Annotated in this window: 61 protein-coding genes, 1 tRNA gene and 1 pseudogene (1 of these 63 cut by a window edge); 12 read left to right on the top strand and 51 right to left on the bottom strand. The window is 63.9% G+C overall.

The annotated features are described in order from the left end of the window. Positions 1-60: 60 nt before the first annotated feature. Entirely contained in the window at positions 61-831 is a 771-nt protein-coding gene (locus tag ACNHGR_RS16275) for a CsgG/HfaB family protein (RefSeq protein WP_184269437.1), read from the top strand. A gap of 57 nt (positions 832-888) precedes the next feature. On the opposite strand, the gene ACNHGR_RS16270 is transcribed toward ACNHGR_RS16275, so the two are convergent. From ACNHGR_RS16270 to rpsL, 29 genes are all read right to left on the bottom strand, one after another. Further along, complete coding sequence (locus ACNHGR_RS16270) at positions 889-1,932, bottom strand: acyltransferase family protein (protein WP_475287418.1); 1,044 nt, start codon at positions 1,930-1,932, stop codon at positions 889-891. A gap of 105 nt (positions 1,933-2,037) precedes the next feature. Further along, positions 2,038-2,568 carry an SRPBCC family protein gene (locus tag ACNHGR_RS16265; RefSeq protein ID WP_475287417.1) on the bottom strand — a complete coding sequence of 177 codons (531 nt, stop codon included), beginning with the start codon at positions 2,566-2,568 and terminating at the stop codon, positions 2,038-2,040. Positions 2,569-2,602: 34 nt separating this feature from the next. Beyond that, a complete protein-coding gene (locus tag ACNHGR_RS16260) occupies positions 2,603-3,259 on the bottom strand; it encodes an adenylate kinase (RefSeq protein WP_184269431.1) in 657 nt (218 codons plus the stop codon). A gap of 53 nt (positions 3,260-3,312) precedes the next feature. Further along, positions 3,313-4,677 carry a preprotein translocase subunit SecY gene (secY, locus tag ACNHGR_RS16255; protein ID WP_184269429.1) on the bottom strand — a complete coding sequence of 455 codons (1,365 nt, stop codon included), beginning with the start codon at positions 4,675-4,677 and terminating at the stop codon, positions 3,313-3,315. Between the two features lie 192 nt (positions 4,678-4,869). Continuing rightward, positions 4,870-5,409, bottom strand: coding sequence for a 50S ribosomal protein L15 (gene rplO, locus ACNHGR_RS16250; RefSeq protein ID WP_184269427.1), 540 nt, complete (start codon positions 5,407-5,409; stop codon positions 4,870-4,872). 364 nt (positions 5,410-5,773) lie between these two features. After that, complete coding sequence (gene rpmD / locus ACNHGR_RS16245; RefSeq protein WP_056691667.1) at positions 5,774-5,953, bottom strand: 50S ribosomal protein L30; 180 nt, start codon at positions 5,951-5,953, stop codon at positions 5,774-5,776. A gap of 5 nt (positions 5,954-5,958) precedes the next feature. Continuing rightward, on the bottom strand, positions 5,959-6,675 hold the full coding sequence (rpsE, locus tag ACNHGR_RS16240) for a 30S ribosomal protein S5 (protein ID WP_184269425.1): 717 nt from the start codon (positions 6,673-6,675) through the stop codon (positions 5,959-5,961). A gap of 2 nt (positions 6,676-6,677) precedes the next feature. Continuing rightward, complete coding sequence (rplR, locus tag ACNHGR_RS16235) at positions 6,678-7,043, bottom strand: 50S ribosomal protein L18 (RefSeq protein WP_184269423.1); 366 nt, start codon at positions 7,041-7,043, stop codon at positions 6,678-6,680. 1 nt (position 7,044) lies between these two features. Then, positions 7,045-7,578, bottom strand: a complete 534-nt coding sequence (gene rplF, locus ACNHGR_RS16230) for a 50S ribosomal protein L6 (protein ID WP_475287415.1) — start codon at positions 7,576-7,578, stop codon at positions 7,045-7,047. Next, positions 7,578-7,973 carry a 30S ribosomal protein S8 gene (gene rpsH, locus ACNHGR_RS16225; RefSeq protein WP_184269420.1) on the bottom strand — a complete coding sequence of 132 codons (396 nt, stop codon included), beginning with the start codon at positions 7,971-7,973 and terminating at the stop codon, positions 7,578-7,580. The genes rplF and rpsH overlap by 1 nt, the downstream gene beginning before the upstream one ends. Positions 7,974-7,985: 12 nt before the next feature. Continuing rightward, entirely contained in the window at positions 7,986-8,291 is a 306-nt protein-coding gene (rpsN, locus tag ACNHGR_RS16220; protein ID WP_007707881.1) for a 30S ribosomal protein S14, read from the bottom strand. A 52-nt stretch (positions 8,292-8,343) separates the two neighbouring features. Beyond that, a complete protein-coding gene (gene rplE / locus ACNHGR_RS16215; protein ID WP_475287413.1) occupies positions 8,344-8,916 on the bottom strand; it encodes a 50S ribosomal protein L5 in 573 nt (190 codons plus the stop codon). Next, on the bottom strand, positions 8,916-9,227 hold the full coding sequence (gene rplX / locus ACNHGR_RS16210; protein WP_475287412.1) for a 50S ribosomal protein L24: 312 nt from the start codon (positions 9,225-9,227) through the stop codon (positions 8,916-8,918). The genes rplE and rplX overlap by 1 nt, the downstream gene beginning before the upstream one ends. Then, on the bottom strand, positions 9,227-9,595 hold the full coding sequence (rplN, locus tag ACNHGR_RS16205) for a 50S ribosomal protein L14 (RefSeq protein WP_056691686.1): 369 nt from the start codon (positions 9,593-9,595) through the stop codon (positions 9,227-9,229). The genes rplX and rplN overlap by 1 nt, the downstream gene beginning before the upstream one ends. Before the next feature lie 167 nt (positions 9,596-9,762). Further along, positions 9,763-10,026 (bottom strand): 30S ribosomal protein S17, encoded by a 264-nt coding sequence (rpsQ, locus tag ACNHGR_RS16200; RefSeq protein ID WP_006960320.1) that lies wholly within the window; start codon positions 10,024-10,026, stop codon positions 9,763-9,765. A gap of 13 nt (positions 10,027-10,039) precedes the next feature. Continuing rightward, on the bottom strand, positions 10,040-10,243 hold the full coding sequence (rpmC, locus tag ACNHGR_RS16195) for a 50S ribosomal protein L29 (protein WP_184269416.1): 204 nt from the start codon (positions 10,241-10,243) through the stop codon (positions 10,040-10,042). Between the two features lie 3 nt (positions 10,244-10,246). Beyond that, complete coding sequence (gene rplP / locus ACNHGR_RS16190; protein WP_007686573.1) at positions 10,247-10,678, bottom strand: 50S ribosomal protein L16; 432 nt, start codon at positions 10,676-10,678, stop codon at positions 10,247-10,249. A 21-nt stretch (positions 10,679-10,699) separates the two neighbouring features. After that, entirely contained in the window at positions 10,700-11,395 is a 696-nt protein-coding gene (gene rpsC, locus ACNHGR_RS16185) for a 30S ribosomal protein S3 (protein ID WP_475287409.1), read from the bottom strand. A 4-nt stretch (positions 11,396-11,399) separates the two neighbouring features. Continuing rightward, a complete protein-coding gene (gene rplV, locus ACNHGR_RS16180; RefSeq protein ID WP_184269412.1) occupies positions 11,400-11,786 on the bottom strand; it encodes a 50S ribosomal protein L22 in 387 nt (128 codons plus the stop codon). After that, the gene (rpsS, locus tag ACNHGR_RS16175; protein WP_184269410.1) at positions 11,786-12,064 is read right to left on the bottom strand and encodes a 30S ribosomal protein S19; all 279 of its coding nucleotides are present in this window, start codon (positions 12,062-12,064) and stop codon (positions 11,786-11,788) included. Before rpsS ends, rplV begins: the two co-directional genes overlap by 1 nt. Positions 12,065-12,069: 5 nt before the next feature. Next, complete coding sequence (gene rplB / locus ACNHGR_RS16170; RefSeq protein ID WP_184269408.1) at positions 12,070-12,906, bottom strand: 50S ribosomal protein L2; 837 nt, start codon at positions 12,904-12,906, stop codon at positions 12,070-12,072. 11 nt (positions 12,907-12,917) lie between these two features. Further along, on the bottom strand, positions 12,918-13,232 hold the full coding sequence (locus ACNHGR_RS16165; RefSeq protein WP_184269406.1) for a 50S ribosomal protein L23: 315 nt from the start codon (positions 13,230-13,232) through the stop codon (positions 12,918-12,920). Continuing rightward, positions 13,225-13,848, bottom strand: a complete 624-nt coding sequence (gene rplD, locus ACNHGR_RS16160; protein ID WP_184269404.1) for a 50S ribosomal protein L4 — start codon at positions 13,846-13,848, stop codon at positions 13,225-13,227. Before rplD ends, ACNHGR_RS16165 begins: the two co-directional genes overlap by 8 nt. 2 nt (positions 13,849-13,850) lie before the next feature. Then, the gene (rplC, locus tag ACNHGR_RS16155; protein WP_184269402.1) at positions 13,851-14,600 is read right to left on the bottom strand and encodes a 50S ribosomal protein L3; all 750 of its coding nucleotides are present in this window, start codon (positions 14,598-14,600) and stop codon (positions 13,851-13,853) included. A gap of 286 nt (positions 14,601-14,886) precedes the next feature. Further along, entirely contained in the window at positions 14,887-15,195 is a 309-nt protein-coding gene (rpsJ, locus tag ACNHGR_RS16150) for a 30S ribosomal protein S10 (protein WP_007686587.1), read from the bottom strand. 207 nt (positions 15,196-15,402) lie between these two features. Next, positions 15,403-16,593 carry an elongation factor Tu gene (tuf, locus tag ACNHGR_RS16145; RefSeq protein WP_184269400.1) on the bottom strand — a complete coding sequence of 397 codons (1,191 nt, stop codon included), beginning with the start codon at positions 16,591-16,593 and terminating at the stop codon, positions 15,403-15,405. 136 nt (positions 16,594-16,729) lie between these two features. After that, on the bottom strand, positions 16,730-18,823 hold the full coding sequence (gene fusA / locus ACNHGR_RS16140; RefSeq protein WP_184269398.1) for an elongation factor G: 2,094 nt from the start codon (positions 18,821-18,823) through the stop codon (positions 16,730-16,732). A 162-nt stretch (positions 18,824-18,985) separates the two neighbouring features. Further along, entirely contained in the window at positions 18,986-19,456 is a 471-nt protein-coding gene (rpsG, locus tag ACNHGR_RS16135) for a 30S ribosomal protein S7 (RefSeq protein ID WP_184269396.1), read from the bottom strand. A gap of 13 nt (positions 19,457-19,469) precedes the next feature. Then, complete coding sequence (gene rpsL / locus ACNHGR_RS16130; protein WP_004208728.1) at positions 19,470-19,841, bottom strand: 30S ribosomal protein S12; 372 nt, start codon at positions 19,839-19,841, stop codon at positions 19,470-19,472. Between the two features lie 513 nt (positions 19,842-20,354). Here rpsL and ACNHGR_RS16125 point away from each other — a divergent pair. Continuing rightward, positions 20,355-21,524, top strand: coding sequence for a M23 family metallopeptidase (locus tag ACNHGR_RS16125; RefSeq protein ID WP_475287405.1), 1,170 nt, complete (start codon positions 20,355-20,357; stop codon positions 21,522-21,524). Further along, positions 21,505-21,888, top strand: coding sequence for a bactofilin family protein (locus ACNHGR_RS16120; protein ID WP_475287404.1), 384 nt, complete (start codon positions 21,505-21,507; stop codon positions 21,886-21,888). The genes ACNHGR_RS16125 and ACNHGR_RS16120 overlap by 20 nt, the downstream gene beginning before the upstream one ends. A gap of 306 nt (positions 21,889-22,194) precedes the next feature. Here the strand turns inward: ACNHGR_RS16120 and ACNHGR_RS16115 are convergent, their stop codons facing one another. The 4 genes from ACNHGR_RS16115 to ACNHGR_RS16100 are packed head-to-tail and all read right to left on the bottom strand — an operon-like array spanning position 22,195 to position 25,908. Beyond that, complete coding sequence (locus ACNHGR_RS16115) at positions 22,195-22,572, bottom strand: YkvA family protein (RefSeq protein ID WP_475287402.1); 378 nt, start codon at positions 22,570-22,572, stop codon at positions 22,195-22,197. A 4-nt stretch (positions 22,573-22,576) separates the two neighbouring features. Then, positions 22,577-24,085: a YifB family Mg chelatase-like AAA ATPase gene (locus ACNHGR_RS16110; protein ID WP_184269388.1), complete on the bottom strand. Its 1,509-nt coding sequence runs from the start codon at positions 24,083-24,085 to the stop codon at positions 22,577-22,579. A 21-nt stretch (positions 24,086-24,106) separates the two neighbouring features. Next, positions 24,107-24,790, bottom strand: coding sequence for an RlmE family RNA methyltransferase (locus ACNHGR_RS16105; protein ID WP_475287400.1), 684 nt, complete (start codon positions 24,788-24,790; stop codon positions 24,107-24,109). After that, on the bottom strand, positions 24,787-25,908 hold the full coding sequence (locus tag ACNHGR_RS16100; protein ID WP_475287399.1) for a Ppx/GppA phosphatase family protein: 1,122 nt from the start codon (positions 25,906-25,908) through the stop codon (positions 24,787-24,789). Before ACNHGR_RS16100 ends, ACNHGR_RS16105 begins: the two co-directional genes overlap by 4 nt. Before the next feature lie 331 nt (positions 25,909-26,239). Between ACNHGR_RS16100 and ACNHGR_RS16095 the strand changes: the two genes are divergently transcribed. Beyond that, positions 26,240-29,743 carry an autotransporter domain-containing protein gene (locus tag ACNHGR_RS16095; RefSeq protein WP_475287397.1) on the top strand — a complete coding sequence of 1,168 codons (3,504 nt, stop codon included), beginning with the start codon at positions 26,240-26,242 and terminating at the stop codon, positions 29,741-29,743. A gap of 189 nt (positions 29,744-29,932) precedes the next feature. Here ACNHGR_RS16095 and ACNHGR_RS16090 read toward each other — a convergent pair whose 3' ends face one another. The 5 genes from ACNHGR_RS16090 to yajC all read right to left on the bottom strand — a co-directional run bounded on the left by ACNHGR_RS16090 (position 29,933) and on the right by yajC (position 34,856). Next, positions 29,933-31,357: a M20/M25/M40 family metallo-hydrolase gene (locus tag ACNHGR_RS16090; RefSeq protein ID WP_475287395.1), complete on the bottom strand. Its 1,425-nt coding sequence runs from the start codon at positions 31,355-31,357 to the stop codon at positions 29,933-29,935. 153 nt (positions 31,358-31,510) lie between these two features. Then, entirely contained in the window at positions 31,511-31,855 is a 345-nt protein-coding gene (locus tag ACNHGR_RS16085) for an Mth938-like domain-containing protein (protein WP_475288453.1), read from the bottom strand. Positions 31,856-31,902: 47 nt separating this feature from the next. Beyond that, positions 31,903-32,892, bottom strand: a complete 990-nt coding sequence (gene secF, locus ACNHGR_RS16080) for a protein translocase subunit SecF (protein ID WP_184269380.1) — start codon at positions 32,890-32,892, stop codon at positions 31,903-31,905. A gap of 21 nt (positions 32,893-32,913) precedes the next feature. After that, positions 32,914-34,512 (bottom strand): protein translocase subunit SecD, encoded by a 1,599-nt coding sequence (gene secD, locus ACNHGR_RS16075; protein ID WP_475287393.1) that lies wholly within the window; start codon positions 34,510-34,512, stop codon positions 32,914-32,916. An 8-nt stretch (positions 34,513-34,520) separates the two neighbouring features. Then, positions 34,521-34,856 carry a preprotein translocase subunit YajC gene (yajC, locus tag ACNHGR_RS16070; RefSeq protein WP_120251006.1) on the bottom strand — a complete coding sequence of 112 codons (336 nt, stop codon included), beginning with the start codon at positions 34,854-34,856 and terminating at the stop codon, positions 34,521-34,523. 185 nt (positions 34,857-35,041) lie between these two features. Here yajC and ACNHGR_RS16065 point away from each other — a divergent pair. After that, positions 35,042-35,118 (top strand) — tRNA-Pro (locus ACNHGR_RS16065). A 144-nt stretch (positions 35,119-35,262) separates the two neighbouring features. On the opposite strand, the gene ACNHGR_RS16060 is transcribed toward ACNHGR_RS16065, so the two are convergent. Further along, positions 35,263-36,291 carry a hypothetical protein gene (locus ACNHGR_RS16060; protein WP_475287392.1) on the bottom strand — a complete coding sequence of 343 codons (1,029 nt, stop codon included), beginning with the start codon at positions 36,289-36,291 and terminating at the stop codon, positions 35,263-35,265. Between the two features lie 189 nt (positions 36,292-36,480). On the opposite strand from ACNHGR_RS16060, the gene ACNHGR_RS16055 reads away from it, so the two are divergent. Continuing rightward, positions 36,481-37,020, top strand: a complete 540-nt coding sequence (locus tag ACNHGR_RS16055; RefSeq protein WP_184269374.1) for a glycosyl hydrolase 108 family protein — start codon at positions 36,481-36,483, stop codon at positions 37,018-37,020. A gap of 12 nt (positions 37,021-37,032) precedes the next feature. Further along, positions 37,033-37,302, top strand: coding sequence for a 3TM-type holin (locus ACNHGR_RS16050; RefSeq protein ID WP_475287390.1), 270 nt, complete (start codon positions 37,033-37,035; stop codon positions 37,300-37,302). Between the two features lie 20 nt (positions 37,303-37,322). On the opposite strand, the gene ACNHGR_RS16045 is transcribed toward ACNHGR_RS16050, so the two are convergent. After that, positions 37,323-38,201 carry a LysR family transcriptional regulator gene (locus ACNHGR_RS16045; protein ID WP_475287388.1) on the bottom strand — a complete coding sequence of 293 codons (879 nt, stop codon included), beginning with the start codon at positions 38,199-38,201 and terminating at the stop codon, positions 37,323-37,325. A gap of 110 nt (positions 38,202-38,311) precedes the next feature. Here ACNHGR_RS16045 and ACNHGR_RS16040 point away from each other — a divergent pair, with 110 nt between their 5' ends. Next, positions 38,312-39,826, top strand: a complete 1,515-nt coding sequence (locus tag ACNHGR_RS16040) for an acetyl-CoA hydrolase/transferase family protein (protein ID WP_475287387.1) — start codon at positions 38,312-38,314, stop codon at positions 39,824-39,826. A gap of 154 nt (positions 39,827-39,980) precedes the next feature. Here the strand turns inward: ACNHGR_RS16040 and ACNHGR_RS16035 are convergent, their stop codons facing one another. The 3 genes from ACNHGR_RS16035 to ACNHGR_RS16025 all read right to left on the bottom strand — a co-directional run bounded on the left by ACNHGR_RS16035 (position 39,981) and on the right by ACNHGR_RS16025 (position 43,208). Beyond that, the gene (locus tag ACNHGR_RS16035; protein ID WP_475287385.1) at positions 39,981-41,705 is read right to left on the bottom strand and encodes a flotillin family protein; all 1,725 of its coding nucleotides are present in this window, start codon (positions 41,703-41,705) and stop codon (positions 39,981-39,983) included. A 26-nt stretch (positions 41,706-41,731) separates the two neighbouring features. Then, entirely contained in the window at positions 41,732-42,331 is a 600-nt protein-coding gene (locus ACNHGR_RS16030) for an OB-fold-containig protein (protein ID WP_184269363.1), read from the bottom strand. 223 nt (positions 42,332-42,554) lie between these two features. Then, entirely contained in the window at positions 42,555-43,208 is a 654-nt protein-coding gene (locus tag ACNHGR_RS16025; RefSeq protein ID WP_475287383.1) for a hypothetical protein, read from the bottom strand. Between the two features lie 104 nt (positions 43,209-43,312). Here ACNHGR_RS16025 and ACNHGR_RS16020 point away from each other — a divergent pair, with 104 nt between their 5' ends. Further along, positions 43,313-43,639, top strand: a complete 327-nt coding sequence (locus ACNHGR_RS16020; RefSeq protein WP_475287382.1) for a hypothetical protein — start codon at positions 43,313-43,315, stop codon at positions 43,637-43,639. An 11-nt stretch (positions 43,640-43,650) separates the two neighbouring features. On the opposite strand, the gene ACNHGR_RS16015 is transcribed toward ACNHGR_RS16020, so the two are convergent. The 6 genes from ACNHGR_RS16015 to rpsM form a co-directional block, all read right to left on the bottom strand. Further along, positions 43,651-43,917 (bottom strand): hypothetical protein, encoded by a 267-nt coding sequence (locus ACNHGR_RS16015; protein ID WP_475287380.1) that lies wholly within the window; start codon positions 43,915-43,917, stop codon positions 43,651-43,653. A 7-nt stretch (positions 43,918-43,924) separates the two neighbouring features. Then, positions 43,925-46,090: a prolyl oligopeptidase family serine peptidase gene (locus tag ACNHGR_RS16010; RefSeq protein WP_475287378.1), complete on the bottom strand. Its 2,166-nt coding sequence runs from the start codon at positions 46,088-46,090 to the stop codon at positions 43,925-43,927. A gap of 103 nt (positions 46,091-46,193) precedes the next feature. Beyond that, complete coding sequence (gene rplQ, locus ACNHGR_RS16005) at positions 46,194-46,613, bottom strand: 50S ribosomal protein L17 (protein ID WP_184269355.1); 420 nt, start codon at positions 46,611-46,613, stop codon at positions 46,194-46,196. A 173-nt stretch (positions 46,614-46,786) separates the two neighbouring features. Further along, entirely contained in the window at positions 46,787-47,848 is a 1,062-nt protein-coding gene (locus ACNHGR_RS16000; RefSeq protein ID WP_184269353.1) for a DNA-directed RNA polymerase subunit alpha, read from the bottom strand. Positions 47,849-47,969: 121 nt separating this feature from the next. After that, positions 47,970-48,359 carry a 30S ribosomal protein S11 gene (gene rpsK / locus ACNHGR_RS15995; protein ID WP_004208752.1) on the bottom strand — a complete coding sequence of 130 codons (390 nt, stop codon included), beginning with the start codon at positions 48,357-48,359 and terminating at the stop codon, positions 47,970-47,972. A 91-nt stretch (positions 48,360-48,450) separates the two neighbouring features. Further along, the gene (rpsM, locus tag ACNHGR_RS15990) at positions 48,451-48,819 is read right to left on the bottom strand and encodes a 30S ribosomal protein S13 (RefSeq protein WP_184269351.1); all 369 of its coding nucleotides are present in this window, start codon (positions 48,817-48,819) and stop codon (positions 48,451-48,453) included. 291 nt (positions 48,820-49,110) lie between these two features. Between rpsM and ACNHGR_RS15985 the strand changes: the two genes are divergently transcribed. From ACNHGR_RS15985 to guaA, 3 genes are all read left to right on the top strand, one after another. Further along, on the top strand, positions 49,111-49,692 hold the full coding sequence (locus tag ACNHGR_RS15985) for a hypothetical protein (protein ID WP_475287375.1): 582 nt from the start codon (positions 49,111-49,113) through the stop codon (positions 49,690-49,692). Between the two features lie 902 nt (positions 49,693-50,594). Next, positions 50,595-51,818 (top strand): TCR/Tet family MFS transporter, encoded by a 1,224-nt coding sequence (locus ACNHGR_RS15980; RefSeq protein ID WP_475287373.1) that lies wholly within the window; start codon positions 50,595-50,597, stop codon positions 51,816-51,818. 241 nt (positions 51,819-52,059) lie between these two features. Next, entirely contained in the window at positions 52,060-53,619 is a 1,560-nt protein-coding gene (gene guaA / locus ACNHGR_RS15975) for a glutamine-hydrolyzing GMP synthase (protein ID WP_475287371.1), read from the top strand. A gap of 103 nt (positions 53,620-53,722) precedes the next feature. Here the strand turns inward: guaA and ACNHGR_RS15970 are convergent. Together ACNHGR_RS15970 and ACNHGR_RS15965 are read right to left on the bottom strand one after the other, a co-directional pair. Further along, positions 53,723-54,492, bottom strand: a pseudogene (locus ACNHGR_RS15970) (alcohol dehydrogenase catalytic domain-containing protein); the annotation flags it as partial. Between the two features lie 30 nt (positions 54,493-54,522). Next, on the bottom strand, positions 54,523-54,694 hold the final stretch of the coding sequence (locus ACNHGR_RS15965) for a Rieske 2Fe-2S domain-containing protein (RefSeq protein ID WP_475287369.1). It continues 881 nt past the right edge of the window; only the last 172 of its 1,053 coding nucleotides appear in the window; the start codon falls outside the window, past its right edge — the gene reads right to left on this strand; the stop codon is at positions 54,523-54,525.

The following is a 54,694-nucleotide window of genomic DNA, read 5'->3' as shown; positions in this document are numbered from 1 at the left end:
AAGTATTCGCAGGAACGGGGCAACGATTTTCAAACTCAAGCAACAAACGGGGTTCTTGAAATGCGTGCAATGAAGAAGCTGACCGCGGCGGCTGTCTGCCTGGCCATGGTCGCACCGCAGGCGATGGCGGCGGACAAGGGTTCGTCGGGCCGCCAGGCCCAGACCAAGAAGCAGATGGAAATCCCGCGCTGCACCAAGCGCCTCGGCACCGTCGCGATCGTGGAACCGGACAATCAGTGGTGGCGTGAGCTGAACCTGGGCAGCCCCGAAGCGATCATCAAGCTGTTCGTGCAGCAGTCCGGCTGCTTCGGCATCGTCAACCGTGGCCGCTCGATGGCCAGCCGCAACATGGAACGCGCCATGGCGGATTCGGGCGAATTGCAGGCCGGATCGAACCTGGGCAAGGGTCAGGTCAAGGCGGCGGACTATTTCATCCAGCCCGACATCGTGACCACCAACAATAATAGCGGCGGCAACGCCATCGGCGGTCTGGTCGGCGGCTTCCTGGGCGGACGTACGCTCGGCGCGCTGGCTGGCGGCATCTCGGTCAAGAAGAGCGAGGCCAATGTCATGCTCTCCGTGGTCAACGCCCGCACCACCGAAGAAGAAGTGATGGCCGAGGGCTATTTCCGCAAGTCGGACCTCAGCTTCGGCGGTGGCGGCGGCCTTGGCTGGATGGGCGGCCTCGCCGCTGTGGGCGGTGGCGGCTACCAGAATACCGCGATCGGCCAGGTCATCGTCCTCGCCTACCTCGACGCCTATACGAAGATGGTGACGCAGATGGGCGGCCTGCCTGAAAATGCAGCCGCTGCGGCGCCCGTCGCCCAATAACGCGCATTGATCGAAACAGGAAAGGGCGCGGCCGGCGACGGCGGCGCCCTTTTGCTGTCAGCCCTGGCTGGGCGCCACGTCCGTCGGCACCGGTTGCACCTCGCGCCGCCGCTTCCACCAGGCGATGATCGCCTCCCCCGCCGGGCGCTCCACCACCCGGTTGATCGCCGTCCCCAGCGTCAGCGCGACCAGAAAGGCGGCGGCAAAGCCGATCCAGGGACTGTAGCCCGCCTTGGCGAACTCCAGCATCACGACGAAGCCGACATGCTGGTGGATCAGGTAAAAGCTGTAGCTGATCCCGCCCAGCCACACGAGCGGGCGCAGGCTGAGGAAGCGCAGATGGCCGTGGATCAGCGCCACGAAGCTAACCACCAGCACGCAGCCGACGATCGCCACGTCCCATGTCTCCATGGTCGCGATCGACAGCAGCGCAAGCGCCGCATAGGGCGCCTGCTGCCCCAGCGTCCGCTGCCCCGACCAGACACGATAGGCCAGCATGCCGATGACGAAGAAGGGCGTGTAGCGCAGCACCAGCAGCATCACGATCCGTTCGGGCATGTCGGGCCACAGCCAGTATAGCCAGCGCGCCGCCAGCCACAGGACCAGAAGCGGCTCCAGACGGCGGATGCCGAAGAATTTCCACATGGCGATCATGCAGAAATAGAAGGCGATCTCCACCGTCAGCGTCCAATAGGCGCCGTCCACTTCCGGTATGAAGGCAAAGCCCTGCAACATCGTGAAATTGGCCAGGATGTCGACCGGGCCGATCAGCAATTGCGTCGCATGGGCCAGATATTCGATCGACAGCGTCAGCAGCATCGCCACCAGATAGGCGGGATAAAGGCGCGCGAAGCGATTGACCACGAAGTCCGCGACGGTGCGGATGCGATCGAGCGTGAAGAAGATGGCGAAGCCCGAAATGGTGAAGAACAGCAGCACCCGATAATTGCCGCCCGGAAAGCTGAAGGGCACATGGCTGGCCTGCGGGAACAGTTCATGGAAGCGGGTGGAATAATGGAAGATCAGCACGCACAGCGCGCCGATCCCGCGCAGGGCATCCAATTCCGTCAGACGGCCACGGGAAGGCTTTGCTCCAACCATGCCGCCTCATAGCAACAACGGAGCAACGAATCCGTTATGATCGTGGTTAACGTGGCCTTCTGCCGCGCTTTTTCTTTGCTGCTGTCTTTCCGGCGATGTGCCGGTTCAGGACGGTCCCGTTTCGGCCGCGCGCTTCAGGCCCTGCAACTGTTCAGCCAGCACCTGATCCACGACAGGCGCGATCGCAGCGGCACCCCCGCGCAGATAGCCCCCGACCACATAGGTTATCGCCACCTTCACGCCCTTCCCCGCCGGCGTGATCGTGAGGTCCAGCGTGCCGACCACGGCTTCCGCCTGTAACGGCCCCAGCGCGCCCGACAGACGCAGCCGCTTACCCGGCATGGCCTGAACCACTCGCGCATGTTCGACCGATCCCTGCGCCGCCGGCAGCGCCTCGCAGAAGCAACCGCCCGCCCGCGCGTCGATCGTCATGTTCGCCGAATCGCCGCTATAGCTGTGCGCATCGCTCCACCAGCGACCCGGCTGGATCATCAGCGCATAGACGCCGGCGGCATCGGCCGCGATCTCCACGCTGCTTTCGGTCACGAAGCCCGCATCACTGCTGGCCGTAACAGCAGCATGGGCCGGCGCAGCCATCGCCGCACCAGCCCATGCCAATAGTCCGATCATGCGCACATCATCCCTCCCCGGTTCGGGCAGGGAGATTAGCTCAGGCCGCGTTGCCGTCCAAGATGGCGGCGATGGCGACGGTCACGTCGCTCATATCCGCCATGCCGTCCACGCGCGACACGATGCCGCGCGCTTCGTAGATCGGCAGGATCGGCGCGGTCTTGGCGCGATATTCGGCCATGCGCGTGCGCACCGTTTCCTCGTTGTCGTCGGGCCGGCGCTTGAACTCATGCCCATGGCACTTGTCGCACTCGCCTTCGACCTTGGGCTGCTTGAAGCTGTCATGATAGCCCGCGCCACAGCTGGCGCAGGTGAAACGACCGGTGATGCGCTCGACCAGCGCATCCTCGTCCACTTCCAGTTCGATCACATGGTCGAGCGTGCGGTTGCGGTCGGTGAGGATCGTGTCGAGCGAATGAGCCTGCGCCTCCGTCCGGGGATAGCCGTCGAAGATCACGCCGGTATCCGGTGCCAGCGCGTCGAGCGCCTCGCCGATGATACCCGACACCACTTCGTCGGGCACCAGCGCGCCCGATTCCATCAGCGCCTTGGCCTGAAGGCCGACCGGCGTGCCGGCCTTCACCGCCGCGCGGAGCATGTCCCCTGTCGACAGCTGCACCATGCCACGATCGTCAACCAGACGGGTCGCCTGGGTGCCCTTGCCGGCCCCCGGAGGGCCAAGCAGAATGATATTCATTGCGCGCATACTCCCCTGTTCGTTGCGCTGTAATCAGAGTCTCGAAACGCCCCTCAGCGCAGTCGACCCTTGAGCTTCGCCTTCTTGATCAGATCGCCATATTGATGGGCGAGCAGATGGCTCTGAATCTGGGTCACGGTGTCGACCGTAACATTGACGACGATCAGCAGGCTAGTCCCACCAAGGTAGAAGGGAATGCCCGCCCGCGCGATGGCGAATTCCGGCACCAGGCAGATGAAGGCCAGATAGGCCGCGCCGATGACGGTGATGCGCGTCAGCACATAATCCAGATAATTTTCGGTATTCTTGCCCGGACGGATGCCAGGGATGAAGCCGCCATTGCGCTTGAGATTGTCAGCCGTCTCTTCCGGATTGAACACCACGGCGGTGTAGAAGAAGCAGAAGAAGACGATGCCGAGGCCGTAAAGGCCCATATAGACCGGGCTGCCATGCGACAGATACTGGTTCAGCGTCAGGACGAAGTCGCCCCACTTGCTTTCACCCGCGACGGTCTGACCCGCGAATTGCGAGATGGTCAGCGGCATCAGCAGCAGCGACGACGCAAAGATCGGCGGGATGACGCCGGCGGTGTTGACCTTGAGCGGCAAATGGCTGCGGTCCGCCTGCATCAATCCCTGTCGCGTTTGCCGCTTGGGATACTGGATCAGGACGCGGCGCTGGGCGCGCTCCATGAAGCAGATCAAAAGTATGAGGCCGACGGCCATCACCATGACCAGGAAGATCAGCAGGCCGGAGATCGAGCCTTCGCTGCCCGACTTGAACAGGTTGCTGAGCGTCACCGGCAGCTGGGCGACGATGCCCGCCATGATGATGAGCGAAACGCCGTTGCCGATCCCACGCGAGGTGATCTGCTCACCCAGCCACATCAGGAACATGGTGCCACCGATCAGCGAGACGACGGCGGTCAGGCGGAACAGCAGGCCCGGCTCGATCACCGCCTGCATGCCCTGCTGGGCACCAAAGCCCTCCAGGCCCACGGCGATGAAATAGCCCTGCACCGCGGTCAGGCCGACAGTGCCATAGCGGGTCCACTGGTTCATCTTCTTGCGGCCGCTTTCGCCTTCCTTCTTGATCGCCGCGAGCTGCGGCGAAAGGCTGGAAGCGAGCTGCACCACGATCGACGCGGTAATATAAGGCATGACGCCCAGCGCGATCAGGCTCATGCGCGACAGCGACCCACCCGAGAAGGTGTTGAAGATGTCGAGGATGCCGCCGTTGGTCTGGCTGTACAGCTGCGACAGGGCGGTCGGATCGACGCCGGGCAGCGGCACAAAGCTGAGGAAACGGAACACGATCAAGGCGCCCAGCGTGAACCACAGGCGCTTCTTGAGGTCGGTCGCCTGGCTGAACTTCGCGAGGCTGAGATTGGATGCGAGCTGGTCGGCTCTCGATGCCATGGTGGCTGCCCTTCAAATCACTCATGCCCGGATGGAAGTCCGGGCCGGAATCGGAACCCCCTTAGCGGGGGCTTGGGGCGCTGTCGAACCGGGAATCACCGCCCATGCGGCAAACAGCGTCCCCCGATGCACAAGACCCCGCCGACCCATATCGGGCAGCGGGGTCATGCTTGCAAGACTGTCAGACCGAAATCAGGCCTTCGCAGCGGCCTTCTTGGCGGCCAGGGCGGTGCCCTTCTTGGCCTTCGCCTTGTCGGCAGCCGGAACGACTTCGATCACGTCGACCTTGCCACCGGCCTTTTCGACGGCTTCGACGGCGCTCTTCGACGCGCCGGCCACCAGGAAGCTGACCTTGGCGGTCAGTTCACCCTTGGCGAGCAGACGGACGCCGTCCTTGCCACCGCGGGTCAGGTTGGCGGCGTTCAGAGCGGCCTGGTCGATGGTCGCGTTTGCATCCAGCTTGCCGGCGTCGATCGCCTTCTGCACGGCGCCCAGGTTCACGATCGCATAGTCGTTCGCGAAGATGTTGTTGAAGCCGCGCTTCGGGATGCGCATGTGGAGCGGCATCTGGCCACCCTCGAAGCCGTTGATGCTGACGCCCGAACGCGCCTTGGCACCCTTCTGACCGCGACCGGCGGTCTTGCCCTTGCCCGAGCCGATGCCGCGGCCTACGCGCATGCGGCCCTTGCGGGCGCCGGCATTGTCATTGATGTCGTTGAGCTTGAAAGTCATGTGTGCACTCGCTTTCGCTTGGTTCGCGCTGAATGGGAGCGGCGCCCATAGCGGGATGCAGGATGCTTGTCACCCCCTAAAGCGGCGGATGCCCCTGCGCGGCGATGGCAGGCGATGACCGGTTAACTTCGCACATTTCTCGCTTGTTCCGACATTTCGTATCCAATGTTGAAAACTATGTTTCAAAGACTTGGGTTGCCTTCGCCGCTTCTCGACTTCGCTCGAAGCGAACGGAGGCAAGGCCACAATATCCTGTACGCGCCATGTAGGACAGCAGTCCCCTTCCCTCACGCCCCTGAACGCAGAAAGGGCCGATTCGCCTGCGCGAATCGGCCCTTTGCTGTTTTGTCAGAAGTGGAAAGGCTTAGCCTTCGACCACTGCAACCATGTGGGGCAGCTTCTTGATGGCACCGCGGACTTCCGCCGTGTCTTCCAGTTCCACCACGCGGTTCATCTTGCCAAGGCCCAGGCCGATCAGAATCTTCTTCTGGTCGGCGGGACGACGGATCGGCGAACCGATCTGCTTGATCTTGATCTTCGCCATGTCAGTTACTCCGCAATCGCTTCGGCATCAGCCTGCGCGACGTCAGCCGAGGCACCACCGCGACGCAGAAGGTCGGCGACCTTCTTGCCACGACGCTGCGCCACCGACTTCGGGCTGGTCTGTTCGACCAGAGCCGCGAAGGTCGCACGGATCATGTTGTAGGGGTTCGACGTGCCGTTCGACTTGGTCACGACGTCCGCGACGCCGAGGCTTTCGAACACGGCGCGCATCGGACCACCGGCGATGATACCCGTACCGGCCGGAGCCGAACGGACAGTCACCTTGCCGGCACCGAAGTGGCCCAGGCCGTCATGATGCAGGGTGCGGCCTTCCTTCAGCGGAACGCGAACCATTGCCTTCTTGGCAGCGGCAGTCGCCTTGCTGATGGCTTCAGGCACTTCGCGGGCCTTGCCATGGCCGAAGCCCGCACGGCCCTTGCCATCGCCGACGACGACCAGAGCAGCGAAACCGAAGCGCTTACCGCCCTTGACGGTCTTCGAGACGCGGTTGATGTGAACCAGCTTCTCGATCAGCTCTTCGCCCTGCTCCTCGTCGCGGTTGCCGCGACGGTCGTCGCGACGACCACGGCCGCCACGCTCGCCACGGTTGCGATCGCCACCGCCACGGTTGCCACGGCCACGGCCGGGACCACGACCTTCGGTCGGTGCGCCTTCGCCACCCTCGACGGGTGCGACGACTTCGTTGGTGTTTTCGTCAGCCATGATCAGAACTCCAGCCCGGCTTCACGGGCCGCATCGGCCAGCGCCTTGACGCGGCCATGGAACAGGAAGCCACCACGGTCGAACACGACCTGGGTGACGCCAGCGGCGGTCGCCGCAGCGGCGACGCGCTTGCCGACATCAGCCGCAGCTTCAGCGGAGGCGCCGGTCTTGCCCAGAGCCTTCGAACCGACTTCCTTGTCCAGGGTCGACGCGGCGGCAACGGTCTTGCCCTGCGCATCGTCGATGACCTGGGCGTAGATGTGACGGCCCGAACGGTGGACGCTGAGGCGCGGGCGGGTGCCCGAAACAGCCTTGAGCGCGGTGCGAACGCGGCGACGACGCCGCGCGAAGAGGGAAAGCTTTGCCATCTTACTTCTTCTTCCCTTCCTTGCGGAAGATGAACTCGCCGGCGTACTTGATACCCTTGCCCTTATAGGGTTCGGGCTTGCGCCAGCGGCGGATCTCGGCAGCAACCTGACCCACCTTCTGCTTGTCGATGCCGCTGATCTCGACCGTGGTGTTATCCGGGGTCTTGATCTCGATACCTTCGGGGATCTCGAAGTCGACATCATGCGAATAGCCGAGCTTCAGGTTCAGAACCTTGCCCTTCGAATCCGCGCGATAACCGACGCCGGTGATCAGCAGCTTCTTGGTGTAACCTTCGGTCACGCCAGTGACGAGGTTGGCGACCAGGGTACGCTGCATGCCCCAGAAAGCGCGTGCGCGCTTGCTGTCATTGGCAGGCTTCACCGCGATCACACCGTCTTCGATGCTGTAGGTGACTTCGTCAGCCAGCGGCAGCGACAGGGTGCCCTTGGGGCCCTTCACCGACAGCTGACCGTCGGCGATGGACGCGGTCACGCCCGAAGGCACAGTGACCGGCTTCTTGCCAGTGCGGCTCATCAGAACACCTCCGCCAGCACTTCGCCGCCGACATTCTGTTCACGCGCTTCGGCGTCGGACAGAACGCCGCGAGGCGTCGAGACAATGGTGATGCCAAGGCCATTGCGGATCACCGGCAGTTCCTTGGAACCCGAGTAAACGCGGCGGCCAGGCTTGGACACGCGGGCGACATGCTTGATCGCCGGCTGACCTTCGAAATATTTCAGCTCGATGCGCAGACCCGGGTGGTTACCCAGGACTTCTTCGGAATAGCCACGGATGTAGCCTTCGCGCTGCAGCACGTCGAGCACGCGGGCGCGCAGCTTGGAAGCGGGGGACACAACGCTGTCCTTCTTCGCCTGCTGCCCGTTGCGGATGCGGGTGAGCATATCACCCAGGGGATCGGTCAATGCCATCTCAAATGATCCTTACCAGCTCGACTTGGTGACGCCGGGGATCAGGCCCTTGTTGGCCAGATCACGCAGCTGCACGCGGCAGAGGCGGAATTTGCGGTAGTAAGCGCGGGGACGCCCCGTCAGTTCGCAGCGGTTCCGAACGCGGGTCGGATTGCCGTTGCGGGGGATCTCCGCCATCTTCAGACGCGCGATCAGACGATCGCTGTCATCGGCCGCGGTATCATTCGCGATCGCCTTGAGCTTCGCATAGCGGCCGGCATATTTCTTCACCAGCTTCTTGCGGCGCTCGTTCTTGTTGATCGAACTCAGTTTCGCCATGACTTAAGTTCTCTTCCTTAGCTTAAGCGTTGGGAGAGAAGCGGGACCTAAATTAGGCCGCCTGCTTCTCTTCAATCGGGAAGGGGAAGCCGAAGAGGCGCAGCAGTTCGCGCGCTTCATCGTCCGTCTTCGCCGAGGTGGTCACGATGATGTCCATGCCGCGCACCTTGTCGACGCGGTCATAGCTGATCTCCGGGAAGATGATCTGCTCCTTGATACCGAAGGCATAGTTGCCACGGCCATCGAAGCTCTTCGGGTTGAGACCACGGAAGTCGCGCACGCGAGGCAGAGCGATGTTGATCAGGCGATCAACGAACTCGTACATGCGTTCACGACGCAGCGTGACCTTCGCACCGATCGGCATGCCTTCACGCAGCTTGAACTGCGCGATCGACTTCTTCGCCTTGGTGATGACGGGCTTCTGACCAGCGATCAGTTCCATCTCTTCGGCGGCCGAGGTGACCTTCTTCTTGTCCTGGGTCGCTTCGCCCACGCCCATGTTGAGCGTGATCTTTTCGATCCGGGGGATTTCCATGACGTTTGTGTAACCGAACTTCTCGGTCATCGCCTTGACGATTTCGGCGTCATACTGCGCCTTCGAGCGCGGCGTAAACTTCTCGGCCATTACAGCACCTCACCGGACTTGACGGCGACGCGGACCTTCTTGCCGTCGCGATCCTCGAAACGGACGCGGGTCGGCTTGCCATCCTTGTCGGCGACAGCGACGTTCGAAATGTGGAGCGGCGCAGGCTTGCGCTCGATGCCACCCTGCGGGTTCGCCTGGTCGGGCTTGCGATGCTTCGCATGCACGTTGATGCCTTCCACCAGGACCTTGTCGTCCTTCGGCATCACCTGGAGGACGGCGCCGGTACGGCCCTTGTCCTTGCCAGCCAGGATGACGACCTTGTCGCCCTTCTTGATCTTAGCAGCGCTCATTACAGCACCTCGGGAGCAAGGCTGATGATCTTCATGTGCTTCTTGGCGCGCAGTTCACGAACCACGGGGCCAAAGATACGGGTGCCGATCGGCTCCTCGTTCTTGTTGATGAGCACAGCGGCGTTGCCGTCGAAACGGATGACCGAACCGTCTGCACGGCGGATATCCTTGGCGGTACGCACGATGACGGCGCGATGCACGTCACCCTTCTTCACCTTACCACGAGGCGCAGCTTCCTTGATCGAGACGACGATGATGTCGCCCACGCCAGCGAAGCGACGCTTCGAGCCGCCCAGCACCTTGATGCACTGGACGCGCTTGGCGCCGCTGTTGTCAGCGACGTCAAGATTGGATTGCATCTGGATCATTGGATCCGGTTCCTTCTTATTTGGCCTACCGGGACAATTCCCGGCGGTTCCGAATTCATCTGCCTAGAGCCCGGTGACTCTACGCGAAGCGCGGGCCTGTAACCCTTTCCGAAGGAAAAGGCCAGCCCCGCGCCGCATTTTTCACCTAAGGCTCAGCGAGCCCGCCCTTAAGCGGCCGTTTCCGGCGACTTGTGGGTGTCCACGCGCTCGATGACCTTCCAGGTCTTGAGCTTGGAAATCGGAGCGGTCTCTTCGATTCGGACCGTTTCGCCTTCCTTGTAGACATTGCCCTCGTCATGGGCATGGTACTTCTTCGAACGGCGGATGATCTTGCCGTAGAGCGCATGCTTAACCTTGCGCTCCACACGAACCACCACCGTCTTGTCGGTCTTGTCGGAAACCACCGTTCCCGTCAGCACGCGCTTGGGCATCGTGTAGTTTCCTTTACTTCGCAGCCGAGCGGGTACGCTCGGTCTGCAGGGTCTTGATCTGAGCGATCGACCGACGGACTTCCTTCACGCGGCTGGGCTTTTCCAGCTGGTTGGTGGCCGCCTGGAAGCGCAGATTGAACTGCTCACGCTTCAGGTTGTTGAGTTCGGTCGACAGTTCGTCGTCCGTCTTGGTCTTGAGGTCTGCGACGTTTGCCACGGCTTAACCCTCCAGGTGCGAGGTGTCGCCGAGGCGGGCAACGACCTTCGTCTTGATGGGCAGCTTCATCGCGGCGCGCGAGAAGGCCTCTGCTGCGAGCGGACCGGGTACGCCGTCCAGTTCGAACAGGATGCGGCCCGGCTTGACGCGAGCAGCCCAATATTCGACCGAACCCTTACCCTTACCCTGACGGACTTCGGCAGGCTTCTTCGAAACCGGCACGTCGGGGAACACGCGGATCCACAGACGGCCCTGACGGCGAAGGTGACGCTGGATCGCGCGGCGGGCCGCTTCGATCTGGCGTGCGGTAACGCGCTCGGGTTCCAGAGCCTTCAGACCATAGGCGCCGAAGTTCAAAGCCGAGCCACCCTTGGCATCGCCCTTGATCCGACCCTTGAAGGTCTTGCGGAACTTCATTTTCTTCGGTTGCAGCATGACGCTATTACCTTCTTATCTTCAGCGCGCCGGGCGCACGCCGGAGGTCTGAGCCTCCAGCATCAGCCGGTCGGTGGCCATCGGATCATGACCAAGGATTTCGCCCTTGAAGATCCAGACCTTGATGCCGCACACGCCATAGGCGGTGTGTGCCGTGGCTTCGGCATAGTCGACGTTCGCACGCAGCGTGTGCAGCGGAACGCGGCCTTCACGATACCATTCGACACGCGCGATCTCTGCGCCGCCCAGACGGCCGCCGCAGGTGATCTTGATGCCTTCGGCGCCGAGACGCAGAGCCGACTGCACCGCACGCTTCATGGCGCGACGGAAAGCAACGCGGCGTTCCAGCTGGTCGGCGATGCCCTGAGCGACGAGCTTGGAATCGACTTCCGGCTTGCGGATTTCGACGATGTTCAGCGACACGTCGGACGAGGTCAGCGCGCCGAGCTTACGACGCAGCTTTTCGATGTCCGCACCCTTCTTGCCGATGATGACGCCCGGACGGGCGGCATAGATCGACACGCGGCACAGCTTGGCCGGACGCTCGATGACCACCTTCGAGATCGCTGCCTGCGGCAGGTTCTTGAAGATGAACTGGCGGATCTTGAGATCTTCCAGCAGCAGGCGACCATAGTCGGCGCCTTCGGCGAACCAGCGGCTGTCCCAGGTACGGTTGATCTGGAGACGCAGACCGATCGGATTGCTCTTGTGACCCATGTGCTTACGCCTCCGCTTCTTCGCCAGCTTCACGCACGACGATACGCACGCGGCTGAAGGGCTTGAGGATACGGGTCGACTTGCCGCGGCCACGAGCGTGGAAGCGCTTCAGGGTGAAGCTCTTGCCCACCGATGCTTCCGCGACGACCAGCGAGTCGACGTCGAGATTATGGTTGTTTTCCGCGTTGGCGATGGCCGAAGCCAGCACCTTGCGCACGTCGACAGCCATGGCCTTCTTCGAGAAGGTCAGGATGTTCAGCGCGTCTTCGACCTTGCGGCCACGGATCAGCGTAGCAACCAGGTTCAGCTTCTGGGCCGAACCGCGGATCTGCGTGCCGACGGCCAGAGCCTCATTGTCGGCGACGCGACGGGGTGCCTTAGGCTTGCTCATTAGCGCTTGCCCTTCTTGTCGGCGGCGTGGCCGGGGAAGAAGCGGGTCGGGGCGAATTCGCCCAGCTTGTGACCCACCATTTCCTCGTTCACGGAGACCGGAACATGCTTGCGGCCGTTATAGACGTTGAACGTCAGACCGACGAACTGCGGCAGGATGGTCGAACGGCGCGACCAGGTCTTGATCGGACCAGAGCGGCCATTGGAATCCTGCGCGGCTTCCGCCTTCTTCAGAAGGCTGAGGTCCACGAACGGACCTTTCCAGACGGAACGAGCCATCTCGCTTACCTCTTCTTCTTCGCGTGGCGGCTACGGATGATGAACTTGTCCGTCGCCTTGTTGTGACGGGTGCGTGCACCCTTGGTCGGCTTGCCCCAGGGGGTGACCGGATGACGGCCGCCCGAGGTCCGGCCTTCACCACCACCATGCGGGTGATCGACCGGGTTCTTCGCAACACCGCGCGTCAGAGGACGGATGCCGTTCCAACGGTTGCGGCCAGCCTTGGCAAGATTGGTATTGCCATTGTCGGGGTTCGACACGGCACCAACGGTGCCCATGCAGTCCGAACGGATGTAGCGCTGCTCACCCGACGACAGACGCACCATGACCATGCCACGGTCGCGACCGACCAGCTGGGCGTAGGTACCTGCCGAACGGCAGAGCTGCGCGCCCTTGCCCGGCTTCATTTCGATGTTGTGGATGATCGTGCCGACCGGCATCTGACCCAGTTCCATCGCGTTGCCCGGCTTCACGTCGGTCTTCTTGCCGGCGATGACCTTGTCACCGGGGGCAAGACGCTGCGGCGCGATGATATAGGCCTGCGACCCGTCGGGATAGTTCACCAGCGCGATGAAGGCGGTGCGGTTGGGGTCATATTCCAGACGCTCGACCGTACCTTCGACATCCCACAAGCGACGCTTGAAGTCGATGATACGATAGCGCTGCTTATGACCGCCACCGATACCACGCGAGGTCACATGACCCTTGTTGTTACGACCACCGGTCTTGCGCTTGCCTTCGGTCAGCGCCTTGACGGGCTTGCCCTTGTGCAGGCTGGACTTGTCGACGAGGATCAGGCCACGCTGGGCCGGGCTCGTCGGGTTATAGTGCTTGAGTGCCATCTATCCTGCCCTCAGATACCGGTGGTGATGTCGATCGACTGACCTTCGGCCAGCGTGACAATCGCCTTCTTGACGTCGTTGCGCTTGTAGGGCTTGCCCTTCCAGCGCTTGACCTTGCCCTTCTGCACCAGCGTGTTGACCGCCTTCACGGTCACGCCGAACAGGGCTTCAACGGCAGCCTTGATTTCCGGCTTGGACGCATCGCCCGCAACCTTGAAAACCACGGCATTGTTTTCGCTGAGAAGAGTCGACTTCTCGGTGATGTGCGGGGCGACAACAACGTCATAATGACGGTTGGCGACGACCGCGGCTTCTTTCTTAGCCATTGAAACGGGCCTCCAGCTTTTCGACCGCGGCGCGGGTGAGCACCAGCGAGTCGGCCTTCAGGATGTCGTAGACGTTGGCGCCAACGGCAGGGAGCAGGTCCACGCCGATGATGTTGGCCGAAGCCTTTGCGAAGCTGACGTTCACGGCGTCGCCGTCGATGAACAGCACCTTGTTCAGGTTCAGCTTGGCCAGGTTGGCGACCAGCGCCTTGGTCTTGCCTTCGGCAACGTCCAGGCTGTCGATGATCGTCAGCGTGCCGGCCTTCACCTTCGAGGACAGCGCCATCTTCAGACCCAGCGCGCGAACCTTCTTGTTCAGCGAGGGGTTGAAGTCGCGGACGCGGGCACCGTGAGCCTTACCACCGCCGATGAAGACGGGTGCGCGGCGATCGCCGTGACGAGCGGTACCGCCGCCCTTCTGGCGACCGAACTTCTTGCCGGTACGGGCGACGTCGGAACGCTCGCGGGTACCGCGGGCGGTGCCACGACGCTTTTCGAGCTGCCAGGTGACGACGCGGTGCAGGATGTCGGCGCGCGGTTCCAGACCGAACACGTCGTCATTCAGCTCCAGTTCGCCGGCGGCCTGCGCGTCGAGGGTCTGTACATTGACCTTCATGATTAGCCCTCCTGGCCTTCGGTCGCTTCGGGAGCGGCTGCTTCAGCAGGCGTCTCGGCAGCGGTGTTGCTGTTGGCGGCAGCCTTCAGGCTGGCCGGGTACGGCGCGTCGGCCGGGCGCTTCACCTTGACGGCGTCGCTGACGGTCAGCCAGGTGCCCTTGGCGCCCGGAACCGAACCCTTGACGAACAGCAGCCCGCGCTCGACGTCCGTGCGGACGATTTCGAGATTCTGCTGCGTACGCTCGCGGTCACCCATGTGGCCGGCCATCTTCTTGTTCTTGAAGACGCGACCCGGATCCTGGCGGTTACCCGTCGAACCATGGGCACGGTGGCTGATCGACACGCCGTGCGTGGCGCGCATACCGCCGAAGCCCCAGCGCTTCATGGCACCGGCAAAACCCTTACCCTGGGTGTGCCCTGCAACGTCGACCAGCTGGCCGGCGATGAAATGGTCAGCGGCGATTTCGGCGCCGACGTCGAGGAGTGCATCCTCGGCGACGCGGAATTCGACCAGGCGAGCCTTCGGCTCGACTTCGGCCTTGGCGAAATGGCCACGCTGCGGCTTGGCGACATTCTTCACCTTGGCAACGCCGGCACCGAGCTGGACGGCCACATAGCCATCGCTGTCGACATCCTTGCGTGCCACGACCTGATTGCCCTCGAGGGCCAGAACCGTAACGGGAATATGACGTCCGTCCTCCTGGAACAGACGGGTCATCCCGACTTTCTTTGCGATCACGCCAGTGCGCATCACTTGTTACTCCACATAGAGGCCCGCCTTAGCAGCGGGCGTATCCAACGAAAAAACCGCTCGGCATCTCTGCTTCGCGGCCCAACCCAAAATATAGATCACCCCGTCCGGGTTGGATGCCGATCCCGCCAGGGAAAGGCGACGGAGGACCAGAACCACGCGCCTTTCCGGTTTACCGGAGAGGCCGTGCGGTATCCCTGTGTCGTGTGAGCTTCCGCCTCATCCAAAAGGGAGAGGCAGAATACCCGATACCCTGCCCTCCAAAGGAAGGCAGGGACTTGCCGGCTTAAGCCAGCTTGATCTCGACGTTCACGCCGGCAGCCAGGTCCAGCTTCATCAGCGCGTCGACCGTCTGCGGCGTCGGCTGCACAATGTCAAGCATACGCTTGTAGGTGCGGACCTCGAACTGCTCGCGCGACTTCTTGTCGATGTGCGGACCACGGTTGACCGTGAACTTTTCGATGCGCGTCGGAAGGGGAATCGGACCGCGGATAAGGGCGCCGGTGCGGCGGGCGGTGTCGGCGATGTCGCCGGTCGCCTGATCGAGCACGCGATGATCGAACGCCTTTAGACGAATGCGGATGTTGCTGTCCATAGTTCCTGTACCGATGCGAAAGAGCCAAAACGCAGCGCGCTTGTGAAAATCAGCCGGAGCAGCCGATGATTTTCAAAAATGCGCCAACCAAAAAATATCCGCCCCGCAAATGCCCTTCTAGCTCGTGCGAGCCGGAGAAAGGCGATCCGGGGCGGTTAAAATCCTCAGCGGCGCGAATCAGGCGATTCGCGCCGCTGCGGTCCTATATTACTTCGAGATCGTGCCGACAACCCCTGCGCCGACGGTACGACCGCCTTCACGGATGGCGAAGCGCAGACCCGGATCCATGGCGATCGGGGCGATCAGCTTGATGCCGAGCTTCACGTTGTCGCCAGGCATGACCATTTCGGTGCCTTCAGGCAGGATCACTTCGCCGGTCACGTCGGTGGTGCGGAAGTAGAACTGCGGGCGATAGTTCGCGAAGAACGGGGTGTGACGGCCGCCTTCTTCCTTCGACAGCACGTACACTTCGGCGTCGAATTCGGTGTGCGGGGTGATGGTGCCGGGCTTGGCCAGAACCTGACCACGCTCAACTTCTTCACGCTTCGTGCCACGAACCAGGGCGCCGATGTTGTCGCCTGCACGACCTTCGTCGAGCAGCTTGCGGAACATTTCCACGCCGGTGACGGTGGTCTTGGCGGTGGCCTTCAGGCCAACGATTTCGACTTCTTCACCAACCTTGATGATGCCGGTTTCGACACGGCCGGTGACGACGGTGCCGCGACCCGAGATCGAGAACACGTCTTCGATCGGCATCAGGAACGCCTTGTCAACCGGACGCTCCGGCTGCGGGATGAAGCTGTCGACAGCCTGCATCAGCTTCAGAACGGCGTCGTGGCCGATTTCAGGGGTCTTGTCCTGAAGGGCAGCGGCAGCCGAACCGGCGATGACGGGGATGTTGTCGCCGTCGAAGTCGTAGCTGCTCAGCAGTTCGCGGATTTCCAGCTCGACCAGCTCGAGGATTTCCGCGTCGTCGACGAGGTCAACCTTGTTCATGAACACGACGAGCTGCGGCACGCCGACCTGGCGGGCGAGCAGGATGTGCTCGCGGGTCTGCGGCATCGGGCCGTCGGTGGCCGAAACGACGAGGATGGCGCCGTCCATCTGGGCCGCACCGGTGATCATGTTCTTGACGTAGTCAGCGTGACCCGGGCAGTCGACGTGCGCGTAGTGACGGGCTTCGGTTTCATATTCGACGTGGGCGGTCGAAATGGTGATGCCGCGCTCGCGCTCTTCGGGAGCCTTGTCGATGTTGGCATAGTCAACGAAGGTCGCGCCGCCGGTTTCGGCCAGCACCTTGGTGATCGCTGCGGTCAGCGAGGTCTTGCCATGGTCAACGTGACCGATGGTGCCGATGTTGCAGTGCGGCTTGTTCCGCTCAAACTTAGCCTTAGCCATTTTATCCTACCTTCTAATCAAATCAGCTTTGGTCTGACCGCTCGGCCGCGCCTCGCGAAGGCGCGTCCATAGCAGCAAATTCACAGATTACCAGCCCCTAACCGAGCCGCTTGCACGGCTCGGCCAGAGAAACTCATCAGGCCATCTTCGCCTTGACTTCGTCCGCAACATTCTGCGGCACTTCGTCATAATGCGAGAAGGTCATCGAGTAGTTCGCACGGCCCTGGGTGAAGGAACGCAGCGAGTTCACGTAACCGAACATGTTCGCCAGCGGCACCATGGCCTCGACGATCTGCGCGTTACCACGCGTGTCGGTGCCCTGGATCTGGCCACGGCGGCTGTTCATGTCGCCGATGACGTCACCCAGATATTCTTCCGGGGTTACGACTTCAACCTTCATGACCGGCTCCAGCAGGGTGATGCCTGCCTTCTGCGCCGCTTCACGCATCGCTGCGCGACCGGTGATTTCGAATGCCAGCGCCGACGAGTCGACGTCATGATAGGCACCGTCATACAGGTTGATTTCGAAGTCGATGATCGGGAAGCCGATGAGCGAGCCGGTGGCCGCCGTTTCGCGCATGCCCTTTTCAATGGCGGGGATATATTCCTTCGGAATGTTACCGCCCTTGATCTCATCCTTGAAGATGATGCCCGCGCCGCGTTCACCCGGCGTCAGCTTCACCTTGATGCGGCCGAACTGGCCGGTGCCGCCCGACTGCTTCTTGTGGGTATAGTCGACGTCGACGGCCTTCTTGAGATATTCGCGATAGGCCACCTGCGGCGCACCGACATTCGCCTCGACCTTGAACTCGCGCTTCATGCGGTCGACCAGGATTTCGAGGTGAAGTTCGCCCATGCCCTTGATGATGGTCTGGCCCGATTCGTGATCGGTCGAGACGCGGAACGAGGGATCTTCGGCGGCCAGACGATTGAGCGCGACGCCCATCTTTTCCTGGTCGGCCTTGGTCTTGGGTTCCACCGACAGTTCGATGACCGGCTCGGGGAATTCCATCCGTTCCAGAATGATCGGCTGGCGCTCGGCGCACAGCGTATCACCGGTGGTGGTTTCCTTCATGCCGGCCAGCGCGACGATGTCGCCGGCATAGGCCGCATCGATGTCTTCACGGCTGTTCGCATGCATCAGGAGCATACGGCCGATCTTTTCCTTCTTGTCCTTGACCGAGTTCAGATAGGTGCCCTTGGTCAGGGTACCCGAATAAACGCGCAGGAAGGTCAGCGAGCCGACGAAGGGATCGTTCATGATCTTGAACGCCAGGCCCGAGAAGGGCGCGTCGTCCGCGGTCGCACGGCTGTCAGGCTCTTCCGAATCCGGGTTGATGCCCTGGACGTCGGGAATGTCGAGCGGCGAAGGCAGATAGTCGACGACCGCGTCGAGCAGGGGCTGAACGCCCTTGTTCTTGAACGCCGAACCGCACAGCACCGGCACGAAGGCCTGACCCAGCGTACCCTTGCGGATCAGCTTCTTGAGGGTCGCGGTGTCGGGCAGATTGCCTTCCAGATAGGCTTCCATCGCCTCGTCGTCCTGTTCGACGGCGAGTTCGATCAGCTTTTCGCGATATTCGGCAGCCTTGTCAGCCAGGTCGGCCGGAATCTCTTCATAGGAGAATTCGGCGCCCAGGCTTTCATCCTTCCAGATGATCGCACGATTTTCGACCAGGTCGACCAGGCCCTTGAAGTCCGCTTCCGCGCCGATGGGCAGATAGAGGACAGCCGGGACGGCGCCCAGACGGTCGATGATCGTCTGCACGCAATAATAGAAGTTGGCGCCGGTACGGTCGAGCTTGTTGATGAAGCACATCCGCGGAACCTTGTACTTGTCCGCCTGGCGCCACACGGTTTCCGACTGCGGCTCAACGCCGGCAACGCCGTCGAACGCGGCAACCGCACCGTCGAGCACGCGCAGCGAACGTTCGACTTCGATGGTGAAGTCGACGTGGCCGGGGGTGTCGATGATGTTCAGGCGATGCTCGGGGCCCTTGCCCTCAGCCGCCTTCCACACGCAGGTCGTCGCAGCCGACGTGATGGTGATACCACGCTCCTGCTCCTGCTCCATCCAGTCCATCGTGGCGGCGCCGTCATGGACTTCGCCGATCTTGTAGGACTTGCCGGTGTAATAAAGGATACGCTCGGTCGTGGTGGTCTTGCCGGCGTCGATATGCGCCATGATACCGAAGTTACGATAATGTTCGAGCGGATGGCTGCGGGCCATGATGCTTCTCCGTTGCCGGCGCACCGGCGGTGAGGGGATTCGTGAATTCTGGGCGTGGCCCCTAAACCAATCCGTTCGCCATGGGTAGATACCCCCGGCGAACGGACCGATTTTGAGTGCCGAATGACGAAACGGGCACCGATGACGGCGCCCGCCTGTCTATTACCAGCGGTAGTGCGAGAAGGCGCGGTTCGCTTCCGCCATGCGGTGCGTATCTTCGCGCTTCTTCACGGCATTGCCGCGGTTGTTGGCGGCATCCAGCAGTTCACCCGACAGGCGCGCGGCCATCGTGGTTTCGCTGCGGTTGCGCGCGGCGGTGATCAGCCAGCGGATCGCCAGAGCCTGCGAACGTTCGGGACGAACTTCGACAGGAACCTGGTAGGTCGCACCGCCGACACGGCGGCTGCGGACTTCGATGCCGGGCTTCACATTGTTCAGCGCATCATGGAACAGACCGATCGGGTCCTTCTTGGCGCGGGTCTCGACAGTGTCGAGGGCACCATAGACGATCGATTCGGCAACGGCCTTCTTGCCGTCCTGCATGATGCTGTTCATGAACTTCGACAGCACGATATCACCGAACTTGGGATCGGGCAGGATGATGCGCTTTTCGGGGCGACGACGACGTGACATATTCTAGTCTCCCTTACTTCGGACGCTTCGCGCCGTACTTCGAACGGCTCTGCTTACGGTCCTTGACGCCCTGGGTATCCAGAACGCCGCGCAGCACGTGGTAACGCACACCGGGAAGGTCGCGTACGCGGCCGCCGCGGATCAGCACAACGCTGTGCTCCTGAAGGTTGTGGCCTTCACCCGGAATGTAGGTGATGACTTCGCGCTGGTTGACCAGACGCACCTTCGCCACCTTACGGAGAGCCGAGTTCGGCTTCTTCGGGGTCGTCGTGTAGACGCGGGTGCAAACGCCGCGCTTCTGCGGGTTCGCATCCATTGCAGGGACCTTGGACTTGGTCTTCTGCAGCTCGCGGCCCTTGCGGACCAGCTGGTTGATTGTTGGCATGAAGCCCTTCACCTTTTTCAGTTACTTTACCTGGACGTCCCCGCGTTTTGCACTGTCGGGAGGCAAGATTCCTCCAAACAGCAAAGGCCCCGGTGGGCATAAGCCCCCTGGAGCCGCAAGAGCACCCGGCAATGTTCAGCTCTAAAAAGTGCCCGACGGAAAGGACGGAAAGAGAGCGAGTCTCCGCACGTCCGGGCCGCTGGGCAGCCGCGCCTATAGCGATGCGCGCCGATCCGGTCAAGCAAGGCGGCCGGACGCCCCCGACCACCGTGTCCGCCGTTGAAAAGGACGGCATCCAACGCTGACAAAATATGACGGAGAAGTGAAAAATTCCGTCATCCGTACGGAACCGGCGTGCCGAATCTTCGTTTCGTCCCATTGGACCTTCGACTCGTCACGAGTCCGCAGTGGCGGATTCGCGCGAAAGGCAAAGCTTTGCTACCGGCCCCAGCGGGCAAAAGAAGCATCGTTTAGAGTCGCGGGGTCGCATTGTCGCATCAGAAGAAGAAGGGAATGGCCGGCCTCCGGGACCGGATCAACGCCCTCTGCCCTGAGCGGGAGATTTTCCTGCGCTCCGGTGGCCAGGTCAAGTTCATCCGTATTTCCCGCCGCGTGCAGCTTGGTGCCGCCGGCGCCCTGTCCGCCGCACTGATCGGCTGGGCCGGCATCACCGTCTCCATGCTCGCCAGCAGCGCCGCGGTCGAACAGCAGCGCGCCGCCCTCGCCCAGCAGGGCAAGTCGGTCGCCAGCGCCGCCAGCAAGGTCGAGGGCTATCGCCAGTCGGTCGAGGATCTGGCGCAGGATCTGGAAGCCCGGCAGGACTTCATGGACGATCTCTACAAGACCCATTTCGGCGCCGAAGACGGCAAGGATGCCGGCGCCGATCTGGTCGGCGAAGAGAAGGCCGACTCAAAGACCGGTGGGACGGAAAAGCTCAACACCAAGATCAGCATGGCGCCCGAAGCCGCGCCGCTGGTGAAGCTGGAACAGCGCCAGCGCCGCTTCGCCCTGCTGCTGACTCATGCGGTCGAGCGCCGCGCCGACAAGGCGGCGGCCGCCATCCGCAGCTTCGGCCTCAATCCCGACAGTCTCGCCCGCAGCGCCGCCCGCGCGCAGGGCGGCCCGTTCGTGCCGTGGAAAGGCGACAAGGGCGCGATGACCGGCGAACTGGAAGATCTGGCCGACGCCATGTCGCGCATGGAGTTTCTGGAACGCAGCCTGCTCACCATCCCGTCGGGCCAGCCCACCGGATCGCCGATGCTGACCAGTTCTTATGGCTATCGCCGCGACCCGTTCAACGGCCATGCCGCCTTCCACGCCGGGCTCGACTTTCCGGGCCGCTACGGCCAGCCGATCAACGCCGCCGCCGACGGCAAGGTCAGCTATGTCGGCCAGCGCCAGGGCTATGGCAATGTCGTCGAGGTCGAACATGGCAACGGCATCATGACCCGCTATGCCCACCTGTCCGGCTTCGCCAGCCGCGTCGGGCAGAAGGTCACGCGCGGCGACACGATCGGTCGCATGGGCTCGACCGGCCGCTCAACCGGCACCCATCTGCATTTCGAGGTCCGGCTGAACGGCCAGGCCGTCAATCCCCGCCCTTTCCTGGAGGCCCGCAAAGATGTTCTCCAAGTCCAGCAAATCGCCACGGCCCGCTTCGCCGATGTCCGCGACCGGGGGTAAGTCCATCCCCTTCTCGCTGATCGGCGGCGACGTCACCATAGCCGGCAATCTGACCGCCAGCGTCGACCTGCATGTCGATGGCGCGATTGAGGGCGACATCAGCTGTGCCGCTCTGGTGCAGGGACCGGACAGCCGCATCACCGGGCATGTCACCGCGCAGAGCGCCCGTCTCGCGGGCCTTGTCGACGGGTCGATCACGGCGGGCGAACTGGTGGTGGAAAGCACCGCGCGCATCACCGGCGACGTCGTCTATGAACGGATCACAATCGAACCGGGCAGCCGCGTCGAAGGCCGCTTCCGCCCGAAGGACAGCGATGCTCCGGCCGCCGAACTCAAGCTGATCGCCAACGACAGCGCGGGTTGAGCGGCACGCCGCGATATATTGCCCCGTTCGCCCTGAGCCTGTCGAAGGGCCGTTCTGTTCTGTTTGACCTTATGTTATGCGGAACAAGAACGGGTCTTCGACAAGCTCAGCCCGAACGGATATGGGGTGGCGAGCTCTAACCATATTTGTCACTGGCAACCTGCCTGCCGCGCGCCTAACCGCGCCCTCATCCCAAAGGGAAGAGGTGCGCCATGGAACGTCCCGACTTCTGGCCCGACATCCGCCGTTTCCTGCTCGGTTTCGCCGTCAGCGGCCTCCTGATCGGCATCTGCACACTGGTCAGCGTCAAGCCGGTGCCCTGAACGCCCATAGCGCCAGCAGCACCGCTCCGCCGATCCAAAGCAGGATGATCGCCGCCGCGCCCGCCCGGCTGACCGGGCGCGCCAGCATTTTCTCCGCCTCATCCCGATAGCGGGCCATGAGAGGCGCCGGGATGCACGCAACCGCCAGCGCAATGCCCAGCGGCACGATCAGCAGATCGTCCAACAACCCCAGCACGGGGATGAAATCCGGAATCAAGTCGATCGGGCTGAGCGCATAGCCTGCGACCAATATCGCGATGATCCGTGCGATCCAGGGCGTATCGGGGTTACGCGCCGCGATCCACAGCGCCACGACATCGCGCTTCAGCCGCTTCGCCCAGGCCTTTATGCCGCCCAGCATCGGATCAATTCACCGGCGCTCGACGGCGATAGCTCAGCGCCTCTGCCACGTGCACCCGCCCGACCCGCTCGGCCCCGGCCAGATCGGCGATGGTACGGGCCACGCGCAGCACACGGGTATAGCCGCGCGCCGACAATTTCATCGCGGCGGCGGCCTGCGCCAGCAATTGCCGCCCTGCCTCGTCCGGCCCGGCCACATCCTCCAGCCGTTCGCCATCCACCTCGGCATTGGTGCGCGTGGGCGTGCCGGCATAGCGCGCCGTCTGCACGCGTCGCGCCGCCGCGACCCGCGCCGCAACCTCGGCCGACCCTTCGGCAGGGGGCGGCAGGACGAGATCAGCCGCCGTCACCGCCTGCACCTCGACATGCAGGTCGATGCGGTCGAGCAGCGGCCCCGATACCTTCGCCTGATAATCCGCCGCACAGCGCGGCGCGCGCGAACAGGCCAGCGCCGGATCGCTGAGGTGCCCGCAGCGGCACGGGTTCATCGCCGCGATCAACTGCACCCGCGCCGGGAAGGTCACATGCGCATTGGCGCGCGCCACCGTCACCTCGCCCGTCTCCAGTGGTTGCCGCAGCGAATCGAGCACGGTGCGCTGAAATTCCGGCAACTCGTCCAGAAACAGCACGCCCAGATGTGCCATCGACACCTCACCCGGCCGCGCCTTCAGGCCCCCACCGACCAGCGCCGCCATCGACGCGCTGTGATGCGGGTTGCGGAAGGGCCGCGCCCGGCTGATCCGTCCGCCTTCCAGCGTGCCGGCGACGCTCGCCACCATCGAGCTTTCCAGCGCCTCGGACGGGGTCATGTCCGGCAATATCCCCGGCAAACAACTGGCCATCAGCGACTTGCCCGCGCCCGGCGGCCCGACCATCAACAGATTATGTCCGCCTGCCGCCGCTATCTCCAGCGCGCGCTTGGCGACCTCCTGCCCCTTCACCTGCTTGAGGTCCGCGGTCCGCACCGGCGCATCGACTATGCCCGGCTGCGGTGGCGACAAAGCGGACGTGCCCTTGAAATGGTTGAGCAGGCTCAGCAGATCGGGCGCCGCAACCACTTCCACCTCGCCCGCCCAGGCGGCTTCTGCCCCTTGCGCGACCGGGCAGACCAGCCCCTTCTCTTGCTCGCCCGCATGGAGCGCGGCCAGCAGCACGCCGGGCGACGGCGCGGTCCGTCCGTCCAGCCCCAGTTCACCCACCACCACATAGCCAGACAGCATTTCCGCATCGATCACGCCCATTGCCCCCAGCAGGGCCAGCGCGATGGGCAGGTCGAAATGCGATCCCTCTTTAGGAAGGTCGGCCGGCGACAGGTTCACGGTGATCCGCTTGGGTGGCAACGACAGGCCGATCGCGGCGATGGCATTGCGCACCCGCTCGCGGCTTTCGGCGACAGCCTTGTCGGGCAGGCCGACGAGGATAAAATTGGGGAGGCCGGGGACCAGCTGGCACTGCACCTCCACGGCGCGCGCCTCCAGCCCCAGATAGGCGACCGTCGAAACCGTTGCGACCAAATGCCCCCCGCTATGCTGCTATCAGGTCGGATCGGTCCCTTCGTCCGGCCTACCTTTAAATCCTTGCGCCACGACATACCATTCGACGCTGCCCTTGCGGCTGGCTGGCGGCTTGGCGTGCTTGACCGTCGTGAAATTCTTCTTGAGCAAGACCAGCAGGTCGCCGTCCGTGCCACCCGCGAACACCTTGGCGACGAAAGTGCCGCCCTTGCGCAGATTTTCCACCGCGAACCAGGCTGCCGCCTCGACCAGCCCCATGGTGCGCAAGTGATCGGTCGCGGCATGGCCGACCGTATTGGCCGCCATGTCGGAAATGATGAGGTCCGGCGCCTGCCCCAGCGCCCCGCGTAGCAACTCCGGCGCCTTGTCGTCCATGAAATCCATTTCGAACAGAGTGACGCCCGGCAGCGGATCGACCGGCAGCAGGTCAATGCCCACCACGGCGGCCTTCGGCGCCATTTTCCGGACCACCTGCGCCCAGCCGCCCGGCGCGACGCCGAGGTCGACGACCGCCTTGGATCCCTTCACGAAATGGAATTTCTGGTCCAGTTCGATCAACTTGAAGGCGGCGCGGCTGCGCCAGCCTTCCTGTTTGGCCTTATGGACATAGGGATCATTGAGGTGCCGCTCCAGCCAGCGGACCGACTGCGCCGTCCGCCCCTTGGCCGTCTTGACCCGCACCTTGCCGGCGCCACTCCCTCTCACATCACTCTCCCATCGCGGTCCATCAGCCCGCGCAATATACCCTCGCGAATCCCCCGGTCGGCCACGCCCAGCCGCTCCGCCGGCCAGATGTCGAGAATCGATTCCAAAATGGCGCAGCCAGCAACCACCAGATCGGCGCGCTCGGTACCGATGCAGGGCAGCTTCTGCCGCTCCGCCAACCCCATGCCGGACAGGCGATCGGAAATCGCCCGCATCGATTCGCACGGCACGATCAGCCCGTCGATCGCCTGCCGGTCATAGCGCGGCAGGCCCAGATGCAGGCTGGCCAGCGTCGTCACCGTGCCTGACGTACCGAGCAGGCGGATGCCTTCCGCCCCCTTGGGCAGACGACGGGCCAGCGGCGCGAAGGCATCGCTTATCCGCGCGCGCATCCGTTCATAGGCGGCCAGCCGGTCGGCGGCATGGCCATGGTCGAACGCCTCGCTCTCGGTCAGCGACACGACGCCCCAGGGCGCGCTCACCCAGTCGACGATGCGCGGCGCACCGGTCGTGCCATGCGAATCGACCAGCACCAGTTCGGTCGACCCGCCGCCGATGTCGAAGATCAGCGCCGGCCCGTCGCCCGGCTCCAGCAGCGCATGGCACCCCAGCACCGCCAGCCGCGCCTCTTCCTGCGCGCTGATGATGTCGAGCGCGATGCCGGTTTCCTTGTAGACGCGCCGGATGAACTCCGCACCGTTGGACGCGCGGCGGCAGGCTTCGGTCGCGACCGACCGCGCCAGCGTGACATGGCGACGGCGCAGCTTGTCGGCGCAGACGGACAGGGCCGCAATGGCCCGGTCGATCGCCGCGTCGCTGATTCGACCCGTGGCCGCCAGCCCCTCGCCCAACCGCACGATCCGCGAAAAGGCGTCCACCACGATGAAGCCATCGGCGGACGGCTTGGCGATCAGCAGCCGACAATTATTGGTGCCCAGGTCGATCGCCGCATAGGATTTGCGATCACGCGCGCCATGGGGCGAAAAACCCCGCTGCACCGGCGGGGGCGGAATGGCCGCAGCCTTGCTCCCATCGCCCGGACCGGTACGGGGGCGCTTGCCCGCATAACGGCCGGCCGGGCCGGAACTCTGCGGCGATGGGCGGCTCTGCTGCACCATGCCGTAACTCACTTCTGCACTCGCCAGCCCCCAAAAGTGGAGCCGGAACTTGCCTCCATGCTTAGGGAGATATGCCGCGATGCGCAAGCGGGCCACCGGTCGGTCGCCCCATCGACCGGATCGGCGCCTGTTCCACATCCCCAGATATGCAGAACGGATTTCATTCCGCGATAGGAATGAATGACAATTATCGTTAGTAACGCTTTAATATGGGATAAATCAGTCATCATTGTGACCTTTTTGAAACAAGTCGCGACTTTCTTCATGTGACTGATTGTCTTGCGCATTTCAGTTGACTAGCCTCCCCTCGGTCTTTGGGGAGTTTCATATCATGCACATTCGCAAGAATGGCGTGGGCCTTTTGGCGCGCGCCGGACGTACCGCCCTTCTCGCATCGGCGGCCGTCGCCGCACTCAGTATCGCACCGGCTGCACAGGCCGTCGTGCCGACCGACGACAAGACTCCCAGCGACATCATCGATGGCAGCGACGTCAATGGCGTCGGCATCATGTACCGCGCCGATGGCTATGTCTGCACCGGCACGCTCATCAATCCGCGCACGGTCATCTTCGCGGCGCACTGCGTCAACGATCTGACCTCGGCCGACTACAGCACCGTCAATGGCGGCGTCCCGGTCGCCTTCGCTTTCCAGAACGACGCCCGGCCGGGCCTGATCGACTGGCTCAGCAACGGTTTCCAGACCAACACGGCGCTCAGCGTCTATAATGTCAACAATATCGCCTATCATCCGGACTCGCTCGATCCGCCGGCGCTCAGCTTCCTCTATGGCGACGTCGCGATGGCGACGCTGGACACGCCCGCCGCGGACGTGCCGACCTGGACCATGCTCTTCTCGGCCCTGCCCGCCCCGTCCTCGATCAGCGACACCACGGGCACCGGCTATCATGTGACCATCACCGGCTATGGCCGCAGCGGCAGCGGATCGACCGGCAACAGCTATGGCATCGATTTCCGCCGCAAGACGGCGGAGAATTTCCTCGGCCTGCTGGGCTCGCTGGACGATGTCGACAGCTTCCTGTTCGGCGGCGCGAGCGGCTACACGCAAAATCTCTATCACACCGATTTCGACGATCCGACGCGCGAAAACCCCTTCGACTTCAACCTGTTCAAGGATGACGCCCTGCCCAATGAAGGCAGCACCGCAGGCGGCGATTCGGGCGGTCCGCTGATCCTCGATCAGGCGTTTGACGAAAAGACGGTGATCGGCGTCCTGTCGGGCGGCAGCCGCTATTTCCTCGATCAGCCGGCCAGTTCCTATGGCGGCTCCTCCTTCTACCAGCCGCTCTATCTCTTCTGGGACTGGATCGCGGAGAACAACCCCTATCGCTACGCCACCAACCGGGCGGGCGACGGCAAGTGGAGCGACGCGAACCACTGGGTCACGGCGCTCGACCCCAATTACCGGATCATCGACAGCACGGGCCAGCTGGTGAACGGCGTGCCCACCACGCCAGGCGCAGGCGCCTTTGGCGAGGACAGCGCTCAGAAGTTCGGCCAGCTCTGCTACCAGCCCGACGGCATCTGCTATGATGTCGGCACCGGCACGCTCTATGTGAACGGCGTCCCCGTGGACGAAAGCGACCGCAGCGCCACGCCGGCCACCAGCACGACCGCGTCCGGCACCACCACCCTGTCCAACAACAAGGGCAAGGTGGAGATCGCCGAGCGCAGCCCCAATGGCGAAAGCGTCACGCTGGCCGGCGGCGCCATCCATGAAGCGCAGGCGGAAGGCGACGAGGAAGCCGCCGTCCTGCCCAGCCCGACCCTGGCCAACGGCCTGCCCGGCGCGACCGACTTCGTCCCCAACAATATCGATCCGGTCGCCTCGGCCGGCATCGTCGGCCGCTATTATGACGTGACGCTGAGCGCCGCTGGCAAGACCACGCTGGACATAGACGCCACCGTCGATCGCTTCACCATTTCGGGCAGCGGCGCCACGCTGGACGTCACGGCGGACGGTTCGCTGACCAGCCTGATGGACATTTCCCATCTGGCCGGCGTGGTGAATGTCGACGGCACGGTCGAAACGCCCGGCGACTATTTCCTGATGACCGGCCTGCTGTCGGGCACGGGCACGCTGCGCGCGCCCTATTTCACCAACATCCTCGGCACCGTGGCGCCCGGCGGCATCGGCACGATCGGCACGCTGAGCGTCGAAGGCAATGCGATCCTGACCTCGGGCAGCACGCTGCACATCGACTTGGGCGCCAATGGCGTATCGGACGTGCTGGCGGTCAAGGCCACCCGCTTCGTCGAGGATGATGGCGAGGGCGAAGTCGAAACCCCGCCGACCGAAGGCGAAGGCGGCGGCGAAGACCAGCGTCAGGAACAGCGCAGCGCAGCGGCCATCACCGCAGCACAGGCGGACGGCGACGTCTCGCTGCTCGCCGTGGGCGATCCGATCGACGGCATCGCCGCAGTCGGTGGCCAGGTCGTGTTCGGCGCCACCGCCGGCACCAAGGTCCGCTATGGCAACCAATATACGTTCCTGACCGCCGAAGGCGGCGTAGACGGCACCTTCACCGCCCCGGCGCAGCTGTCGGCGATCCTGAAGCCGGTGCTGATCTATGGCGACAACAGCGTCAGCGTACGGATCGACGCCGGCCTCTATGCCGACGTCGTCAACGGCGCATCGCCGAACCAGACCAGCTTCGCCCAGCTGCTCGACCAGAACCGCACCCTCTACGCCAATTATGCCAATCTCTATGGCGAGGCGGACCTGCTGAGCGTGGCGGGCATTCAGGCGACGTTCGAGGCGATGGCGCCGCGCACCGAAACGCTCAAGACGTCGATGGCCGAAGTGCTGAACGACAATATGGCGCGCTTCTACCGCGATCGCCTGACCAAGCTGGACGGCGGTTCGCTCGGCGGCACGCTGACCATGACCGGCCAGCCGATCCAGCTCGCCGCCGCCAGCCTGAACAATATCGACCTCGGCATGGACCAGAGCGGCAATAGCGACACCACCACCCGCGAAGGCGTGCTGCCCGACGATATGAGCGCCTTCCTGGCCGGCGGTTATATCGACGGCAAGGCGGCGCCGATGCGCACGGCCGTGCCGCTGGGCAACGACCAGTTCGACGGCTGGTATGCGGCACTGGGCGTCGAAAAGGCGTTCGGCGACAATGGCGTGATCGGCCTTGCCGCCTCCTTCAGCGAGTTGAAGGGCAATACCGGCGCCAATGACTGGGCGCGCGCGCGCCTCTATCAGGGCACCGTCTATGGCGCCTTCGACCTGGGCGGGATCAAGTTGGATGCGGTCGGCAGCGCCGGCACGCTGGCCACCCGGTCGCGCCGCTCCTTCGCGGTCGGCGTGAACCCCTACACCCTCTATGCCGGCGATCAGGAACTGGCGCTGTCGGGTGAACTGGGCCTCAGCAAGGCGCTGGGCAGCGACGCTTTCAGCATCGTGCCCCGCGCGTCGATCCGCGGCGCCTATATCAGCTCGGGCAACCTGTCCGAATATGGCGGCGACGCGGCGCTGGTCATCAAGCGCCATGCCATCCGCAGCGCGCAGGGTCGCCTGGGCGCCACGGTCAAGTCCAACAGCGGCGGCTTCCGGCCTTATCTGACCGCCAACTTCGTCCATGAATTCAACGACCAGCCGGCCTGGTTCCTGGCCAATCTGGTCGGCGGCACCGGCAGCCTGGCGCCCTTCGCGCTGGGCGGGCAGGACAAGAATTGGGGCGAAGTGGGTGGTGGCCTGACGCTGACCACCGGCTCGATCGACCTGACCCTGTCGGCCGACACGACCGTGTGGCGCAACGACGTCAAATATCAGAGCTATCGCGCGGGCGTGAAGTTCCGCTTCTGATTTCCGGCTCCCAGCCGAAAGGAAAGGGCCGCCCGATCGGGCGGCCCTTTTTCGTTGGAGTGGCGGAGGCCAGAGGCGCACTTACCTCCGTTCGCTTAGAGCCTAGTCGAGAAGCGGATAGCGCATTACTCGCGTTTCTCGACTACGCTCGTAACGAACGGTAGTGGCTTTGCATCCGCCGACCGCTCCTTACTGCGTATAGAGCTTCACCAGCCGGTAGAGGAACGCCCGCCCGTCCAGCAGCGACTTGACGCGGATGCGCTCATTGAGGCCATGAACGCCCTGCCCGTCCGGATCGGCGAACATGCCCGACACGCCATAGGTCGGGATGCCTGCCGCATTGGTGAAGCGCCCGTCGGTTGCCCCGGTGGCGAGGCGCGGGATCACCGGCACGCCCGGCCACATCTCCTTGGTCAGCACCTCGATCGGCCCCATGATCTGCGGCGTCAGTGCGGGCGCGGAGGATTTGGGCTGCGGCGGATCGGCCAGCGTCACCTTTACCTTCGGATCGGCCGCCACTTCACCAAGGCGCGCCAGCACGGATTCCACGCTCTCACCGGGGATGATGCGGCAATTGACATTGGCGGTCACCGATTGCGGCTGGGCATTGGGCGCATGGCCGCCGCTGATGAGCGTCGGGATACAGGTGGTGCGCAACGTCGCGTTCCAGCTGGCGCTTTCCGCCGACACGGCCGCATAATCCGCCTCCGTCGCCTTGCCCATACCGACGGCCGCCATCGCCGCCGACACCTTGGCCGGATAGAGCGGCGCCGACGCCCCGAAATAGGCCCTGGCCGCAGGCGTCAGGTTGACCGGGAAATCATAATCGTTGATCCGCGCCAGCGCCGCCGCCATCCAGCCGATCGCATTGACATGCGGCGTCTGGCGCGAGCTGTGCCCGCCCGGCGCAGTCGCGGTCAGGGTGAAGTCCTGATAGACCTTCTCCCCCGCCTGTACGCCCTGGCTGACCGGCTTGCCCGCCTCGTCCAGCGACCCGCCGCCACCCTCGTTCAGCGCCCATCCGGCCTTCAACGCATCGGGGCGGTTCTTCAGCAGATATTCAACGCCATTCAGCGCCTTCTCCGTCTCCTCGCCACAGGTCAGCGCCAGCTTGATCGTCCGCTTGGGCTTATAGCCTTCCGTCTTGTAGCGGATCATCTGGTCGGTGAAGGCCGCCGCCATCGCCTTGTCATCGGATGTGCCGCGCCCATAGAAATAGCCACCCTCCTCGATCAGGGTGAAGGGGTCACGCTCCCAGTCGCTGCGCTTGGCCGCGACCACATCGATATGGGCGAGCAGCAGGACGGCGGGCAGCTTGGCATTGCTGCCGCGCAGGATGGCGGTCAGATTGCCTTCCTTGGGATGGGCCGGATCGGTGACGATCTGCACATCGCTTTCGGCATAGCCCGCTGCCTTCAGCCGCGCGCCCATCCGCTCCGCCGCGACCGTGCAGCTTCCGTCCGGCCAGCTGGAGTCGGTTTCCACCAGTTCCTTGTAGAGCGCACGAAAGGCCGGCTCCTCCCCGCGCGCCTGCGCATCCGGGGTCGCAGCATGCGCGCTGGTGGTGACGAGCAGCGCCGCGATCAGCGCGGCGGCGGGACGGCGAAACGACATGAAAAAGCCCCCTTGGTTTCAGCAAGGAGGCAACATGGGCCAAAGCAGGGCAGGAGGGCAACCAAAACAGTCCGTTCGCTTCGAGCTTGTCGAGAAGCGGCTGGCACAGCCTATCCCGTTGCTAGACCCTGCTCGAAACGAACGGCTGTACCTTTACAGCGGCAGCAACGCCGCCACGATCTGCCGCTCCTCGGCACGCAACACGCCCCAGGCGCGGGCGGCGGCGCGGCTGTCCATCGCCTCCACGCCGATGCCCAGCGCTTCCACCGCGCGGACGAAGGGGCGTGGCGGCTGGCGCAATCCCGCACCGGTGCCCAGCAGCAGGAACTCCAGGCGCGGATCGGTGGCGAACAGGTCGCCCAGCGCCTCCACGGTCAGCGCCTCCACCGATGCCGGCGCATCGGCCCAGGCCAGCGCCCGCACCGGGCTGAGCAACAGGCCGTCCGGGAACACATCGTCGCGCACCCGGAAGCCCCGGCCCTGAAAGCCGGTGACGATCGGCCCCTGCCCGCTATCGTCGCGGCGGAGCTTGATACCGGAATCGCTCAGGGCTTGGCCCCATCGTCGCGGGGACCAACCCGCTCGGCCGTCCCGGCATAATCGCCCTTCTTGGCCGCCTTCTTCTCCGACGTCTGCGGGCTGAGGCCCAGCGAGATGAGGAGCGAGGACGACACATAGACCGACGAATAGGTGCCCACGATGATGCCCAGCATCATGGCCGCGGTGAAGCCGCGCAGCACATGGCCACCCAGCAGCAACAGCGCGCCCAGCGCCAGCAGGATCGTCACCGACGTCATCACCGTGCGCGGCAGTGTCTCGTTGACGGACAGGTCGATCAGCGCCTTCATGTCCATCTTGCGATATTTGCGCATATTTTCACGGATGCGGTCGTCGATCACCATCTTGTCGTTGATCGAATAGCCCACGATCGTCAGCACTGCGGCGATGATGTTGAGGTCGAATTCCAGCTGGGTGATCGCGAAGAAGCCCAGCGTCATCAGCACGTCGTGGACGATCGCGACGAAGGTCGACACGCCGAACTGCCATTCGTAGCGGAACCAGCTGAAGACCGCGATGCCCAGGATCGCCAGCACGACCGCCAGCACACCATTCTGGATCAGTTCGCCCGACACCTTGCCCGACACCGTATCGTAGCGGGAGAAGGTGACGCCGGGGAACTGCGCCGTCATCGCCTTGCGGGTCTTTTCCACGACGGCATTGGCCGCGCCCGCACCGCCCTGTTCGGGCAGCGGCAAACGGATCTGCACCGTCTTGGGATCGCCAAACTGCTGGAGCGAGCTTTCGCCCACGCCCAGCGTGCCGATGGTGGCACGGACCTTGTCGGTTTCCACCGCCTGCGGGAATTTCGCCTCGATCATCAGGCCGCCGACGAAATCGACGCCCAGGTTGAGGCCCTTATGGGCAGTCGCGCCGACCGCCAGCACCGTCAGCAGCGCGGTCAGGGCAAAGGCCCATTTCCGCACGGCGACGAAGCCGATATTGGTATTGTCGGGGACGAGCTTGAGAAGTTTCATGGGTCTTTCCTCCCGCCCCTCTTAAATATGGATGTCCGTCGGACGGGTGCGACGCACCCAGCCAGCGACGATCATGCGGGTGAAGGTGACGGCGGTGAACACGCTGGTCGCGATGCCGATCAGCAGCACGATGGCAAAGCCCTTCACCGGGCCGGAGCCCAGCGCGAGCATAATGCCGCCGGCGATGGCGTGAGTCACGTTCGCTTCGAAGATGGTGCGGCTGGCTTCCTTATAGCCATGTTCGATCGCCGCTACGACATTGCGTCCGCGTCGCCGTTCCTCACGGATACGTTCGTAGATCAGCACGTTGGCGTCCACTGCCGTACCGATGGTCAGCACGAAACCGGCGATGCCCGGCAGCGTCAGCGTCGCGCCCAGCATGCCCATCACGCCCAGGATCACCATCACGTTGATGGCCACGGCCAGGTTCGCATACATGCCGAACCGGCCATAGCTGACGAACATGAACGCGGCGACCGCGATCACCGCGACGATCGAAGCGATCAGGCCGGCGCGGATCGAGTCGGCGCCAAGGCCCGGCCCGACGGTGCGTTCTTCCACCACGGTCAGCGCGACCGGCAGCTTGCCCGACCGCAGCGCGATCGCCAGCTGGTTGGCGCTTTCCACGGTGAAGCTGCCGCTGATCTGCGCGCTGCCGCCCAGGATCGGTTCGTTGATGTTGGGCGCCGACAGCACCTTGCCGTCCAGGATGATGGCGAAGGGGCGGTTGACATTTTGCGATGTCACCTGCCCGAAACGGCGGCCACCCGCGCTGTTGAAGCGGATGTTGACGATCGCCTGGTTGCTCTGGTCATAACCCTGCGTCGCGTCGGTCAGGTCTTCACCCGACACCATCACCTGCCGCTTCACCGCGATCACCGGCACGCCGGTCGGGTTGGCGGCATAGGGCAGCACTTCGCTGCCCACCGGCGCACGGCCCTGCGCCACTTCGGACGGATTGGCGGTCGTATCGACCAGCTTGAATTCCAGCTTGGCGGTCTGGCCCAGCAGATCCTTCAGCGCCTTGGGATCGCCCAGACCCGGCACCTGCACGACGATGCGATTGTCGCCCTGCTGCTGGATCGTGGGTTCGCGCGTGCCCATTTCGTCGATGCGCTTGCGGATCACTTCGGTCGCGACTTCCATCGCGCTCTTGACCGCGCTCTTGATGCCGGCATCGGTGGGCGTGATGACGATGGTGGAGCTGTTCACCACCTCGACATTGAAGTCGCGCTGGCCGGTCAGGCCCGCGCCCTGCGTCAGAGGGCGGATGCGCTCGACGGCGGCATCCACCTGCGACGGCTCACGGACCATGAAGCTGAGCTTCCCGTCGCGGCTCGAAATGTCGCCGATCGCGATCTTGGGATCGCCCCGGCGCAGTTCGGTGCGCACCTGCTCCTCCATGTTGGTCAGGCGCTGCTTGGCGACATCCTGGGTCGACGCTTCGAGCAGCAGATGGCTGCCGCCCGACAGGTCGAGGCCGAGGTTCACGCGCGTCTGCATGAAGCGGGGGAGCTGCGCGACGGTGGCGTCGGGCAGGAAGCTGGGGACGGCGCACAAAACGCCGATCAGCAACGGCAGGATGATCGCGGCGATCGCCCAGCGCGAGAAGTTCAGCATGGAGGCGCTCAGTCGTTCGCGGGCTTGGCGGCGGTCGGGTCGATCACCTCGGTCAGGGTCGACTTGACCGCCTTGACCTTCATGCCCGGCGCCAGTTCGATATCGGCGTAGATGTCGTCGACGCGCACGACCTTGCCGACCAGGCCGCCACCGGTGATGACCTGATCGCCCTTCTTCACGGCGTCGATCTTGGCCTTATGCTCCTTCATCTTCTTTTGCTGCGGACGGATCAGCAGGAAATAGAAGACCACGAAGATCAGGACCAGCGGCGCCATCTGCACCAGGATTCCGGCGCCGGAGGCTTGCCCGCCCGCGGTCTGGGCAAAGGCTGGGGTAATGAACATGGGTGGGACTGCCTTGTTTTCTGTCGGTCGCGCACGCCCTTTCGACATGCACGGATCAAGGGCGGGCGGCTAACATAGATGAGGGGCAAGAGGCAATATGATTAGGGATTCGGACGAGACGCACAAACTTGTGCGATTGAACGCTTGCGCTTTTCTTTTCTGCCCCCTATTGGGCGCCCTCCGGTCGGGACGTAGCGCAGCCTGGTAGCGCATCACACTGGGGGTGTGGGGGTCGGAGGTTCGAATCCTCTCGTCCCGACCAAGGAAATCAGCTTTTGCGATGGGTTGCAGAGCATCCACTGACAGCGTCAGCGGCCTCCCCATACTTCGTCCAGCGCATGTCTAGCAGCCGGTGAGAAATGGCTGGCCCACGCGCCCGAATCCCACCCTTCTGCTAATCCATAATCTATGAAGCGGCTCGCTTGAGGAAGAACTCAGCCCGCTCGCGGACGGATGGCGATTTATCCGTCATCATCAAAGCGGCTATTTTGGGCGCCACGCCAGGCTCAAGCTCGTACTGGATGATGCTCGAAGCGGCCACTCGGCGCACAATGGCAGAGCGATCACAGGCGCTGACCTCAATCAGACGAGCGCGATCAGCAGCGTGGCCCAGCATTCTTTTGCTGTAGGTTGTTTCACGACGGCGGATTCCCATCGGCTTGTTGACCCAGCGCCAAGTCCACCCGCTAGGCCAAGTTGCATAACCATCTATGAGGGCCTGAACGGCAGTCGCTCTAACTGCCGGTTGAATAGCTTCACAGGCCAGACCTTCCAGATGACCATCAAGACCGCCTTCCCGAAGCGCGTATCTTAAAACGGTTGCCATCGGGCCAGTCCGACTAGCTCGAATGAGTTGAGCAAGATGTTCTACGACATCAGGCCGAGCAAATGCGTCGGCCAATGCGCTCCGCTCCTCAGACCAGCGCCCCCAACTATTCTCTCTCGCAAGGAGTGCAACAGCGGCTTCTGCTACGATGGTTGGAGACGTCATCGGGAAACAACGGAGCGCGCACTCCGCGGCCGCTTTTCTCACCGGCAAAACCCAATCATTCAGTCGCCATGCGATAGCCGCAAACAGGAACGGGCTTGGTATTGCAGACGCTATGCGTTTGAGCGCCGCTTCCCGAATATAACCATCGCGATGGAACAGGAAAAGATATTCGAGGTTCGGTATTCTACCAAGCTGGTCAACATCTACCATTCTGGGGGAAAATAACCGCACGATAAGCGGATACCGCCGCCTCCATTTCTGCAAGTTCGCAGAATACGCAATTTCACTATCTGCCCGAACAATAACGCTGGCCTTAAGGCCATTGATCTCATCCAGAATTCCATCGAACTCGTGACCTATGGCTATTTGCTGTTCCAGCTTGGCGCCGAGATCAACTAACTTCGCACGCAAAGATTCGGGGAGGACGGATTTTGGCGTAAGCATGGCTCAATCTGCAATTGCTCGTCGGATGGGTCAATTGTTATGCGATGTGGCTGTTGCCGCCCGAGGTGAAAACGCAGGTCGAACGGCATGTCCGACGCACACAAACTGCCTCCTCCTCAAATTCCCCCTGTCCTACAACGAACCATATGGGATAAATGATTCGCCTCTTTTCCCTACAGGAGGCGTATCATGGACATTCACGACCTGATTGATGAGGTCATTGCCCGCGAAGGTGGTTATAGCGATCATCCCGCCGATCGCGGCGGCCCCACCAATATGGGCATCACGCTCGGCGTCGCCCGCGCCAATGGCTATATCGGCGACATGAAGGCATTGCCGCGCAGCGTCGCGGAGGCGATCTATCGCCGCCTCTACTGGGAGCGACCGGGCTATGCCTTCATCGCGGAAATGAGCGGACCGATTGCAGCGGAACTGTTCGATACCGGCGTCAATATGGGCGTCGCGACCGCGACCGGCTTTCTCCAGCGCGCGCTCAATGCGCTCAACCGCAACCAGCAGGATTATCCCGACCTCAAGGTCGACCGGCAGGTCGGCGCGCGCACCCTCGCCGCGCTGGCCGCCTTTCGTTCCGTGCGCGGGGCCGCCGGCGACAAGGTGCTGCTCAAGGCGCTCGAAGCACTGCAAGGCGAACGCTATGTCGCGCTGGCGGAGCAGCGCCCGGCCAACGAAGCCTTTCTCTATGGCTGGCTCGCCAACCGGATCGGTTAAGGGAGGCAGGACATGCAACAGGATGGCGAAGCCGAACCGACCGACATCTGGACGCAGCGGGCGCGCCCCGCCTTCCTCTATGTCATGTACGCGCTGCTGCTCTGGTCGCTGCCCATGGGGCTGATCGCCGGGGTCCGGCCGGACATGGCGGTGGCGATCACGGCGGGCATGCGCGCCTATCTCAACGCCCTGCCCGAACCGCTCTATGCGCTCTTTGGCACCGGCTATCTGGGCTATACCGCCGCGCGCGCTTGGGGGAAGGCGAAGGGCAGCGAACGATAGGGCAGCGAACGATAAGGCCCCTACCCCTCCGCCGGGAAATGCGCCTTGATGAAGTCCAGCACGATCCGCGCACGCGGCGGCAGGCGACGGCGCGAGGGGTGGACCACGAAAATGTCGAGCGGGGCGATGGCGCTGTCGGGCAGCACCGGCACCAGTCGCCCCGCCGCCATGTCGCCCGCCACCCGGATCGCTGGCAGCAACGCGATACCCAGGCCGCTCAGCGCCGCACGATGCACCGCCTCGCTATTGTCCGACCGGACCAGCCCTTCCACCAGCCGCTCACGCCCATCGATCGTCCAGCGCGCGGGCATGTCGCCATAGGCATAGGCGATGCACTGATGATCCTTCAGCGCCTCCGCCGACGCCGGCATGCCTCGCGCGGCCAGATAGTCGGGATGCGCCACCAGCCGCCGCGCCAGCCGCCCCAGCGGATGCGCGACCAGGCTATCGTCGCCGATCGGCCCGACCCGCACCGCCAGGTCGAGCCGGTCCTCCACCACGTCCCGCTGCCAGTCGGTCATCGCGCAATCGATCTGCAACCCCGGATAGCGCCGCCCCAGTTCGCCCAACCGCGCGACATAATGGAGGCCGAGCGCGGTCGTCAGCCCGATCCGCACCAGCCCATGCGGCTGGTCCCGCTCCGGCCCGAAATCCGCTTCCGCCAGATCCAGCGCGTCCAGCATCGTGCGCGCATGGACCAGCAATTGATCGGCATCAGCGGTCGGCACCAGCCGCCGGGTCGTGCGATGGAACAGGCGCACGCCGAAATGCGCCTCCACCAGATCCAGCCGCCGGGCGATCGTCGTATGGCTGGCATGCACTTCCTTCGCCACGCGCGAGAAGCTGGGCACCTCGACCAGACGGATGAATGTTCGCAAGGCGATCAGCAGATCGGACATTTACACGACTCACGCACAGAATTTGTGCAACCAATCCTTATTGTCCCCGGACCCAAAAGGCCACACCTGCATGCCCACGCCCTGCAATGCGGGCGAAGGAGGATGAGAGGATGACTGCAAGCCGTATCGCTCACGCCGGACTGGCCGCCAAAGGCCAGACCGCCGCAGAGGCCGCCGCGCTGATCCATGACGGCATGACCGTGGGCATGAGCGGCTTTACCGGCTCGGGCTATCCCAAGGCGGTGCCGCTGGCGCTGGCCGACCGCATCACCGCCGCCCATGCCGCGGGCGATCCCTTCCGCGTGAAGATCTGGACCGGCGCATCCACCGGCCCGGAACTGGACGGCGCGCTGGCCAAGGCCGACGGCATCGAATATCGCCTGCCCTACAACAGCGACCCCATCGCCCGCGAACGCATCAATGCCGGGCAGATGCATTATTTCGACATGCACCTCAGCCAGGTCGCACCGATGGCGTGGCAGGGCTTCCTCGGCGATCTCGATATCGCCGTCGTGGAAGTCACCGGCATCACCGCCGATGGCGACCTTATCCCCTCGGCCTCGGTCGGCAACAACAAGACCTGGATCGACCGCGCCAAGGGCGTGATCCTGGAGGTCAATCGCTGGCAGAATCCCGCGCTGGAGGGGATGCACGACATTTATTACGGCACCGCCCTGCCGCCCCATCGCCAGCCCATCCCGCTGGTCCGCGCCGACCAGCGCATCGGCCAGCCGACCTTCCGCTGCGATCCGGCCAGGGTGATCGCGGTAGTCGAAACCGACGCGCCGGACCGTAACGCCCCCTTCTCCCCGCCGGACGCGACCGCCCATGCGATCGCTGGCCACCTGCTCGACTTCCTCAGCCATGAAGTGCGCCAGGGCCGCCTGCCCGCCTCGCTCCTGCCGCTGCAATCGGGCGTCGGCAACATCGCCAATGCGGTGCTGACCGGCCTGATCGACGCACCCTTTCACGACATGGTCGCCTATACGGAGGTGATTCAGGACGGGATGCTGGACCTGCTGGATTCGGGCAAGCTGCGCATGGCCAGCGCCACCGCCTTCTCGCTCAGCCCCGAAGCCGCCACGCGCCTGAATGCCGATATGCACCGCTATCGCGACAAGATGCTGCTGCGCCCGCAGGAAATCAGCAACCATCCCGAACTGGTCCGGCGCCTCGGCTGCATCGCGATGAACGGCCTGATCGAGGCGGACATCTATGGCAACGTAAACAGCACGCACCTGATGGGATCGCGCATCCAGAACGGCATCGGCGGATCGGGCGACTTTGCCCGCAACGCCTATCTGTCGATCTTCATGACACCGTCCACCGCCAAGGGCGGCAAGATTTCCGCCATCGTGCCGCATTGCAGCCATGTCGACCATATCAACCAGGATGTGCAGGTGATCGTCACCGAACAGGGGCTCGCCGACCTGCGCGGCTTGGCCCCGCGCCAGCGTGCAGAACAGATCATCGCCCACTGCGCCCATCCCGATTACCGGCCGATGCTGGCGGATTATTATGCCCGCGCGATGAAGGGCAGTTTCGGCCTGCAATCGCCGATGTTGCCGGGCGAAGCGCTCGCCTGGCACCAGCGCTATATCGAGACAGGCACGATGCGGGGGTAGGCGCGGCGGCGCGCCGGATGGACACCCCGCCGGCGCGCCATCGCATACATCATGAAGGAGCGGAATCGGTGGCCCCTCCGCCGGTTCCGGACCGCATCATGCCCGGCGGGCCTGCGAGCGCACACGCAGGCCCGCCTTTCCATATGGGCGCGCCTCACCCCTCCGCCTTGTCCTTTGCCGGCAGGATCTTCTCCACGATCACCGGCGCCGCAGCTGGCGGGGCCACAGGCACCGGATCGACGGCGCTCTTGACCAGCGTGTCGAGGCTGGAGCCGTCGAGGCCCAGTTCCTTCATCAGCCCGTCGATCACCGGCGCCTGCGCACGGTAGCGCAGCGCGGCGGAGACGGCGGCGCTGGCGAGATTCTGGTCGTTGCCAGCGCTCACCAACCCGTCGCTGCCGGTGCTTCCACCGGTGATGCCATCGACCTGCACGATCTTGATCGAATCGATCGATTCCATGGGCTTGGCGGCTTCGCGGATCAGATCGGGCAGCACCTTGAGCAGCGCCAGCTTGGTCTGGAGCGACATCTGGTCGGACGACAGCAGGTTCGCGGCCTCGTTGACGGCGCGCTGGCCGGCGGCCTCCACCTCAAAGCGGACACGGTCGGCCTCGGCGCGCAGCTTGGCGGCCTCCGCCTCACCTTCGGCCGCGACGCGCAGCGCTTCGGCACGGTCGGCGGCGGCCTGCTTCTCGGCCTCGGCCTCGACCCGCACCTGAATCGCGGCGCGCTCGGCCTCACGCGCGGCATCGATCAGTTCGATCCGCTTGGCGCGCTCGGCGACCTCGGTGGCGCGGCTGGTCTGCACCTGTTCCTCGGCGGCGACCGCCTTGGCGCGGGCCTCGTCGGCCTCGGCCTTGGCCTGACTTTCCTCGCGACTCTTGTTCTGGACCGCGATCTGCTGTTCCTGCCGGGCGAGTTCGAGCGCCTGCGCCTGCGCGATCTTGGCCTGCTGCACGGCGCGGTCGGCCTCGATCTGCTGGCTGTCGACCAGCTTCTTCGCCTCGATCCGCGCCTGATCGGCCTCCTGCTGGCGCAACGACTGTTCACGCGCGACTTCGGCGACCTGCGCGGCGCGGCGCATCTCCACCTCCCGCTCCTGCTCCAGCCGGGCGAATTCGCCGTCACGCTGAATGAGCAGTGACTGGCGCTCGGCCTCCAGATTCTTCGTTTCGATCTGGACGCGGGTTTCCTGCTCGATGTCGTTTCTGGTCTTCTTCCGCAACTCGATCTGCTCGGTCAGCTTGGTCAGGCCCTCGGCGTCGAAGGCGTTGTTGGCGTTGAAATGTTCGATCGAGGTCTGGTCGAGGCCGGTGAGCGAGACGCTTTCCAGTTCGAGGCCGTTCATCGCGAGATCGACCGACGACACCTGCTGCACCTTCTGCACGAAGTCGCCGCGCTGTTCGTGCAGCTGGTTCATGGTCATGCCCGCCGCGACCGAGCGGAGCGCATCAACGAACTTGCCCTCGACCAGTTCCTTGAGCGCTTCCGGGTTCATCGTGCGCATGCCGAGCGTCTGCGCGGCGGTGGCGATCGACTGGGCATCGGGCCGGACGCGGACGTAGAATTCGGCCTTCACGTCGATGCGCAGGCGGTCGAGCGTGATGAGCGCGTCGCTATTCTTGCGCTCCACCGCCAGACGCACCGTGTTCATGTTGACCGGCATCGTCTCATGGAAGATTGGCAGCACCAGCGCGCCGCCGTTCATGACGACCTTTTCCCCGCCAAAGCCGGTGCGGACAAAGCCGATTTCCTTCGATGCCCGTTTGTAGAGGCGGGCGATCACAATCCCCAGCACGATCAGGACCAGCAAGCCGCTGCCTGCGATCATCGCATAGGGAAGGATGGAAAAGCTTTGCTGGACGGCAGGCAGGTTCATGTCTGTCTCCTGGACTTTGGGGGAACTTAAATTCGGGGCAGATAATGGTCGCCATGGGAAATGGCGCGGAAGATATGGGCGTCACGGCGTACGAGCAGGATGGTTTCGCCCTCCTCCAGCGCCTGACCGGCATTGTCGGGTTCGACCATGACATAATGGGCCTGGCCATGATGATCCTCGACACGGGCGCGGGCGGGCGATCCGCTGGTGGCGCGGCCGGTGACGATGCGGGCATGGCTGCCGACCAGATGGTCGAGCGGGATGGCGGTGGTGTGATCCTGCGGCAGGAGCGGCGCGACGAGGCGCGCAGCGATGCCGGTGGCGGGAAGCGCGGCGACGCCCGCGGCGGGGACGGCGATCCAGGGGGTAATCATGCCGCCCCACAGGTCATGCGCTGCCTGCTGGCCCAACAGGCCGATGATCGCAAAGAGGGTGAGGAAGAGGGCGACCAGCGCCAGCAGAGGGAGGCGACCAAGACCGAGCCAGCCAAGCAGGTCGGCGTCGCTATCGAGATCCAGATCGGCATCACCGGCAAAGCCCAGCGCCTGCACGGCACCGATCAGCAGCATCAGCACCAGCGCCGACACGAAGACGATATTTTCCGGCGCGAAAAGAAAGGCCTCCACTCCCTAACCTCCTGATTCGCCAGCAATGCTAGACGACGAATGGAGGCAGGGACAGGACAAAGCGACTGGACTGGTCGTTATTCAGCCCAGGCGGGCCTGCAAAACGCGCCTTCCTGCGCTCCGGTGCTCACGTACTTGAAGTACGCTGCGCTCCGGTGCTCGAAACGCACGTTTTGCAGGCCCCCCTGAACTAAATCCCGACCAGTCCTGTGCTTGCGTGAGACTATTGCATCACCAGATCGCGGCTGATGTAGACTTGCGCCACCCGGCCATTCTTCATGGCGCAGGTGAAGCGGCGGCTGGCGCCGTCATTGGCGCGATAGCTGGTACGGCTCTCGACATAGCCGTCAATATTATAGCCGTCCGCCGTGGCGATCGGCGTTTCCATGTGGCGCACCTCGGCATAGCCGCCATGTTCCTGCTCGGCTTCGTCGCGGGCGGCGAGCGCGCAGGCGTCGGTCATCGCGTCGTCCCGGCCATTGCCGTCGGCGATGTCGGAGAAATCGGCGTCGTTGCGCGGCGGGATGCCATTGCGAACGTCTGTGCCATAGTCGGTGCCGCTGCTCGGCGGAGGGGCGTCATATTCGCCGCCGCTATTGGGATCGCGCGCCTTCTTGTCCTTCGACATGGCGTTGGCGACGATGGCGACCGCGCCGATGATCGCGGCCACGCCGATCGCATCGCCCACGCCAAAGCCGTCACCCTGCCGATGATGCCGGTCCCAACCACCATGACCCCAGCCATTGCCATAGCCGCCGCCATAGCCCCCACCATAACCATAGCGCGGACGCGCCTCGGCCGCGCTGACGCTGCCCAGCAGCAACCCTGCGCCAACCAGCGCACCTGTCATCCAGCGGGTCTTGGGTCCGATCTTCATGCTACGCCTCCTGCGATGAAGAGAGCCATAGCTGCGATCGGCTGTCCAGAGGGTGAACGGGCGATCGCCTTGTCGTCGCGATGAGGCGGGATTAGCCTCCGGTCATGTCCGACGACGCAATATTGATCCATGCGCGCATCCATATGCTGACAGCCGCAGAAGGAGGACGAAGCACGCCCTTGATTGGTGGCGTCCCCTATCGTCCCAACCATCATTTCTTTGATGCCGGAGACAATCGCATGTGCGTGGGGGCGATCGATCTGGCCGAGGGCGAGAGCCTTGCGCCGGGTGGAACGATCGAGAGGGATATTCTCATGTGGATATGGCCGGAACTGAAGGGGGCCATTCAGCCGGGGCGAAAATGGGCCATCCGGGAAGGCGCACAACTGGTCGGCCACGGAACGGTGATTGCGGTGCTGGAATCCGGGTGAACGAGCGATTGTCAGCGCTGATAAGCAATGACTTGGTTGGGAGCAAACGCCTCGACCATGACGCTTTCATACCAGTCAGCCAGAAAGCCAGGCAACTGGCTGAGATGGCGGATCAGCCTGTCCCAATCCTTCATGTCTTCGTGAAAACTATGAACGATGCCTTGCATCACGACATCGCAGCAGATCAGGTCCGTCGTCAATTCGTCTCGCTGAAAGAAGACAACGCGGTCGATCGCTGGCAGCGCTATCTGATCTATGATGTCCCGCCTGCTGGTCATCTGCCCTCTATTCCGGCTTCGCCCTGATCTTCAGTCCGGTGAAATAGGCCGCGAAGCTGTAGCTGTCGGCATATTCCGCGATCAGCTTGTCGACCGGCTTGCCCGACCCATGGCCGGCACGGCTTTCGACGCGGAGCAAATGGGGCCTGGCGCCCAGATCGGCGGCTTGGAGCGCGGCGGCATATTTGAAGCTGTGAGCCGGCACCACCCGGTCGTCGGTGTCGGCGGTCGATACGAGAATGGCCGGATACTCCTTGCCGCCCAGGATATTGTGATAGGGCGAATAGCCGTAGAGCAGCGGGAAATCCTGCGCGCTTTCGGGCGACCCATAGTCGTCGACCCAGTAGCGACCGGCGGTGAAACGGTCGAAGCGCAACATGTCCATCACGCCTACGGCGGGCAGCGCGGCAGCGAACAGGTCGGGCCGCTGGTTCACCACCGCGCCGACCAGCAGGCCACCGTTGGAGCGCCCCTCGATCGCAAGGCCATCCTTGGTGGTGAAGCCGTTGGCCTTCAGATATTCCGCCGCCGCAATGAAATCGTCGAACACATTCTGCTTGTTTGCGCCGCGCCCGGCCTCATGCCAGGCCTTGCCATATTCGCCGCCGCCGCGAAGATTGGCGATGGCATAGACGCCGCCCTGCTCCAGCCAGGCCATGCGCGTGGCCGAATAGCCCGGCGTCAGGGATATGTTGAAGCCGCCATAGCCATAGAGGATCGTCGGCGCGGCGATCGCCCGGTCGGCCAGCGTCTTGCGCCGGATGATCGTCATCGGGATCAGCGTGCCGTCCTTCGACGGATAGACGCGCTGTTCCACGCCGAAGTCGTCCGGGTTGAAGGGCAAATCGGGCTGGGCGAACAATTCGCTCTTCAGGCTGTTCGTGTCGAACCGATAGATGCTGGCCGGGGTGGCGAAACCGGAGAAGCTGAAGAAGGTTTCGGGATCGCCCTCCCGCCCGCCAAAGCCCGCCGCGGTGCCCATGCCCGGCAAGGGCACGTCGCTGACCTTGCGCCCGTCCAGCTCGACCAGTTCGGCGACGGTCTGCGCGTCGCTCATATAGGCCAGGATCATGCGATTGCCGACCAGCGATCCGCCGGCCAGCGTTTCAGGCCGTTCGCGCACCACCTCGCGCGGCCGGCTGCGGGGCTTGGCGGCGTCCAGCGTCACCACCCGCATATGGGCGGCATGATCGTCGGTCAGGAAATAGAGGCTGCGGTCGCGGCTGCCGATCAGGCGCCAGTCATGGTCCAGCCCCTTGACCAGCAGCCGCGGCTTGACCGGGCCGCCGGTGAGTTCGGCGACATGGAGTTCGCGGCGCGGATCGATCCCCTGAAAGCTGCTGATGAGCAACCAGCGGCCGTCGCTCGTCACCTGCGCCTGATGGCTGAGCGCGGGCCGGTCGGGCGTGTCGTAGATCAGCTGATCCTGCGCCTGATCCGTGCCGACGCGGTGATAATAAAGCTGCTGGTTCCGGTTGGCTGACTGATAGGCCTCGCCATCCTGCGGCGCGGCGAAGCGGGAGTAGAAAAAGCCCTCTGCCCGGCCATCCCAGGCGATTTGCGAGAATTTGACCCACTCGATCCGGTCGTCCAGCGGCTTGCCGCTGTCGACGTCGATCAGCTTGAGCGTGCGCCAGTCGCTGCCCGCCTCCTGCACCGCATAGGCGAGAAAGCGGCCATCGGGCGAAGGCGCCCATTCGGCAAGCGCGCTGGCATTGTCCTTCGCCCAGCCATTAGGGTCCAGCAGCAGGCGTTGCTTGCCGGCCAGCCCTTCGCGGACATAAAGGGGGGTCTGGTTCTCCAGCCCCTTGTTATAGCCGTAAAAATAGCGGCCACCGGCCTTGCGCGGCACGGTGAAGCGGCCATGCGACAGCAGCGCCTGCATCCGCCCCTTGAGCGCCTCGCGGCCGGGCAGTTCGTCAAGATAGCGGCGGGTCAGGCTGTTTTCCTGATCGACCCAGTCGCGCACGGCAGGATCGGCGCGCAGATCGTTTTCCAGCCAGCGATAGGGATCGGCGACCTTCACGCCGAAATGATCCTCGACCAGATCCAGCCTTTTCGCGACCGGGTAGCGCAAGGTCGCATCGCCCGCGTCGATGGCGGCGCCCTCCGGCCCGGCAAGGACAGGCGCGGCCGCCAGCATCAGCGGCAGGATCAGGGCAGCGGCGCGCATCCTCTCTTTCGACTCTTCTTTCCAAACGACAACAGGCCGTGGCTCCCTAAAGAGCCACGGCCTGTCGGTAAAGCGCCGGTCCGATATTAACGGACCGCTCAGATCAGGCTTCTTCCAGCTCGTCACTGCTGAAGACCGGACCGCTGTCCTGGCCCTTGGCATCAACGTCGCGGTCGACCAGCTCGATGATCGCGATCGGCGCCGCGTCCGAAGCGCGGAAACCGGCCTTGATCACACGGGTGTAACCACCGTTGCGGTCCTTGTAACGCTCGGCCAGAACGTCGAACAGCTTGGTCAGCTGCGCATCGTCCTTCAGGCGGGCGTCGGCCAGACGACGGTTGGACAGGCCACCCTTCTTGGCGAGGGTGATCAGCTTTTCAACGTAAGGACGCAGTTCCTTGGCCTTGGCAGTGCCGGTCAGGATCTGCTCATGCTTGATGAGCGAAGCGGCCAGGTTACGAAGCAGGGCGGTACGATGACCGGTGCTGCGCTGAAGCTTACGATGACCAACTTTATGACGCATGTGTCTTTCCTTCGTTCGTTAAGGGACCGTGCAAGGTATCCCAGACCAGGCGGTTTTTGCGGGGACCGCCCCGTGCCCCTGTAACCACATCCGTTCGCTTCGAGCGTGTCGAGAAGCGTTCAGCGAGCGCCTCGCGTTTCTCGACTTCGCTCGAAACGAACGGAAGTTGGCTGTTAGCCCAGCAGCTCCTGTTCGAGCTTCTTGGCCATTTCCTCGATATTTTCCGGCGGCCAGCCGGGGATGTCCATGCCCAGGCGCAGGCCCATGGACGACAGCACTTCCTTGATTTCGTTCAGCGACTTGCGGCCGAAATTGGGGGTGCGCAGCATCTCGGCTTCGGTCTTCTGGACCAGATCGCCGATATAGATGATGTTGTCGTTCTTGAGGCAGTTGGCCGAGCGGACCGACAGTTCCAGTTCGTCCACCTTCTTGAGCAGATAGCGGTTGATCTGGTTCGTGTCGCTTTCGCCTTCCGAAGCGGCAGCCGCAGCGGTGCCGGCAGCCGGCGCCGCGACGGGCAGCGCGTCCTCGAAATGGACGAACAGCTGGAGCTGGTCCTGCAGGATACGGGCGGCATAGGCCACCGCGTCTTCCGGCGTGACGGTGCCGTCGGTTTCGAGCGTCAGCGACAGCTTGTCATAGTCCAGTTCTTGGCCGACGCGGGTGTTGTCCACCTTGTAGGCGACCTGACGGACGGGCGAATAGAGCGCGTCGATCGGGATCAGACCGATGGGGGCATCGGCCGGACGGTTCGCCACGGCGGGGACATAGCCCTTGCCGATGTCGGCGGTCAGTTCCATGTTCAGCGTCGCGCCCTGGTCCAGGTGACAGATCACCAGGTCCGGGTTCATCACTTCGATGTCGCCGACGACGCTGATGTCGCCAGCCTTCACCACGGCGGGGCCAGTGGCGGACAGCTGAAGGCGCTTGGGGCCTTCGCCTTCCATCTTCAGCGCGACCTGCTTGATGTTCAGGACGATGTCGGTGACGTCTTCACGCACGCCGGCCAGCGACGAGAATTCGTGCAGGACGTTCTCGATCTTGATCGAGGTGACCGCCGCGCCCTGAAGCGAGGACAGAAGAACCCGACGCAGCGCGTTGCCGAGCGTCAGGCCGAAGCCGCGCTCCAGCGGTTCGGCAACGAAGGTCGCCTTGCGCTTGCCGTCACCCGACGCCTTGATCTCAAGGCTGTTGGGCTTCTTCAATTCCTGCCAGTTCTTCATGTTGACAGTCATGTATTTCCCCTGGGGATGGGCCGAAACGCTTGTGAAATCCTGACCCGACAGGAACGTTCCGGCGATGCAAACGGGAAAACGGGCGACGCGTCCGCCGCCCGCATGTCATGCAGCGCTGCGTTTAGACGCGGCGACGCTTGGACGGACGCACGCCATTGTGCGGGATCGGCGTGACGTCGCGGATCGAGGTGATGTGGAAGCCGACGGCCTGCAGTGCGCGCAGAGCCGATTCACGGCCCGAACCGGGGCCCTTGACTTCGACTTCGAGGGTGCGGACGCCATGTTCGGCGGCCTTGCGGCCGGCGTCTTCGGCGCACACCTGGGCGGCGTACGGGGTCGACTTGCGGCTGCCCTTGAAGCCCATCATGCCGGCCGAGGACCACGAAATCGCGTTGCCCTGGGCGTCGGTGATGGTCACCATGGTGTTGTTGAAGCTGGCGTTGACGTGCGCGACGCCGGCCGAGATGTTCTTGCGTTCGCGGCGCTTAATGCGCTGGGGTTCGCGTGCCATTTTGCTCTAATCCTACAAAAATCTGGTTGCGCAGGAGGCGTCTTCCTTGGGGAGAGCTGCCTCCGGCGGAGTAATTCGTCCCCCGGACGAATTACTTCTTCTTGCCGGCGATCGGCTTCGCCTTGCCCTTGCGGGTGCGCGCATTGGTGTGCGTGCGCTGACCGCGGACCGGCAGGCCCTTGCGATGACGCAGGCCGCGATAGCAGGCCAGATCCATCAGGCGCTTGATGTTCATCGCGGTGTCGCGACGCAGATCGCCTTCAACGGTCAGGTCGGCGTCGATCGTTTCGCGGATCTGGAGCACTTCGGCGTCCGAAAGATCCTGCACGCGACGGCTGTGGTCGATGCCCAGCTTGTCGGCGATGTCGATGGCGGTCTTGCGACCGATGCCGTGGATGTAGGTGAGCGCGATGATTACGCGCTTGTTGGTCGGGATGTTGACACCCGCAATACGTGCCATGGTATTAGTTTCTCCTGCTCCACAGGGTCGGCTTTCGCCGTCCCTATCTCAAAGCGTCAAACCGGATTTCCCTGGCGAGGAAAAGCGGCCAATTACAAGGCCCCCAGACGCAAAAAAGACGGCCAGTGCCAAAAGCACCGCCGCTCGCCGCATGCAGGGGAAGGGGGCCTTTAGCGATTCGGCGGAAAATAGTCAATTGGCGTGCGACCGAACCCGCCTGCTCTGCGGCTCACCCCTTTCCGGCGCCTTTTCGGGTTGAGCGGGGCCACCGCCTCCGGCATGGAAGGGGGCATGCGCGCCATACCCTCCACGCCCCGCTCCCTGACGGCCTCCTTCGCCGCCCTCCTGCCCTCGCTGGCCCTGCTCGCCTCCTGCGTCGGCCCCGGCACCGGACCGGCGCGACCGGTTCCCGCGCCGACACCTGCACCGGCCCGCCCCACGCCTGCGCCACCCGCGCCAGCCCAGCCCGTGCCGGCCGAGACAGAGTGGCAATATCGGCCCGCCACGCCCGGCAGCTGGAGCTATCGCCCGGAAGCAGCGGGCGCCGTCGCGATCTTCGGCACCGGCGCGGCCGATGCGCGCCTGACCCTGCGCTGCGACCGGGCAAGCCGCCGGGTCAGCCTGGCGCGCGCCGGCACCGGCGCCGCCAGCGCGATCACCGTGCGTACCAGCTATGGCGCGACCAGCTGGCCCGCGACCGCGTCCAGCGGCGCGACGGCGCAGATCGTCGCCTTCCGCGCGGCGTCGGACACGGTGCTGGACCAGCTCGCCTACAGCCGCGGCAAGTTCGCGGTCGAAATGTCCGGGCAGGAAACGCTGATCGTGCCCGCCTGGGCCGAAGTGTCGCGCGTGATCGAGGATTGCCGGGGATAGGGTGCCGGGTGCGTTGCGGGCCATCCGCCCCTGTTCCCGGCAAGGACGCGCAAGTATGATTCCAAAAAAGAAAATTACAAGACTTGATCCTGCCCCTCGTCTGATTCACAGTCCATCTCGTGGCCGATCAGAGGTTACATCGAAGTCGGCCACGCGGGCTTCAACATAGCGAAAGGAGGTGATCCGATGTCTCATGGTTCAGCAATGGGGTCGGTTCAGTCCATTCGGGAAACGCGCCGCTGAGCGACGCCTTTAGCGTCGATCCTTCACCTGCCAGCACATAAGCGCCGACACACAGGCCGTGTCTGCGGGTGATCGATAGCGCGACCAACCGTTTTCCTTCTGGCGGTGCTTCCGGCCGCTGACCATGTCAATGATGGGCCGTCGGGGCGCAAGCGCCCGGCGGCCCCTCTCATGCGTGGGGTATGGGGGGATGGGTGGAAGGCAACTGTCTGCTATTAAAGTCGAACGTCATAAAAAGGCGTCATCCCAGCGAAGGCTGGGATCTCAGGCAGGCGTAGGCTGGGTAAACCGATAGCGCTAGGCGGCCGGCCTCATTCTACTACCGCCTGAGACCCCAGCCTTCGCTGGGGTGACGGCTATGGGGCAGGCCAAAATGTCCGCCGGACGTCCACTTCTGGTCGTTATTCGCCCTCCACTCTTTCGTCATGCCGGGCCTTCGACAGGCTCAGAGCAGAAGAATCCGTGGCGATGCAGGATTTTCCTCATCTATCCGTTTGGATGGACACCTCCTCCGCCTTCCTGTGCGCCTTCATCCCGGCGCATCGGTAAGCGCTTCGCAGGCGCTTTCCTGTCGCAATCGCCGACATCGCCCGGCATCACGGCGACCTTCGATGCCCTGCCCCTTGGCATCGCCCTCCCGCCACGATAGCCCCGCCGCCATGACCGCTTCCGCCTCCCCGCGTCGCACCGCCGCGATCCTCTTCATCCTCATCACGGCGCTGCTCGATGTGATGTCGATGGGCATCGTCATCCCGGTCCTGCCGCAGCTCATCGAAACCTTGTCCGGCTCCAATGCAGCGGCGGGCATGTGGAACGGCCTGTTCGTCGCGCTCTGGGCAGGCATGCAATTTCTCTGCTCACCGATCATCGGCTCCCTGTCCGACCGGTTCGGCCGCCGCCCGGTGATCCTCGTCTCGATCGCCGGCCTGGCGCTCGATTTCGTGCTGATGGCGCTGGCGCCTGATCTCTGGTGGCTGGCGCTGGGCCGCATCCTGGCCGGCGTCACCTCGTCCAGCTTCACCTCCACCTTCGCCTATATTGCCGACATCACCCCGCCGGAGGGCCGGGCGAAAGGCTATGGCCTGATCGGCGCGGCGTTCAGCGCGGGCTTCGTCGCCGGGCCGCTGATCGGCGGGGTGCTCGGCGAAATCTCGCACCGGGCGCCCTTCTGGGCGGCCGCCGCGCTCTCCGGCCTCGCCTTTCTCTACGGCCTGTTTGTCCTGCCCGAATCCCTCGCGCCCGAAAAGCGCATGGCGTTCAGCTGGCGCCGCGCCAATCCCTTCGGGGCGCTCAAGCTGCTGCAATCGCACCCGGAACTGTCCAGCCTCGCGGTCGGCAATTTCCTCCTCTATTTCGCCCATCATATCTTCTCGGCCATCTTCGTCCTCTATGCCGGCGACCGCTATGGCTGGGGTGCGTGGCAGGTCGGCACCCTGCTGGCGCTGGTCGGCCTGCTCGACATGGCGGTGCAGGGGCTGGCGGTCGGCCCGGTCGTCAAGCGGCTGGGCGATCGCCCGACCATGGTGCTGGGCCTCTGTTTCGGCGCGATCGGCCTGTCCGCCATGGGCCTGGCGCCGACGGGCTGGCTGTTCGTCGCCGCCATGTTCCCCAATTGCCTCTGGGGCCTCGCCATGCCGACCATTCAGTCGCTGATGACGCAGCATGTTTCCGAGTCCGAACAGGGCCAGTTGCAGGGGGCAAACAACAGCGTCGGCGCGATCGCAGGCATCATCTCGCCGCTCTTCTTCGGCGCCGTCTATTCGCTGTCGGTCGGGCCGACCCCGACCCTGCCCTATATCGGCAGCGCCTTCCTGATCGCGGCGCTCATCCTGGCCGGTGCAGCGCTGATCGGCTGGCGCGCGGGCAGGCAGTTCCCATCTTAGAGTCTGTTTGGAAATGCGCCTCTGGCGCATCCGCACCGGCCCGCACCCCCACCCGACCACCCATCAGGGTACCATGTCTGGGTGGTCGGGTGGGGGTGCGGGCCGGTGCCGCATCGAAAATGCGCCCTTCCGCGCATTTTCCAAACAGACTCTTAGCGTTTCAAGGCATAACTGGACATATCGGGGCCGGACGACTAACCGGGCGCGAATCCCTTCCACCGCTCGATATAAAGGCGATTCGATGACGCTGCCCCTTCAGGATTCCATCCTCATCGTGGATTTCGGCAGTCAGGTGACACAGCTCATCGCCCGCCGCGTCCGCGAAGCCGGGGTCTATTCCGAGATCGCCCCGTTCAACGCCGCCGCCGAAGCGTTCGAGCGCATGAAGCCCAAGGGCATCATCCTCTCGGGCGGCCCCTCCTCGGTCATGTGGGAAGACAGCCCCCGCGCCCCGCAACATTTCTTCGACGCAGGCATTCCGATCCTCGGCATCTGCTACGGCCAGCAGACGATGATGCAGCAGCTGGGCGGCAATGTCGAAGGCGGCGAAAGCGGCGAATTCGGCCGCGCCTTCATCGAGGTGAAGAAAGGCTGCGCCCTGTTCGACGGCCTGTGGACCACCGGCGAAAGCCATCAGGTCTGGATGAGCCATGGCGACAAGGTGACGCAGTTGGCCCCCGGCTTCGAGGTCGTCGCGACCAGCGAGGGCGCGCCCTATGCCGTCACCGCGAACGAAGCCAAGCGCTTCTACGCCACCCAATTCCACCCCGAAGTCGTCCACACCCCCGACGGCGCGAAGCTGCTCGCCAATTTCGTGCGCCATGTCTGCGGCCTTGCCGGCGACTGGACCATGGCCGAATTCCGCGCGACCAAGATCGCGGAGATCCGCGAACAGGTCGGTGAAGGTCGGGTCATCTGCGGCCTGTCCGGCGGCGTCGACAGCGCGGTCGCGGCCGTCCTGATCCATGAAGCGATCGGCGATCAGCTGACCTGCGTGTTCGTCGACCATGGACTGATGCGCTTGGGCGAAGCCGAACAGGTCGTCAGCCTGTTCCGCGAACATTATGGCATCAAGCTGGTCCATGTGAATGCGGAGGAACGCTTCCTCGGCGGTCTCGCCGGCCTCACCGACCCGGAAAAGAAGCGCAAGTTCATCGGCGGCGAATTCATCGCCGTGTTCGAAGAGGAAGCCGCGAAGATCGGCGGCGCCGACTTCCTGGCGCAGGGCACCCTCTATCCCGACGTGATCGAAAGCGTCAGCTTCACCGGCGGGCCTTCGGTCACGATCAAGTCGCACCATAATGTCGGCGGCCTGCCCGAACGCATGAACATGAAGCTGGTCGAGCCGCTGCGCGAACTGTTCAAGGATGAAGTGCGTGTGCTGGGCAAGGAACTGGGCCTGCCCGACATTTTCGTCGGCCGCCATCCCTTCCCCGGACCCGGCCTGGCGATCCGCATCCCCGGCGAAGTGACCAAGGAACGCTGCGACATATTGCGCAAGGCGGACTTCATCTATTTGGAGGAAATCCGCAACGCAGGTCTGTATGATGCGATCTGGCAGGCCTTCGCCGTGCTGCTCCCCGTCCGCACCGTCGGCGTGATGGGCGACCACCGCACCTATGACAGCGTCTGCGCCGTGCGCGCCGTCACCTCGACCGACGGCATGACCGCCGACATCTATCCCTTCGACGCCGCCTTCCTCAGCCGCGTCGCGACCCGCATCATCAACGAGGTGAAGGGCATCAACCGCGTCGTCTACGACTATACCTCGAAGCCGCCCGGCACGATCGAGTGGGAGTGAAGGGTACTGTGGCGTAGCATAGTGTAATCTGGCGCATATATACGCCAAATTGCTGCCGGCGTCGCACCCGACAACATCCACGATAATCGTGCATCCGGCATCGGAAGGCGACGACGCTGCGGATGCTCTCCTCCGCATGCATCGGGCCGAACGCCTTATTGATCTCCTCCAGCCTCATGACATGGATGATCATCGGGTCGATCTCGATCTTGCCGGTCATGTACATGTCGGCAATCTTGGGCACGTCCGTGTGCCCCTTCGCCCCACCAGAGGCTGTGCCGCGCCAGTCGCGCCCCGTCACCTGCTGGAACGGCCGTGTCTCGATCGTCTTGCCCGCTTCCGTCACGCCGATGATGATGATGCTGGTGCCCCAGCCGCGATGGCAGGCCTCCAGCGCGGTGCGCATGCCTTCGGCATTGCCGGTCGCATCGAACATATAGTCCGCGCCCGTGGTCACGCCGCAGCCGATATAGCGAAAGATTGCCTGGCCCTTGCAGGAAGAGCGGCTCGTCCCGTCCGGCCTCAGCCCCGGCCCTGCGTCGCGCGGATCGCGGTGCACAGGTTCGCCTTACCGCCGAGACAGCTTTTGCACTGCCGGCATTCGGGGCTGTAGAGCGGGATCACATGACCGCCCGGTTTCACACTGGTGACGTCCGGCCTCCCCTCGCGCACGATGCCGGCGCCCTCATGCCGCAGGATCGAGGGGAAGATGCCCTCGCTGTCGAAGCCGTCCCGCGTATAGGCGTCGGCATGGCAGGTGCCCGTCGCCATGATCTCCACCAGCACCTCGCCGGCGCGCGCGCCCTCCAGGTCGACTTCGACGATCTCCAGCGGCGTCTTGGCTTCGAACGCGACGGCGACACGGGTTTTGATTCATGCAATTCTCCTGTGCGAACGGGGCGATTATTCTGCGGCTGCCGGATGGCCCGACACCTGTCCTTCGGCATCGATCATGCGTTGCAACCGGCGGCGCACTTTCACGGCCGCCAGGTCGTTCGACAGCAGCATAGGCCTTAGGTCGAAGAAATCCTCGCCGCCCATTTCCTTCTGTGCGGCCGCGATGATCGGACCGTCC

The organism is Sphingobium sp. RS1, from assembly GCF_056156825.1.
This window is presented reverse-complemented; position numbering and strand designations above follow the sequence as displayed.

Coding starts and splice junctions, on each gene's coding strand:
- ACNHGR_RS16275 (WP_184269437.1), top strand. CDS start 61: ATGCGTGCAATGAAGAAGCTGACCGCGGCGGCTGTCTGCCTGGCCATG.
- ACNHGR_RS16270 (WP_475287418.1), bottom strand. CDS start 1,932: ATGGTTGGAGCAAAGCCTTCCCGTGGCCGTCTGACGGAATTGGATGCC.
- ACNHGR_RS16260 (WP_184269431.1), bottom strand. CDS start 3,259: ATGAATATCATTCTGCTTGGCCCTCCGGGGGCCGGCAAGGGCACCCAG.
- secY (WP_184269429.1), bottom strand. CDS start 4,677: ATGGCATCGAGAGCCGACCAGCTCGCATCCAATCTCAGCCTCGCGAAG.
- rplO (WP_184269427.1), bottom strand. CDS start 5,409: ATGACTTTCAAGCTCAACGACATCAATGACAATGCCGGCGCCCGCAAG.
- rpmD (WP_056691667.1), bottom strand. CDS start 5,953: ATGGCGAAGATCAAGATCAAGCAGATCGGTTCGCCGATCCGTCGTCCC.
- rpsE (WP_184269425.1), bottom strand. CDS start 6,675: ATGGCTGACGAAAACACCAACGAAGTCGTCGCACCCGTCGAGGGTGGC.
- rplR (WP_184269423.1), bottom strand. CDS start 7,043: ATGGCAAAGCTTTCCCTCTTCGCGCGGCGTCGTCGCCGCGTTCGCACC.
- rplF (WP_475287415.1), bottom strand. CDS start 7,578: ATGAGCCGCACTGGCAAGAAGCCGGTCACTGTGCCTTCGGGCGTGACC.
- rpsH (WP_184269420.1), bottom strand. CDS start 7,973: ATGGCATTGACCGATCCCCTGGGTGATATGCTCACCCGCATCCGCAAC.
- rpsN (WP_007707881.1), bottom strand. CDS start 8,291: ATGGCGAAACTGAGTTCGATCAACAAGAACGAGCGCCGCAAGAAGCTG.
- rplE (WP_475287413.1), bottom strand. CDS start 8,916: ATGGCCGAGAAGTTTACGCCGCGCTCGAAGGCGCAGTATGACGCCGAA.
- rplX (WP_475287412.1), bottom strand. CDS start 9,227: ATGAGCGCTGCTAAGATCAAGAAGGGCGACAAGGTCGTCATCCTGGCT.
- rplN (WP_056691686.1), bottom strand. CDS start 9,595: ATGATCCAGATGCAATCCAATCTTGACGTCGCTGACAACAGCGGCGCC.
- rpsQ (WP_006960320.1), bottom strand. CDS start 10,026: ATGCCCAAGCGCGTGCTGACGGGAACGGTGGTTTCCGACAAGACCGAC.
- rplP (WP_007686573.1), bottom strand. CDS start 10,678: ATGCTGCAACCGAAGAAAATGAAGTTCCGCAAGACCTTCAAGGGTCGG.
- rpsC (WP_475287409.1), bottom strand. CDS start 11,395: ATGGGTCACAAGAGCAATCCGATCGGTCTGCGTCTCCAGATCAACCGT.
- rplV (WP_184269412.1), bottom strand. CDS start 11,786: ATGAGCAAGCCTAAGGCACCCCGTCGCGTCGCCGACAATGAGGCTCTG.
- rpsS (WP_184269410.1), bottom strand. CDS start 12,064: ATGGCTCGTTCCGTCTGGAAAGGTCCGTTCGTGGACCTCAGCCTTCTG.
- rplB (WP_184269408.1), bottom strand. CDS start 12,906: ATGGCACTCAAGCACTATAACCCGACGAGCCCGGCCCAGCGTGGCCTG.
- ACNHGR_RS16165 (WP_184269406.1), bottom strand. CDS start 13,232: ATGGCTAAGAAAGAAGCCGCGGTCGTCGCCAACCGTCATTATGACGTT.
- rplD (WP_184269404.1), bottom strand. CDS start 13,848: ATGAAGGTCAATGTACAGACCCTCGACGCGCAGGCCGCCGGCGAACTG.
- rplC (WP_184269402.1), bottom strand. CDS start 14,600: ATGCGCACTGGCGTGATCGCAAAGAAAGTCGGGATGACCCGTCTGTTC.
- rpsJ (WP_007686587.1), bottom strand. CDS start 15,195: ATGGACAGCAACATCCGCATTCGTCTAAAGGCGTTCGATCATCGCGTG.
- tuf (WP_184269400.1), bottom strand. CDS start 16,593: ATGGCTAAGGCTAAGTTTGAGCGGAACAAGCCGCACTGCAACATCGGC.
- fusA (WP_184269398.1), bottom strand. CDS start 18,823: ATGGCCCGCAGCCATCCGCTCGAACATTATCGTAACTTCGGTATCATG.
- rpsG (WP_184269396.1), bottom strand. CDS start 19,456: ATGTCACGTCGTCGTCGCCCCGAAAAGCGCATCATCCTGCCCGATCCC.
- rpsL (WP_004208728.1), bottom strand. CDS start 19,841: ATGCCAACAATCAACCAGCTGGTCCGCAAGGGCCGCGAGCTGCAGAAG.
- ACNHGR_RS16125 (WP_475287405.1), top strand. CDS start 20,355: ATGGCCGGCCTCCGGGACCGGATCAACGCCCTCTGCCCTGAGCGGGAG.
- ACNHGR_RS16120 (WP_475287404.1), top strand. CDS start 21,505: ATGTCCGCGACCGGGGGTAAGTCCATCCCCTTCTCGCTGATCGGCGGC.
- ACNHGR_RS16115 (WP_475287402.1), bottom strand. CDS start 22,572: ATGCTGGGCGGCATAAAGGCCTGGGCGAAGCGGCTGAAGCGCGATGTC.
- ACNHGR_RS16100 (WP_475287399.1), bottom strand. CDS start 25,908: ATGGTGCAGCAGAGCCGCCCATCGCCGCAGAGTTCCGGCCCGGCCGGC.
- ACNHGR_RS16095 (WP_475287397.1), top strand. CDS start 26,240: ATGCACATTCGCAAGAATGGCGTGGGCCTTTTGGCGCGCGCCGGACGT.
- ACNHGR_RS16090 (WP_475287395.1), bottom strand. CDS start 31,357: ATGTCGTTTCGCCGTCCCGCCGCCGCGCTGATCGCGGCGCTGCTCGTC.
- secF (WP_184269380.1), bottom strand. CDS start 32,892: ATGAAACTTCTCAAGCTCGTCCCCGACAATACCAATATCGGCTTCGTC.
- secD (WP_475287393.1), bottom strand. CDS start 34,512: ATGCTGAACTTCTCGCGCTGGGCGATCGCCGCGATCATCCTGCCGTTG.
- yajC (WP_120251006.1), bottom strand. CDS start 34,856: ATGTTCATTACCCCAGCCTTTGCCCAGACCGCGGGCGGGCAAGCCTCC.
- ACNHGR_RS16060 (WP_475287392.1), bottom strand. CDS start 36,291: ATGCTTACGCCAAAATCCGTCCTCCCCGAATCTTTGCGTGCGAAGTTA.
- ACNHGR_RS16055 (WP_184269374.1), top strand. CDS start 36,481: ATGGACATTCACGACCTGATTGATGAGGTCATTGCCCGCGAAGGTGGT.
- ACNHGR_RS16050 (WP_475287390.1), top strand. CDS start 37,033: ATGCAACAGGATGGCGAAGCCGAACCGACCGACATCTGGACGCAGCGG.
- ACNHGR_RS16045 (WP_475287388.1), bottom strand. CDS start 38,201: ATGTCCGATCTGCTGATCGCCTTGCGAACATTCATCCGTCTGGTCGAG.
- ACNHGR_RS16040 (WP_475287387.1), top strand. CDS start 38,312: ATGACTGCAAGCCGTATCGCTCACGCCGGACTGGCCGCCAAAGGCCAG.
- ACNHGR_RS16035 (WP_475287385.1), bottom strand. CDS start 41,705: ATGAACCTGCCTGCCGTCCAGCAAAGCTTTTCCATCCTTCCCTATGCG.
- ACNHGR_RS16025 (WP_475287383.1), bottom strand. CDS start 43,208: ATGAAGATCGGACCCAAGACCCGCTGGATGACAGGTGCGCTGGTTGGC.
- ACNHGR_RS16020 (WP_475287382.1), top strand. CDS start 43,313: ATGTCCGACGACGCAATATTGATCCATGCGCGCATCCATATGCTGACA.
- ACNHGR_RS16015 (WP_475287380.1), bottom strand. CDS start 43,917: ATGACCAGCAGGCGGGACATCATAGATCAGATAGCGCTGCCAGCGATC.
- ACNHGR_RS16010 (WP_475287378.1), bottom strand. CDS start 46,090: ATGCGCGCCGCTGCCCTGATCCTGCCGCTGATGCTGGCGGCCGCGCCT.
- rplQ (WP_184269355.1), bottom strand. CDS start 46,613: ATGCGTCATAAAGTTGGTCATCGTAAGCTTCAGCGCAGCACCGGTCAT.
- ACNHGR_RS16000 (WP_184269353.1), bottom strand. CDS start 47,848: ATGACTGTCAACATGAAGAACTGGCAGGAATTGAAGAAGCCCAACAGC.
- rpsK (WP_004208752.1), bottom strand. CDS start 48,359: ATGGCACGCGAACCCCAGCGCATTAAGCGCCGCGAACGCAAGAACATC.
- rpsM (WP_184269351.1), bottom strand. CDS start 48,819: ATGGCACGTATTGCGGGTGTCAACATCCCGACCAACAAGCGCGTAATC.
- ACNHGR_RS15985 (WP_475287375.1), top strand. CDS start 49,111: ATGCGCGCCATACCCTCCACGCCCCGCTCCCTGACGGCCTCCTTCGCC.
- ACNHGR_RS15980 (WP_475287373.1), top strand. CDS start 50,595: ATGACCGCTTCCGCCTCCCCGCGTCGCACCGCCGCGATCCTCTTCATC.
- guaA (WP_475287371.1), top strand. CDS start 52,060: ATGACGCTGCCCCTTCAGGATTCCATCCTCATCGTGGATTTCGGCAGT.